Origin of the sequence: Agromyces sp. Soil535 (assembly GCF_001428255.1) — a bacterium.
Lineage (GTDB): Bacteria > Actinomycetota > Actinomycetes > Actinomycetales > Microbacteriaceae > Agromyces.
Genome location: NZ_LMRW01000001.1, coordinates 227,039 through 281,671, shown reverse-complemented (window position 1 = coordinate 281,671; position 54,633 = coordinate 227,039). Strand labels below are relative to the sequence as shown.

General features: G+C 69.9%; 57 protein-coding genes, 3 tRNA genes and 1 pseudogene (1 of these 61 running past the window's edge). 29 read left to right on the top strand and 32 right to left on the bottom strand.

Annotation, left to right across the window (positions count from 1 at the left end; translation table 11 throughout):
• The first annotated feature begins 46 nt into the window (after nt 1-46).
• Nucleotides 47-907 carry a carbohydrate kinase family protein gene (locus ASG80_RS22695; protein WP_082589633.1) on the top strand — a complete coding sequence of 287 codons (861 nt, stop codon included), beginning with the start codon at nt 47-49 and terminating at the stop codon, nt 905-907.
• Between the two features lie 140 nt (nt 908-1,047).
• Here ASG80_RS22695 and ASG80_RS01330 read toward each other — a convergent pair.
• Nucleotides 1,048-3,306 (bottom strand): annotated as a pseudogene (locus ASG80_RS01330) (LLM class flavin-dependent oxidoreductase); the annotation flags it as partial.
• Between the two features lie 109 nt (nt 3,307-3,415).
• On the opposite strand from ASG80_RS01330, the gene ASG80_RS01325 reads away from it, so the two are divergent.
• Nucleotides 3,416-3,802 carry a helix-turn-helix domain-containing protein gene (locus ASG80_RS01325; protein WP_056727688.1) on the top strand — a complete coding sequence of 129 codons (387 nt, stop codon included), beginning with the start codon at nt 3,416-3,418 and terminating at the stop codon, nt 3,800-3,802.
• Between the two features lie 29 nt (nt 3,803-3,831).
• Here the strand turns inward: ASG80_RS01325 and ASG80_RS01320 are convergent, their stop codons facing one another.
• Together ASG80_RS01320 and ASG80_RS01315 are read right to left on the bottom strand one after the other, a co-directional pair.
• Nucleotides 3,832-4,749, bottom strand: a complete 918-nt coding sequence (locus tag ASG80_RS01320) for a DNA-3-methyladenine glycosylase (RefSeq protein WP_200952460.1) — start codon at nt 4,747-4,749, stop codon at nt 3,832-3,834.
• A gap of 72 nt (nt 4,750-4,821) precedes the next feature.
• A complete protein-coding gene (locus ASG80_RS01315) occupies nt 4,822-5,295 on the bottom strand; it encodes a hypothetical protein (protein WP_056727686.1) in 474 nt (157 codons plus the stop codon).
• An 82-nt stretch (nt 5,296-5,377) separates the two neighbouring features.
• Here ASG80_RS01315 and ASG80_RS01310 point away from each other — a divergent pair, with 82 nt between their 5' ends.
• Entirely contained in the window at nt 5,378-6,052 is a 675-nt protein-coding gene (locus ASG80_RS01310) for a hypothetical protein (RefSeq protein WP_056727684.1), read from the top strand.
• 17 nt (nt 6,053-6,069) lie between these two features.
• Here the strand turns inward: ASG80_RS01310 and ASG80_RS01305 are convergent, their stop codons facing one another.
• On the bottom strand, nt 6,070-6,600 hold the full coding sequence (locus ASG80_RS01305; protein ID WP_056727682.1) for a flavodoxin domain-containing protein: 531 nt from the start codon (nt 6,598-6,600) through the stop codon (nt 6,070-6,072).
• Nucleotides 6,601-6,612: 12 nt separating this feature from the next.
• The gene (locus ASG80_RS23300) at nt 6,613-7,470 is read right to left on the bottom strand and encodes a universal stress protein (protein WP_056727680.1); all 858 of its coding nucleotides are present in this window, start codon (nt 7,468-7,470) and stop codon (nt 6,613-6,615) included.
• Between the two features lie 180 nt (nt 7,471-7,650).
• Here ASG80_RS23300 and ASG80_RS01295 point away from each other — a divergent pair, with 180 nt between their 5' ends.
• Nucleotides 7,651-9,372: a GAF domain-containing protein gene (locus ASG80_RS01295; RefSeq protein WP_082589631.1), complete on the top strand. Its 1,722-nt coding sequence runs from the start codon at nt 7,651-7,653 to the stop codon at nt 9,370-9,372.
• A complete protein-coding gene (locus ASG80_RS01290; RefSeq protein ID WP_162256582.1) occupies nt 9,369-10,010 on the top strand; it encodes a response regulator transcription factor in 642 nt (213 codons plus the stop codon). The genes ASG80_RS01295 and ASG80_RS01290 overlap by 4 nt, the downstream gene beginning before the upstream one ends.
• A 32-nt stretch (nt 10,011-10,042) precedes the next feature.
• On the opposite strand, the gene ASG80_RS01285 is transcribed toward ASG80_RS01290, so the two are convergent.
• Together ASG80_RS01285 and ASG80_RS01280 are read right to left on the bottom strand one after the other, a co-directional pair.
• Nucleotides 10,043-10,474 (bottom strand): pyridoxamine 5'-phosphate oxidase family protein, encoded by a 432-nt coding sequence (locus ASG80_RS01285; RefSeq protein WP_056727676.1) that lies wholly within the window; start codon nt 10,472-10,474, stop codon nt 10,043-10,045.
• Between the two features lie 74 nt (nt 10,475-10,548).
• On the bottom strand, nt 10,549-10,986 hold the full coding sequence (locus ASG80_RS01280) for an Hsp20/alpha crystallin family protein (protein ID WP_056727675.1): 438 nt from the start codon (nt 10,984-10,986) through the stop codon (nt 10,549-10,551).
• A gap of 163 nt (nt 10,987-11,149) precedes the next feature.
• On the opposite strand from ASG80_RS01280, the gene ASG80_RS01275 reads away from it, so the two are divergent.
• Complete coding sequence (locus ASG80_RS01275) at nt 11,150-11,986, top strand: universal stress protein (RefSeq protein WP_162256581.1); 837 nt, start codon at nt 11,150-11,152, stop codon at nt 11,984-11,986.
• Between the two features lie 7 nt (nt 11,987-11,993).
• Here ASG80_RS01275 and ASG80_RS01270 read toward each other — a convergent pair whose 3' ends face one another.
• The 3 genes from ASG80_RS01270 to ASG80_RS01260 are packed head-to-tail and all read right to left on the bottom strand — an operon-like array spanning nt 11,994 to nt 14,697.
• Nucleotides 11,994-12,824 (bottom strand): universal stress protein, encoded by an 831-nt coding sequence (locus ASG80_RS01270; protein WP_056727671.1) that lies wholly within the window; start codon nt 12,822-12,824, stop codon nt 11,994-11,996.
• Nucleotides 12,821-14,212 carry an MBL fold metallo-hydrolase RNA specificity domain-containing protein gene (locus ASG80_RS01265; protein WP_056727669.1) on the bottom strand — a complete coding sequence of 464 codons (1,392 nt, stop codon included), beginning with the start codon at nt 14,210-14,212 and terminating at the stop codon, nt 12,821-12,823. The genes ASG80_RS01270 and ASG80_RS01265 overlap by 4 nt, the downstream gene beginning before the upstream one ends.
• Nucleotides 14,213-14,217: 5 nt before the next feature.
• On the bottom strand, nt 14,218-14,697 hold the full coding sequence (locus ASG80_RS01260; RefSeq protein WP_235507919.1) for a universal stress protein: 480 nt from the start codon (nt 14,695-14,697) through the stop codon (nt 14,218-14,220).
• Nucleotides 14,698-14,818: 121 nt separating this feature from the next.
• Between ASG80_RS01260 and ASG80_RS01255 the strand changes: the two genes are divergently transcribed.
• Nucleotides 14,819-16,018, top strand: a complete 1,200-nt coding sequence (locus tag ASG80_RS01255) for a low temperature requirement protein A (protein ID WP_162256580.1) — start codon at nt 14,819-14,821, stop codon at nt 16,016-16,018.
• Here the strand turns inward: ASG80_RS01255 and ASG80_RS01250 are convergent.
• The gene (locus ASG80_RS01250; protein WP_056727662.1) at nt 16,005-16,583 is read right to left on the bottom strand and encodes a TetR/AcrR family transcriptional regulator; all 579 of its coding nucleotides are present in this window, start codon (nt 16,581-16,583) and stop codon (nt 16,005-16,007) included. The genes ASG80_RS01255 and ASG80_RS01250 overlap by 14 nt on opposite strands.
• Before the next feature lie 48 nt (nt 16,584-16,631).
• On the opposite strand from ASG80_RS01250, the gene ASG80_RS01245 reads away from it, so the two are divergent.
• Together ASG80_RS01245 and ASG80_RS01240 are read left to right on the top strand one after the other, a co-directional pair.
• Nucleotides 16,632-18,359: an FAD-binding protein gene (locus ASG80_RS01245; protein ID WP_082589630.1), complete on the top strand. Its 1,728-nt coding sequence runs from the start codon at nt 16,632-16,634 to the stop codon at nt 18,357-18,359.
• Entirely contained in the window at nt 18,356-19,453 is a 1,098-nt protein-coding gene (locus tag ASG80_RS01240) for an SDR family NAD(P)-dependent oxidoreductase (RefSeq protein ID WP_056727660.1), read from the top strand. The genes ASG80_RS01245 and ASG80_RS01240 overlap by 4 nt, the downstream gene beginning before the upstream one ends.
• Nucleotides 19,454-19,596: 143 nt before the next feature.
• Here ASG80_RS01240 and ASG80_RS01235 read toward each other — a convergent pair whose 3' ends face one another.
• Nucleotides 19,597-20,604 carry a zinc-binding dehydrogenase gene (locus ASG80_RS01235; RefSeq protein WP_235507917.1) on the bottom strand — a complete coding sequence of 336 codons (1,008 nt, stop codon included), beginning with the start codon at nt 20,602-20,604 and terminating at the stop codon, nt 19,597-19,599.
• 166 nt (nt 20,605-20,770) lie between these two features.
• Between ASG80_RS01235 and ASG80_RS01230 the strand changes: the two genes are divergently transcribed.
• A complete protein-coding gene (locus tag ASG80_RS01230; protein ID WP_200952459.1) occupies nt 20,771-21,703 on the top strand; it encodes a LacI family DNA-binding transcriptional regulator in 933 nt (310 codons plus the stop codon).
• A gap of 52 nt (nt 21,704-21,755) precedes the next feature.
• The gene (locus ASG80_RS01225) at nt 21,756-22,298 is read left to right on the top strand and encodes a YbaK/EbsC family protein (protein WP_056727656.1); all 543 of its coding nucleotides are present in this window, start codon (nt 21,756-21,758) and stop codon (nt 22,296-22,298) included.
• 17 nt (nt 22,299-22,315) lie between these two features.
• Here ASG80_RS01225 and ASG80_RS01220 read toward each other — a convergent pair whose 3' ends face one another.
• Entirely contained in the window at nt 22,316-22,732 is a 417-nt protein-coding gene (locus ASG80_RS01220; RefSeq protein WP_056727654.1) for a nitroreductase/quinone reductase family protein, read from the bottom strand.
• A gap of 11 nt (nt 22,733-22,743) precedes the next feature.
• Nucleotides 22,744-23,184 (bottom strand): PPOX class F420-dependent oxidoreductase, encoded by a 441-nt coding sequence (locus ASG80_RS01215; protein WP_056727652.1) that lies wholly within the window; start codon nt 23,182-23,184, stop codon nt 22,744-22,746.
• Nucleotides 23,185-23,279: 95 nt separating this feature from the next.
• On the opposite strand from ASG80_RS01215, the gene ASG80_RS01210 reads away from it, so the two are divergent.
• Nucleotides 23,280-23,702 carry a MarR family winged helix-turn-helix transcriptional regulator gene (locus ASG80_RS01210; RefSeq protein WP_162256579.1) on the top strand — a complete coding sequence of 141 codons (423 nt, stop codon included), beginning with the start codon at nt 23,280-23,282 and terminating at the stop codon, nt 23,700-23,702.
• Between the two features lie 78 nt (nt 23,703-23,780).
• The gene (locus ASG80_RS01205) at nt 23,781-24,500 is read left to right on the top strand and encodes an SOS response-associated peptidase (protein WP_156401595.1); all 720 of its coding nucleotides are present in this window, start codon (nt 23,781-23,783) and stop codon (nt 24,498-24,500) included.
• A 27-nt stretch (nt 24,501-24,527) separates the two neighbouring features.
• Here the strand turns inward: ASG80_RS01205 and ASG80_RS01200 are convergent, their stop codons facing one another.
• The 3 genes from ASG80_RS01200 to ASG80_RS01190 form a co-directional block, all read right to left on the bottom strand.
• Nucleotides 24,528-25,496: an aldo/keto reductase gene (locus ASG80_RS01200; protein ID WP_056727646.1), complete on the bottom strand. Its 969-nt coding sequence runs from the start codon at nt 25,494-25,496 to the stop codon at nt 24,528-24,530.
• An 11-nt stretch (nt 25,497-25,507) separates the two neighbouring features.
• Nucleotides 25,508-25,909, bottom strand: coding sequence for a cupin domain-containing protein (locus ASG80_RS01195; RefSeq protein ID WP_056727643.1), 402 nt, complete (start codon nt 25,907-25,909; stop codon nt 25,508-25,510).
• A gap of 71 nt (nt 25,910-25,980) precedes the next feature.
• Nucleotides 25,981-26,862, bottom strand: a complete 882-nt coding sequence (locus tag ASG80_RS01190; protein ID WP_056727641.1) for a helix-turn-helix transcriptional regulator — start codon at nt 26,860-26,862, stop codon at nt 25,981-25,983.
• Nucleotides 26,863-27,003: 141 nt separating this feature from the next.
• Between ASG80_RS01190 and ASG80_RS01185 the strand changes: the two genes are divergently transcribed.
• The 3 genes from ASG80_RS01185 to ASG80_RS01175 are packed head-to-tail and all read left to right on the top strand — an operon-like array spanning nt 27,004 to nt 29,231.
• A complete protein-coding gene (locus ASG80_RS01185) occupies nt 27,004-28,041 on the top strand; it encodes an alcohol dehydrogenase catalytic domain-containing protein (protein ID WP_056727639.1) in 1,038 nt (345 codons plus the stop codon).
• Between the two features lie 31 nt (nt 28,042-28,072).
• Nucleotides 28,073-28,447, top strand: coding sequence for a DUF2255 family protein (locus tag ASG80_RS01180; RefSeq protein ID WP_056727638.1), 375 nt, complete (start codon nt 28,073-28,075; stop codon nt 28,445-28,447).
• Nucleotides 28,448-28,490: 43 nt separating this feature from the next.
• Entirely contained in the window at nt 28,491-29,231 is a 741-nt protein-coding gene (locus ASG80_RS01175; RefSeq protein ID WP_056727636.1) for an ABC transporter permease, read from the top strand.
• Nucleotides 29,232-29,286: 55 nt separating this feature from the next.
• Here ASG80_RS01175 and ASG80_RS01170 read toward each other — a convergent pair whose 3' ends face one another.
• The 3 genes from ASG80_RS01170 to ASG80_RS01160 all read right to left on the bottom strand — a co-directional run bounded on the left by ASG80_RS01170 (nt 29,287) and on the right by ASG80_RS01160 (nt 31,421).
• A complete protein-coding gene (locus ASG80_RS01170; protein WP_056727635.1) occupies nt 29,287-30,540 on the bottom strand; it encodes an FAD-binding protein in 1,254 nt (417 codons plus the stop codon).
• Nucleotides 30,541-30,619: 79 nt separating this feature from the next.
• Nucleotides 30,620-31,306, bottom strand: coding sequence for a trans-aconitate 2-methyltransferase (locus ASG80_RS01165; RefSeq protein ID WP_056727633.1), 687 nt, complete (start codon nt 31,304-31,306; stop codon nt 30,620-30,622).
• A gap of 28 nt (nt 31,307-31,334) precedes the next feature.
• Nucleotides 31,335-31,421, bottom strand: a tRNA-Leu gene (locus tag ASG80_RS01160).
• A 196-nt stretch (nt 31,422-31,617) separates the two neighbouring features.
• Between ASG80_RS01160 and ASG80_RS01155 the strand changes: the two genes are divergently transcribed.
• The 9 genes from ASG80_RS01155 to pknB all read left to right on the top strand — a co-directional run bounded on the left by ASG80_RS01155 (nt 31,618) and on the right by pknB (nt 43,858).
• Complete coding sequence (locus ASG80_RS01155) at nt 31,618-32,466, top strand: HAD family hydrolase (protein WP_369816194.1); 849 nt, start codon at nt 31,618-31,620, stop codon at nt 32,464-32,466.
• Nucleotides 32,463-34,973, top strand: coding sequence for a glycoside hydrolase family 65 protein (locus ASG80_RS01150; RefSeq protein WP_056727631.1), 2,511 nt, complete (start codon nt 32,463-32,465; stop codon nt 34,971-34,973). Before ASG80_RS01155 ends, ASG80_RS01150 begins: the two co-directional genes overlap by 4 nt.
• A 65-nt stretch (nt 34,974-35,038) precedes the next feature.
• Nucleotides 35,039-35,779 (top strand): DUF3662 and FHA domain-containing protein, encoded by a 741-nt coding sequence (locus tag ASG80_RS01145; protein WP_056727629.1) that lies wholly within the window; start codon nt 35,039-35,041, stop codon nt 35,777-35,779.
• A complete protein-coding gene (locus tag ASG80_RS01140; protein WP_056727628.1) occupies nt 35,776-36,324 on the top strand; it encodes an FHA domain-containing protein in 549 nt (182 codons plus the stop codon). The genes ASG80_RS01145 and ASG80_RS01140 overlap by 4 nt, the downstream gene beginning before the upstream one ends.
• A gap of 3 nt (nt 36,325-36,327) precedes the next feature.
• Nucleotides 36,328-37,560: a PP2C family serine/threonine-protein phosphatase gene (locus tag ASG80_RS01135; RefSeq protein WP_056727627.1), complete on the top strand. Its 1,233-nt coding sequence runs from the start codon at nt 36,328-36,330 to the stop codon at nt 37,558-37,560.
• Nucleotides 37,553-38,965: an FtsW/RodA/SpoVE family cell cycle protein gene (locus ASG80_RS01130; protein ID WP_056727624.1), complete on the top strand. Its 1,413-nt coding sequence runs from the start codon at nt 37,553-37,555 to the stop codon at nt 38,963-38,965. The genes ASG80_RS01135 and ASG80_RS01130 overlap by 8 nt, the downstream gene beginning before the upstream one ends.
• Nucleotides 38,962-40,416, top strand: coding sequence for a penicillin-binding protein 2 (locus ASG80_RS01125; protein ID WP_056727620.1), 1,455 nt, complete (start codon nt 38,962-38,964; stop codon nt 40,414-40,416). The genes ASG80_RS01130 and ASG80_RS01125 overlap by 4 nt, the downstream gene beginning before the upstream one ends.
• A complete protein-coding gene (locus ASG80_RS01120; protein WP_056727618.1) occupies nt 40,413-42,113 on the top strand; it encodes a protein kinase in 1,701 nt (566 codons plus the stop codon). Before ASG80_RS01125 ends, ASG80_RS01120 begins: the two co-directional genes overlap by 4 nt.
• Before the next feature lie 50 nt (nt 42,114-42,163).
• Entirely contained in the window at nt 42,164-43,858 is a 1,695-nt protein-coding gene (pknB, locus tag ASG80_RS01115) for a Stk1 family PASTA domain-containing Ser/Thr kinase (protein ID WP_156401594.1), read from the top strand.
• Nucleotides 43,859-43,895: 37 nt separating this feature from the next.
• Here the strand turns inward: pknB and ASG80_RS01110 are convergent, their stop codons facing one another.
• From ASG80_RS01110 to ASG80_RS01105, 3 genes are read right to left on the bottom strand one after another with little or no spacing between them, the layout of a single operon-like run.
• Nucleotides 43,896-44,534: an aminodeoxychorismate/anthranilate synthase component II gene (locus ASG80_RS01110; protein WP_056727617.1), complete on the bottom strand. Its 639-nt coding sequence runs from the start codon at nt 44,532-44,534 to the stop codon at nt 43,896-43,898.
• Complete coding sequence (locus ASG80_RS23980) at nt 44,531-44,689, bottom strand: hypothetical protein (RefSeq protein ID WP_164470553.1); 159 nt, start codon at nt 44,687-44,689, stop codon at nt 44,531-44,533. Before ASG80_RS23980 ends, ASG80_RS01110 begins: the two co-directional genes overlap by 4 nt.
• Before the next feature lies 1 nt (nt 44,690).
• Nucleotides 44,691-45,503 (bottom strand): class E sortase, encoded by an 813-nt coding sequence (locus ASG80_RS01105; protein WP_056727614.1) that lies wholly within the window; start codon nt 45,501-45,503, stop codon nt 44,691-44,693.
• A gap of 71 nt (nt 45,504-45,574) precedes the next feature.
• On the opposite strand from ASG80_RS01105, the gene ASG80_RS01100 reads away from it, so the two are divergent.
• Nucleotides 45,575-45,814 carry a cell division protein CrgA gene (locus ASG80_RS01100; protein WP_056727613.1) on the top strand — a complete coding sequence of 80 codons (240 nt, stop codon included), beginning with the start codon at nt 45,575-45,577 and terminating at the stop codon, nt 45,812-45,814.
• A gap of 155 nt (nt 45,815-45,969) precedes the next feature.
• Here the strand turns inward: ASG80_RS01100 and ASG80_RS01095 are convergent, their stop codons facing one another.
• Together ASG80_RS01095 and ASG80_RS01090 are read right to left on the bottom strand one after the other, a co-directional pair.
• Entirely contained in the window at nt 45,970-46,827 is an 858-nt protein-coding gene (locus tag ASG80_RS01095) for a rhomboid family intramembrane serine protease (protein WP_056727611.1), read from the bottom strand.
• 7 nt (nt 46,828-46,834) lie between these two features.
• On the bottom strand, nt 46,835-47,374 hold the full coding sequence (locus tag ASG80_RS01090) for a peptidylprolyl isomerase (RefSeq protein WP_056727609.1): 540 nt from the start codon (nt 47,372-47,374) through the stop codon (nt 46,835-46,837).
• Between the two features lie 120 nt (nt 47,375-47,494).
• Between ASG80_RS01090 and ASG80_RS01085 the strand changes: the two genes are divergently transcribed.
• Nucleotides 47,495-48,016, top strand: a complete 522-nt coding sequence (locus ASG80_RS01085) for a hypothetical protein (protein WP_056728434.1) — start codon at nt 47,495-47,497, stop codon at nt 48,014-48,016.
• Between the two features lie 613 nt (nt 48,017-48,629).
• The gene (locus ASG80_RS01080) at nt 48,630-48,878 is read left to right on the top strand and encodes a hypothetical protein (RefSeq protein WP_056727607.1); all 249 of its coding nucleotides are present in this window, start codon (nt 48,630-48,632) and stop codon (nt 48,876-48,878) included.
• A gap of 172 nt (nt 48,879-49,050) precedes the next feature.
• Here ASG80_RS01080 and ASG80_RS01075 read toward each other — a convergent pair whose 3' ends face one another.
• Complete coding sequence (locus ASG80_RS01075) at nt 49,051-49,497, bottom strand: NUDIX hydrolase (protein WP_056728431.1); 447 nt, start codon at nt 49,495-49,497, stop codon at nt 49,051-49,053.
• A 135-nt stretch (nt 49,498-49,632) separates the two neighbouring features.
• Between ASG80_RS01075 and ASG80_RS01070 the strand changes: the two genes are divergently transcribed.
• Entirely contained in the window at nt 49,633-49,962 is a 330-nt protein-coding gene (locus ASG80_RS01070) for a hypothetical protein (protein WP_056727606.1), read from the top strand.
• A 183-nt stretch (nt 49,963-50,145) separates the two neighbouring features.
• Here the strand turns inward: ASG80_RS01070 and ASG80_RS23295 are convergent, their stop codons facing one another.
• The 6 genes from ASG80_RS23295 to gyrB form a co-directional block, all read right to left on the bottom strand.
• Nucleotides 50,146-50,346 (bottom strand): ABC transporter permease, encoded by a 201-nt coding sequence (locus ASG80_RS23295; RefSeq protein ID WP_156401593.1) that lies wholly within the window; start codon nt 50,344-50,346, stop codon nt 50,146-50,148.
• A 337-nt stretch (nt 50,347-50,683) separates the two neighbouring features.
• Nucleotides 50,684-50,756 (bottom strand) — tRNA-Ala (locus tag ASG80_RS01060).
• Nucleotides 50,757-50,801: 45 nt separating this feature from the next.
• Nucleotides 50,802-50,875, bottom strand: a tRNA-Ile gene (locus tag ASG80_RS01055).
• A gap of 64 nt (nt 50,876-50,939) precedes the next feature.
• The gene (locus ASG80_RS01050; RefSeq protein WP_056727601.1) at nt 50,940-51,344 is read right to left on the bottom strand and encodes a DUF3566 domain-containing protein; all 405 of its coding nucleotides are present in this window, start codon (nt 51,342-51,344) and stop codon (nt 50,940-50,942) included.
• A 6-nt stretch (nt 51,345-51,350) separates the two neighbouring features.
• A complete protein-coding gene (gene gyrA / locus ASG80_RS01045) occupies nt 51,351-53,885 on the bottom strand; it encodes a DNA gyrase subunit A (protein WP_369816204.1) in 2,535 nt (844 codons plus the stop codon).
• 82 nt (nt 53,886-53,967) lie between these two features.
• Nucleotides 53,968-54,633 carry the 3' portion of a DNA topoisomerase (ATP-hydrolyzing) subunit B gene (gene gyrB, locus ASG80_RS01040; protein ID WP_056727600.1) on the bottom strand. The gene runs 1,347 nt beyond the window's last position, so only the last 666 of its 2,013 coding nucleotides appear in the window; the start codon falls outside the window, past its right edge; it ends in the stop codon at nt 53,968-53,970.

The window sequence follows — 54,633 nt, the reverse complement described above, 5'->3', positions numbered from 1 at the left end:
GCATGATGGCTGGGGGTTGACGCCCGCGACCCGCCAGAATGAACGGATGACCGATCACGTCTTCATCGCCGGGCCCGCGTCGTGGAACCGCATCGTCGAGCTCGACCGCCTGCCGGAGCCCGTGCCGCACATGCAGTTCGCCCTCGGCGACTGGGAGACGGTCGGCGGCACCTCGGCGGGCAAGGCGCTCGGCCTCGCGGGCCTCGGCCGCCCCGTAACCCTGCACGCGCTCCTCGGCGGCGACGTCGAGGGTGAGCGCGTGCGGCGCGTCCTCGGCGAGGCGGGCGTCGACCTGCTCGCGGGCGAAGGCGGCACCACCGAACGCCACCTCAACCTCATGACGCGCGACGGCGAGCGCATCTCGCTCTACCTCGCGACGCCACAGGACCTCGACGGCGGGCCGGCTCCCGACGCGGTCGCGGCGATGTCGGATGCCGCGGCGATCGTGCTCGACCTCGCCCCGCTCTCGCTCGAGCTCATCGACGCGGCGCGCGCCGCAGGCCGCCCGATCTGGACCGACATCCACGACTACGACGGCGAGGCCGGGTTCCACCGCCCGTTCATCGAGGTCGCCGACGTGATCTTCATGAACGCCGACCGCATCGGCGACGACCCGCTGCCGTTCATGGAGCGCCGCATCGCGGGCGGGGCGTCGCTCGTGGTGTGCACGCTCGGGGCCGAGGGCGCGATCGCCGTCGACGAGCGGATGACCCGCCACGAGGTGGCGGCGGAGCCGGTCGAGGTGCTCGACACCAACGGTGCGGGCGACGCGTTCATGGCCGGCGTGCTCGACGCGACGCTCGCGGGGTCGCCGCTGCCAGATGCGCTACGCGCCGGGGCGCGGCACGCGGCATCCGTGCTCGTGACGAGGCACCTCCACCCGCGCCTGGACGCGTTGCTCGGCTGAGTGGGCTGCGCCGAAGGGAGTTCCTCGCCCCTGCGTAGGCGGCACTTCGGCACTTCGGCACCGTGATCGCGCATGACGACCATACGTCGGCGGGCAGCTGTGAACGGCCGCCGCGCCTCGGACGCGGGCCGCACGTTCGCGTTGTCCCGGAACACGTTGTCGGGATCGACCTGCGCCTTGATCGCGCGAAGCCGCGCGAGCGTCGCGGGCGGGAACGCTGCCTCCACCTGCTCGTCGCCCTGCTCGCTGTCGAAGCTCAGGTAGGCGCCGTCGAGGTGCGGCACGATGAGCTCCCGCCACCTCTCGGTCGTGTGCTGCCGGCTCGAGCCGAAGGCAACCACGGAGAACTCCGCCGAGCGGTGCGCGAACGCCGTGGCATCCGCCGGCACGTCGTGCACCGCGCCGCCGACGGCGCGCAGCTGGAAGAAGTACGTCGCCCCGCTCTCGAGGAACCGCGCCGCGTCGCGCGCGAACTCCGGCGTGATGCGGCCGACGAGGCCGGACCGCGCTGTCGGCTCGCCTTCCGCAGCGTGGGCTGCGTCGCCGGAGTTCGAGATGACCGCCCGGTAGCTCGTGATGCGGACGTCCTGCGCCACGAGCGGCGCCGCCTCGGCGAGCGGCTGCAGCCGGGCGAGCACCGTCTCGGGGTCGTCGGAGTCGACCACCGCCATGACCTGCGCCACCGGCGGCCGGCCCGCCCGCGCGCCGCCCATGATCAGGAAGCTCGTGAGGTCGCGCGGCGCGTCGACCACCCAGTCGCCCCACGCCTGCAGGAAGCCGGCGGCGGCGCTCGCATCGAACGCGAGCTGGGCGAACCCGATGTCGCCCACGTCGTCGACCTCGAACTCGAACGCGGTGACGATGCCGACGTTCGCGCCCGCCCCGCGAACGGCCCAGAAGAGCTCCGGATGCCGCGTGGCATCCGCTCGCACGATGCTCCCGTCGGCGAGCACCACCTCGACGGCCCGCACGTGGTCGATCGTGAGCCCGTGCTCCCGCACCAGCCATCCGATGCCGCCGGCCGTGGCGAGCCCGCCGACGCCGACGCCGCCGTAGTCGCCCGAGCTGAGCGCCCAGCCGTGCGGCGAGAGGAACGCGGCGACGTCCTTCCAGCGCGCGCCGGCGCCGATGCGCACGAGCCGCGCCGACTCGTCGAGCACTTCCATGCCGTCGAGGCGCGAGAGGTCGATCACGATGCCGCCGTCGTTCGTCGAGCGACCGCTGATGCCGTGGCCACCGCTGCGCACCCCGAGCGGCACGTCGGGGTTGGCGCGGGCGAACGCGATCGCGTCCGCGACCTCCTGCGGGTCTCCCGGCCGCAGCAGGAGCCCGGGAGCGCCACCCCGCATGTAGGTCGACTTCACCCGGGCATAGCCCGCGTCGCCGGGCTCGACCGCGTGGGCGGCGAGCGACGGCGGCAGTGCGTCGTAGTCGATGCCGTCGCGGCGCTTCGCGCGCACCGCGGTGCTGCGACCGACCCAGGTGGGCGCGGCGACGGTCGCGGCATCCGTGCGGCGCACCTCGCGCGCGACCGCCTCGCGCAACGCGGGGGCGACCTCCTCGGCGAAGTGCTGCGTGGTGCCGGGGTCGTCGCTCGAGAGGATGAACGTGCCGACGCCGTCGTCGACGACGTAGGGCAGCAGCTGCTCCACCCACTGCGCGGCCGGGCCGTCGAGGAACCCGCCGCCTGCCGCCGAGAACCGCCCGCCGATGTTCACGATGCGCCGGATCTCGCGTGGATCGCGTCCGGCGGCGCGTGCGGCCTCGTCGATCGTCGCGTTCGACTCAGCGAACTGGCCTGGCTTCATGTGGCCGAGGGTGGGCAGCCAGCCATCGCCCTTGCGACCGGTGAGCCGCAGCATCCGCGGCTTGTACGCCCCGATCCAGATCGGGATGTTGTGCGCCGGCGCCGGGCCGCGCTTCGCGCCGCTGACCCGGTAGTACTGCCCGTCGACCTCCAACCGCGCGCGCTCGCCCTGGTCCCAGACGCCCCGGATGACGTCGATCGCCTCCGACAGCGCGTCGACGGCCTGGCCGGGCGTGAGGCGGCGGCCGCCCATGGCCTCGATCGCGTCCCAGAAGCCGCCGGCGCCGAGGCCGAGCTCGAAGCGGCCGCCCGAGAGCAGGTCGAGGCTGGCGGTCGCCCGAGCGAGCACGGCGGGCGGGCGCAACGGGAGGTTCGTGACGTTCGCGGCGAGGTGGACGCGCTCGGTGCGCGCCGCGACCCACGTGAGCAGGGTCGACGTGTCGTGGAATCGCGGCTGGTACGGGTGGTCCTGGAAGGTGACGAGGTCGTAGCCGGATGCCTCGGCGAGCTCGGCCAACCGCACGGCCGCCTGCGGGGGGTCGTTGGTCGGGGTGATGAAGGTGCCGAACCGCAACTCGTGGCCGTAGTACATCGTGCTCCGATCGGTCGGGACGGGTGAGTACTGCCCATCGTGGAGTATCCGGCGACGATTCGCACCCGGGTGGTAAGCTGCTTACTTGGAGTGAGTGAGGAGGCTCGGCGTGAGCGGCAGGACCAGCGCACGGCTCGAGGAGCTCGGGCACATCGACGAGGAGGCGTGCCGTCGCTTCGCATCGACCGTCGAGTTCGCGGGCCGGAAGTGGAACGCAGCCATCCTGCTCGCCGGGATTCGCGGAGCGCGCAGGTTCTCGGAGTACCGCGCGGCCGTGACGGGCATCTCCGATCGCCTGCTCGCCACCCGCCTCCGGGAGCTCGAGGCCGAGGGGCTCATCGAGCGGCACGTGAAGCCGACGACGCCCGTCATCATCACCTACACGCCGAGCACCGCCGGCCTCCGGCTCATCGAACTGCTGCAGCCGCTCAGCGAGTGGGGACTCGCACACGACTCGGCGGCTGGGCGTGGGGGCGGGGCGGCATCCGTGGCCTGAGCGCCCGTCACGGCGCGGCCGCCCGCAGCTCAGAACGCTCGGTGGTCGACGAACGGCATGCGCGGTCCACGCCGCGGTCGACCGCGGACGCCGGCCGCGCCGAGCAGGCGCACCACCCGGTAGCGATGCCCGGCCCACGGCGTCATCGCCGCCACCATCTCGTCGTCGGTCATGTCGCGGCCCCAGAGCGCGTGGCCCAGGTAGTTCGAAAGGTGGTAGTCGCCCACTGAGAGCGCGTCGGCGTCGCCGAGGGCACGCTGGGCCACCTCGGCGGCGGTCCACGCGCCGACGCCGGGCATGAGGGTGAGGCGCGCCGCGGCATCCGCCGTGCTCATGCCGACGGCCTCCTCGAGGCGCGACGCATAACGCGCGGCGTTCACGATCGTGCGCGCGCGCCGCGGGTCGACGCCGGCCTTGTGCCACTCCCACGTGGGGATCGACGCCCAGCCCTCAGGAGCGGGTGTGACCCGCATCCTCCGCGGAGTCGGCCCAGGCGCCGCATCGCCGGACCGCCAGACCAGCCGGCGCCACGAGTCGTGCGCCTGCAGGGTGATGACCTTCTGCTCGAGGATCGCAGGCACGAGCGCCTCGAACACGCGGCCGGTGCGCGGGATGCGCAGGCCCGGGTTGCGCCGGTGGGCATCGTCGAGCAGGCGGATGCCGGGATCGAAGCCCGCGGGATCGTCGCGGTCGCCGAGCAGTTCGGGCGCCGAGGCCACCGCCGTGCGAGCGCCCGGCCCCCAGCCCTCGCAGCGCAGCTCGTCGGGAGCGGGCTGCGAGTAGCGCAGGGTCGCGACGCCCTCGTCGGTGCGCGTGGTGCGCCACACCGCCCCGCGCTCGTCGCGGTGGTACGTCGGATCGCCGCCGCCGCGGCGAAGCGCGCCGATGGTCTGGAGCAGGTCGGTCGGATGCCGCGGGCTCCAGTTCAGCGCATGCTCGGCGATCACGGCTCCAGTGTGCACCACGCGCCTGACAGCCGCCGCGACCCGGCGACCACCACCGTGGCGGCGGCCGCGACCTCACGCGTGACGGGTCGTGCTCGCCCCGTCACGGTCGGCGGGGGCGTGGCGCCGCGACGTGCGGCGGTGATGCACATCGAGCAGCATGAGCACGAGGCCGAGTTCGACGAGCCCGATGCTGAAGTACAGCGCCTGGAGGAAGCTGAACGGGATGAACGCCATCTGCACGAAGATCCAGATGAGCGTGGCGTATCCCGCCGCCGCGGAGAGGAACAGCGCCCATGGCCGCCGGCGTTCGAGCTGCACGAACGCGAGGACGTGCACACCGCCGAGCACGACGGCAAGGGTGATCCCCGGCACGAGGTACGACGGGAACGGCCCTCCCTCGAGGTACTCGGCCGGCGGGTTCCACGCTGTCGAGAAGCCGGGATCGAGCGAGCCGATCACGAGGGCCGCTCCCCCGGCCAGCGCGGTGAGCGCGACGAAGGCCTGCACGATCAGCAGGGTGAGCCGGATGCCTCGGTGGCCGTCCATGGTCCCAGCATCGGCGCGCGCGGCCCTCGGACGCGGGCCGAAGGTCCTCCACGGTTCCACGGGCTTGGTCTAGCGTCGAGCCGTGCACCTGGCAGCGAGCGACACGAACTCGGCGGCGACAGGCGGCCGACCTCCCCGTCGGGACGCGCTCCGCTGGATCCTCGCCGTCTCGATCGGCGAGGCGACCGGGTTCGCCATCGCCGCAGGCGTGGCCATCGTCACGATCGTCGCCGGCATCGAGGATCCCGCGCGCCTCGCGCTCGTGATCGGGGCCGGGGCGCTGGAGGGGACGGCGCTGGCGATCGGCCAGTACAGGGGGATGCGGGTCAATCGGCCGGTGGCGTGGCGATGGATCACGGCCACCGCCGCGGCCGCGGCGTTCGCGTGGATACTCGGGATGCTTCCGAGCACGCTCGGCCTCGACCTCGGATCGCCGGCCATGCTGGTCGTGGTCTCGATCGGCGCCATCCTGCTGCTCGTGAGCATCCCGCTCGCGCAATGGCTCGTGCTCGCCCGCCCGCGCACGCTGCGGTGGGTCCCGGCGAATGCCGGGGCGTGGCTCGTGTCGATCCTCTGGACGTTCGCGCCGTCCCCGTTCATCGACGAGCGGAGTCCGGTCGCGCTGGTCGCCGCACTCTACGTCGCGGCGGGCGTGCTCATGGCGGTGACGTTCGCCGCACTCACGGCGCCCGTGGCACTGCGGCTGTTCTTCCCCGCGCGTCCCGGGCCGGCGGCTGGCCCCGTGCCGGGAGCCTGAACCGCCGCCGGTCCACCTCAGCGCGCAGGCTGCTGCGCGAGTGCGATCCGGCCGAGCGCACGGCCCCACTCACGGGCGCGATCGAGTTCGCCGTCCACGAGCACGTTGTCGAGGGTCACGAGGAAGCACTCGGATGGAGCGACCGGGCGTGATCCCACACGGCGCATCCGCTTCTCGATCGCGGCCGACGCGTCGCCGGCGAAGATGCGCGGGATGTCCACGCGCGTGCCGAACGCGGCCCATGCCGGCGGCGCGGTCGAGATGGAGTCGAGCCACTCGCGCACGCCCGGAGCGGCGGCATCGGGCTCCAGGGCGAGGTGCTTCTCGGAATCTCGCGCCCACTTCGCGGCATCCTCCCTCGATGCGGCACGCGGCAGCGAATGGGCATGCGTCGGGGCGCCGATCACGACCAGCTCGGCTTCGGAATCTGCGATCGCAGAGGCGAGTTCGACCCGCACCTCGGTGGTGGCCGCGAGGCCGTCTCCGATCGCCTCGGCGATGAGCCGCGTGTTCCCGAACATCGACTCGTAGAGCACGAGGGCGGTCATGGAGTCTCCCTTTCAGCGGGCGGTGGACGCGCGGATGAGCGAAGGAGGCGTCGCCGCGCGCTCCGCTCCCGACTCGAAGGGCACGACGACGACCGGCCCGCCCGCGTTCATGAGCAGGTCGTTGTTCGTGCGACCGAGCGGACGGAACCCCCGCGCGCCGGCGGCCGTCGGCCGCCCGCTCACCGTGACCACGGCGCGGCGGGACACGCCGGCGAGCGTCTCGCCGGCGGGCGCGGGAGAGCGACGCACCACGATGCCGTTGGAGAGCTCGGACGCCTCGGGGAGCTCCCACGCGAGCCGCAGCAGCACATGCTCGTCGGTCGCCGTCGGCCCCTCGGCGCGGATGAGCATCAGGCGCTCCTCGAGGCGAACGGCCTCCCGCATGGCGAAGCGCACCGGCTCGATCCATCCGGGCGCATCGCCCACGCCGACCGCGACGCCGCTCCGCCCGGCCGACGTGTCGACCGGAACGATCGCGGTCGTCACCGGGGACATGGCCGCCACCTGCAGGCCGCGCGACCCCAGCGCGTGACCGTGGAAGGTCCCGATCTTGTGCGTGCCGATGACCACCGATTCGTAGGCGGATGCCTCGCTGGCCAGCACGAGCATGGGCGCTCCGACGGCGATTCCGGCCGTGACCTCAACGGAGCCGGCGCGCTCGCGGGCGAACTCCAACTCGCGCTCGGCGATGCCCTCGGCGGAAGCGCGCAGCTCCCCGAGGTCGCGATCGCTGATCGCGCCCCACTCGTCATCGACGACCATCAGGAGCGTGACGGCGGTGCGGATGCTCCGCGCCCGCTCGAGCGCCCACGTGATCGCCGCCCGGCTCGCGATGGAACCATCGATCCCGACGAGGATACGGCTCGACATGCTCGACCACCCTCCATCAGTCGGACCCGCGAACGCCGAGTCCGGAATGCATGGTGCCAGCGTCCCTCGCCCGCGCCGCCGGTCACGGGTCCTAGGTCCCCCGGAAGGGCATCGCCTCGGTGTCGTGCGGAGGTATCGCGCTCGGTGGTAGCCTGCCGACATCCCCGGCGCGGAGGTGTCATGACGGATCATCCCCCGTTGTCCTTCCCCGACCATCCGAGGTCGGAGCTCGATCGGACGCTCCAGGAACTCGTGAAGCGTGCCGACGAGGTCATGCGCACCCAGAGCAGGCTCCGCGCCCTGCTGCGGGCCACCGAGGCGGTCGTCGAACCGATCGAACTCCCGATGGTGCTCGAGCGCATCGTCCACGCCGCGGTCGAACTCGTCGACGCCGAGTACGGGGCGCTCGGTGTCGTCGCCGAGGCTGGAGGACTCGAGGAGTTCATCCACGTGGGCATGTCACCGGAGGCGGTGGCCTCCATCGGCCACCTCCCCGAGGGGCGCGGCGTGCTCGGGGCGCTCATCGACGATCCCCGTCCGATTCGCCTGCGGCACATCAGCGACGACCCGCGTTCGGTGGGCTTCCCTCACGGGCATCCCCCGATGGACGGGTTCCTCGGCGTGCCCGTTCGCGTGCGCGACGAGGTGTTCGGCAATCTCTACCTGTCCAATCCGCAAGGTGGCGAGTTCACCGCGGAGGACGAGGAACTCGTGACGGCGCTGGCGGCCACTGCCGGCTTCGCCATCGCGAACGCGCGGCTCTTCGACGAGACGCGCATGCGTCAGTTGTGGACGGCCTCGTCGGCGCAGATCGCGTCGTCACTGCTCGACACGGCCGGTGACGCGGCACTCCCGATGCTCGCCGACGAGCTCATCGCGCGCACGGGAGCGGATCGGATCTGCATCGTGCTGCCCGGACCGGAGCCGTTCACCGTGACGGTCGCCGAAGCCCGCGGCAACGGCGCGGACGTGCTGGTGGGCGCCGTGATCCCCGCCATGCGAACGAGCGCCGGGATCGTCCTCGAGAGCGGGGAGTCGCGGTCCCGCTCCGGCGCCCGCCACGACGACCCGACGGATGCCCTCGCGATCGCGGAGGGCGATGCGGCGGGGCCGTCGATGTTCATCGCGCTGAAGAACACGGAGACGGTCTGGGGGGTGCTGGTCGCCGCCCGGTCGACCGGTCGGCCGCACTTCACGGCATCTGAAGTCGCCATCGCCGACGACCTCGCGGGTCGCGTCGGACTCGCGATCGAGCTCGCGAAGGCGCGCGAGGATCGCCAGCGGGCCCTTCTGGTGGAGGAGCGGTCGCGCATCGCACGCGACCTCCACGACCACGTCATCCAGCAGCTCTTCGGCACGGGGCTCGTGCTGCAGGCCCTGGCCGGCGAGGTCTCCGGCGGCGAGGCATCACAGCGCCTGCGGTCGGCGATCACGACGCTCGACGAGAGCATCGCCCAGATCCGCACCATCATCTTCGCGATCACGCCGCACGAGGGGGCCGAACCATCCCTCCGTCATCGCGTGCTCGACATCGCAGCCGAGTGCTCGGCGTCGCTGGCTCAGCCCGTCGCGGTGGGCTTCAGGGGCCCGCTCGACCTGCTCGTGACGGGCTCGCTCGCCGACGACGTGACCGCCGTCGTGCGTGAACTGCTCACGAACGCGGTGAAGCACGCCTCGGCCGACACCATCCGGCTGACGGTCGACGCAGGGCAGGACCTGATCCGCGTCGTCGTCGACGACGACGGCGGCGGCATCCACGGCGACGGGCGGCGAAGCGGACTGGCGAACCTGCAGGAGCGTGCCGAACAGCGCGGCGGCGGCATGCGCGTCGACTCCGCACCGGGGCGCACGTCCATCGAATGGAGCGTGCCCGCCAACGCGGACGGAGGCGAACGACCGTGACGCGGATCTTCCTCGTCGACGACCATGAGATCGTGCGCCGCGGCGTCGCCGAGCTGCTCGAACGTGAGCCCGATCTCGACGTGGTCGGAGAGGCGGACAACGTGGCCCGCGCCCTCAGTCGGATCCAGGCGACGCTGCCGGACGTCGCCATCCTGGACATGCGGCTGCCCGACGGCGACGGCATCGCCCTGTGCCGCGAGGTGCGCTCGCGGCATCCTGAGATCCGATGCCTCATCCTCACGGCCTACGACGACGACGAGGCCGCCATGTCCGCCGTGCTCGCCGGCGCGGCCGGCTACGTGCTGAAGAACATCAACGGCTCCAAGCTGGTCGACGACGTGCGCGCGGTGGCGTCGGGACGCTCGCTGCTGCACGCCGGCGTCACCCGTCGCGTCGCCGCTCAGGCCGCCAGCGACGAGCATGACGATCCGCGGTTCGGCTCACTCAACCTGCGCGAACGACAGGTGCTCGCGCTCATCGCCGAGGGCCTCACGAACCGCCAGATCGGCGAGCAGCTGCAGCTCGCCGAGAAGACCGTGAAGAACTACGTGTCCGGCCTCCTGCGCAAGCTCGGCTTCGAGCGCCGGACCCAGGCCGCCGTGTACCAGCTCGAGCACCGCCCCGAATCACGAGCGTGAACGGATGCCGCGGCGCGGCCTGGAGCTTGACGTCACTCGGGGCCGGCAGGCCGGGCGCGTTCGAATGCGCGGCCGTGCACCTCGGTGGGGGTGATGCGCACCCACCGGTCCTTCTCCTCGGGCGCCCACGGCGTGACGCCGAGATGCTCGGCCTCGGCGATCTCGCTCTGCCGATCGAACTCCTCAGCGTCGCCCTTCAGGACGACGCTGAACGCGTCGGCATCCGTGTAGCCGTCGACCTCGAAGGCGACGTGGTGCCGGATCGTCAGCTCGAGGAGCTTCGTGCCCGCCGACGTGCGGAACACGATGGTGCCCGCGTCGACCGCATGGTTCACCGGGAAGATGTCGATCTCGCCCGCCGCGGTCGCCGCGATGCGTCCGTAGGGCGCATCGGCGATGCGCTTCCAGCACTCCTCCTCCGACAACCTCCTGGTCGGAGCCCGCTCCTCGACGTCCTCATCCATGTGTCGAGTGTCGTGCGGGCGGCACGGGCCGGCCGGGTCCAAGGTCCCGCGAGGGGCACGAGTGCCCGCCTGCTTCAGCTCCCTTCGCCCGTGGTGATCTCGATCTTCCGCGGGCTCGGCACCGCCTTGTACGGCACGGTCACGCGCAGCACGCCGTTGTCGAACGATGCCTTCACCGCGTCGTCATCGGCCTGCTCGGGGAGGGCGATGCGACGGTAGTAGCTGGCGCTCGACTCCCGTACGACGTACTTCTTGTCCTTGTCCTCCTCCTCCTTCTCGTGCTTCTCGGCGCGGATGACGAGCGCGCCCGCCTCGACATCGATGTCGATGTCCGCTTCGGCGAAACCCGGAAGGTGGGCCTCGACGGTGAACTTCGAGTCGTCCTCCGTGTAGATGTCGGTGGTCGGCATCGGCCGGCGACCCAGCAGCCCGAAGAGTCCGTCGGAGAAGAGCTGCTTCTGCAGTGCGGAGAGTTCGGCGAACGGGTCGAAGCGGGCCTGTGACCCAGCCATGATCGTCTCCTTCAGTGAGTAATGCTCAGTTTTGGTGTTTCGACCGTATGCGTCGGCCGACTCCGCTTTGGGGTCGAAGGTCCTGCTCGGCGGCAGCGGTGGCCGGGGTGCCCATGTGACCTTCGACCCGATGGCGGCGGGCTCGGCCGGGGAAGCTGCCGTCATGTTCACACGCATCGTCGTCGGATGGGACGGCTCACGCGAATCGGAGGCCGCCCTCGCGTGGGCGGTCGAGCGCGGCGTGGCAACGCCCCTGAAGCTCGTGCACGCGATCGGAGGCGCGCCGACGGCAGTCGAGCATGTGCGGGCCGACGGGGAGATGTCGGCAGCACGGGTGCGGCTCATCGAGGTGGCCGATCAGCTGCGTGCCTCTCGGCCCGATCTGCACCTCACGACGTCGACGGTGCACGGCCAACCGTCGAGCGTGCTGGCCGAGGAGCTCGGCGAGGGCACGCTCGTCGTCGTCGGCGCACCGGCGACGCATCGGGGATCCCGATGGACCGTGGGATCCCGCCTGGCCGGCCGTCATGGCGGGGGAACCGTGGCGGTCATTCCGTCGACTCCGGCGACCGGCGCACGTTCCGTCGTGGTCGTCGGAGTCGACGGCTCTCCCGCCTCGATGGCGGCCGTCGAGGTCGCGGCGGAGGAGGCCGCCCGCCTCGACGAGGATCTCGAGGTCGTGCATGCCTGGACCGTGCCACCCGGCTGGGACTCGGAGTACCTCGAGTACCTGGCCGACGTCCAGCTCCTCGAGGACATGCACCGCGACCTCCTCGACGAAGCCGTGGAGTTCGCGAGGGGCCTCGACGCCCGGCCGACCGGCCGGCTCGAGCGCGGCCACGCCGGCGAGGTGCTCGGTCGCCTCGGACGGCACGCCGACCTGCTCGTCGTCGGAAGCCACGGCGCCGGCAATGTCACGCGGTTCCTGCTCGGCTCGGTGAGCCACGAACTGCTCGTGTCGCTTCCGTCGCCCGTGATGATCGTCGGTCCTGGCGACTGACTCCCCGTCAGAGATCCTCGTCGACGATCTCAGGCGACACCGCGATCGGCTCCGAGGGTTCGGGAACCACCGCGACGGGAATCGGCGAGCGCGCGAGCACGTGCTCGCTGACCGATCCGACGAGCAGGTCCTCCAGCGGGTTCCGGCCGTGCGAACCGACGACGATGAGCGAGGCATCGCGGCCCGCCTCGAGGAGGGCGGACGCGACCGGCGGCACGGCGTGCACTACCCGGACCTCCGCCTCGGGGTGACCCGCACGCAACCGTCCAGCGGCGAGTTCGACGTCCAGCGGGAGCTCGCCCTTGCGCGCACGCACGATGTTCAGCACGGATGCCGCATGCTGCGCCTCGCGGGCCGCGAAGGCGAGGGCGGCCTCCCCCGCGGCATCCGTGTCCCACCCGACCACGACGTCGCTGCCGCCTGCGGCACCGAACCCGGTCGGGACGACCACGAGCACGCTGTGCGTGCGGCCCGCGAGGCGGAGCCCGAGCGGCAGGTGGCCGACTTCGTCGACGGTGTCCACCAGGGTCATGCCGACCACGAGCACCGACGCCGATGCGGATGCCGCGATGAGCTCGCCGACCACCCGGCCGTGGCGCAGCTCGGCCCGCACCGCGGCATCCGGAAGCGCGGCTCGCAGCCGAGCGGCCACCTCGTCCAGCCGGCGCCGCCGTCGGTCGCGCTCGGCATCGGGGAAGCCTGCGGCGAGCGGGGCGTGTTCGAGCACGCTCGTCACCTCGATCTCGGCGGCGATGCGGTGCGACCGCTCGACGACCCAGCGTTCCGCGGCGAGACTCGGCGCGGCGCCGTCGACGGCGAGGACGACGTGATCGGTCATGATGGGACCTCCTGTCGATCGTGTGCCGGGAGTCGCACCCGTTCGAGGTGCTCGGGCACTCGCGCGTTCCAGTGCAGCTCCCGCTGGATCCGGGCGCGCAGGGCATCGGATGCCGCGGGTTCGCCGTGGGTCACGAAGACGACTTCGGGCTGCGTGTCGACGTCCCGCATCCAGGCCAGAAGTTCATCGGAGTCAGCATGCGCGGACATGCTGTCCATGGAGACGACCTCAGCTCGGATCGGCACGTCCTCGCCGAAGATCCGCAGCGATGCGGCTCCGCCCAGGAGCGCGGATCCACGCGTCCCGCCGGCCTGATAGCCCGTCAGCACGATCGCATTCCGACGGTCGGGTCCGTAGGCGACGAGGTGGTGGAGGATGCGCCCTCCGGTGAGCATCCCGCTCGCCGAGATGACGATCATCGGCCCGCCGCGCAGGTTCAGCAGCTTCGACTCGTCCACCGTGTGCACGCTCGTCGCGAGGTCGTACATGCGCTCGATCTCGTCGGGGTCGAGTCGGTGCTCGTCGGGGTGGCGCTCGTAGATGCCGGCGACGTCGACGGCCATGGGACTGTTCAGATAGACGGGGATGTCGGGCAGTTCCCCGCGGTCGCGCAGGCGCGAGAGGTGCAGGAGGATCGTCTCGGTGCGCCCTACGGCGAACGCCGGGATCAGCACCACGCCGTTCTGCTTGGCCACCCGGCGCACGACGTCGGCGAGCACCCCCTCGGGATCGACTCGCGAGTGGAGCCGGTCGCCGTAGGTGGACTCGGTCACGAGCACCGAGGCCGGCTCGAACGGGCGCGGTGCCCGCATGAGCGGATCCGCGCCGCGGCCCAGATCCCCCGTGAAGTGCACGACATGCCCGCCGACCGTCACCCGTACGCCCGCGGCGCCGAGGATATGGCCGGCGGGCACGAAGGTGAACTCGACCCCCTGCCCGATGTGGTGCGTCGTGTCGAAGTCGATCGGCTGGAAGCGATCAAGCGACCGCGTGGCATCGGCCGCCGTGTACAGCGGTCGCGGGTCACGGTGCTTCGACCAGTGACCGGATGCCGCGTGCCGCGCCTCCTCCTCGAGGAGGTATCCGCTGTCGGGCAGCACGACGCCGCACAACTCGGCGGTCCCCGGGGTCGAGTACGCGGGCCCGCGGAATCCGTCGCGGACGAGTGCGGGCACGTAGCCCGAGTGGTCGAGGTGCGCGTGACTCAGCACCACCGCGTCGATCGAGTCGGGGTGCACTGGGAACGGCGCGCGATTGCGCTCGCGCAGCATCTTGTAGCCCTGGAAGAGCCCGCAGTCGACGAGGACCCGCGTCGAGCCGGTGTCGATGAGGTACCGCGAGCCCGTCACGGAGTCGGCCGCGCCGAGGAATTGCAGGCTCGCGTCCATCGGACTCAACGCCCGTGCACCACGAGCACCGGGCAGTGCGCGTGCTCGGCGCACGCGGCGCTGACGGATCCGAGCAGGAGCCCGGCGAAGCCGCCGTGCCCACGACTGCCGAGCACGAGCATCTCGGCGTACGAGGACTCGTCGATGAGCACCTCGGCCGGCCGGCCGCGACGGGTGCGCGTGGCGATCCACTCGGGTGGATCGTCACCGAAGACCTCCTCAAGGGCCCGCCGGACGATGCGCTCCGCGTCGTCCTCCGGCGTCCAATCGAGTTGCGGGTAGTAGCCGCCGTAGATGAACGACGGGTAGTTCCACACCGCGAGCGCGCGCACCCTCAGGTCGAGCCTCGGCGCAAGTCCGGCCGCATACCGGAGGGCCGTGATCGACGACTCCGAGCCGTCGACGCCGACGATCATGGCGGGCGGTCCTGGCTCGGGTTCGGGGTGCCGGTCGGGCGGATACGAATCCCTCGGTGACTCGGCCATGCCCGCATCCTCCTCGCACGTCGAACACCTCCCCGGGCCGAAGGTCACACGAGGCGGGCGGGCCGCGTGGAGGCTCGCGGCCGCGGTGGCCGGCGCACGCATCCGGGAGTACTGTCTCGACGTGGACAGCGAAGCACCGGGCGGCGCGCGACCGACGCCACCGACGGCGAAGCACCAAGTCGCCACCGACCGCGACCCCTCGCGGGCGCACTGGATGGAGCTGTTCTTCGACCTCATCTTCGTGGCGCTCGTGGGGCAGCTCGCGCACGGGCTGCACGAGGATCCGGCGATCCCCGACCTGCTGCTGTTCATCGCGCTGTTCGCGTCGGTGTGGTGGTCGTGGGTGAACCTCACGTTCGCCATCAACGTGATGCCGTGGCTCACCCGGCGTCGGCTGGCGCTCGTGATGCTCGCCGCGATGTTCGCACTCGGCGCGATCGCCGTCGCGGCGCCCGAGGCGACCACGGAACGGGCGTGGCTGTTCGCCGCGGGCAACGCAGCGCTCCGGCTCGTGCTGCTCCTGCTCTGGATCTCGCAATCGTGGGGCAGCGGCACCGCGTCCCGGATCCGGGTGACGGCCTACAACGGCGCGACCGCGGCGCTCTGGTTCGCGTCGGTCTGGGTGCCCGCGCCGTGGAACTTCCTGCTGTGGGGCCTGGCGATCCTCGTCGAGGTGGTGCTCCTTGTCGCCAGCAGCCAGAGCTGGGCGAACCGGGTGCTCGCGAACCTCAACGTCGAGCACCTGTCCGAGCGGTTCGGCCTGCTCGTCGTGATCGTGCTCGGCGAGTCCGTGCTCGCGATCGTCGTCGCGCTCGACGAGGTCTGGACGACCGAGGCCGGCCTCACGGCGATCCTCGGGCTCGGCACGATCGCATTGCTCGCATGGTCGTTCTTCATGTACGGCACCGAGACCATGCGCAACGGACTCGAGGGACTCCGCGTCGCCGGTGACTTCCGGGCCATTCGCGACACCGTCGGGTTCCTGCCGTTCCTGATCGTCGTCGGGGTCACCGCGATCTCGGGCGCCCTCGGCACCGCGATCCACCACCCCGACGAACCGCTGCCGCTCGCGTCCGGCATCTCCCTGTGCGGCGGCATCGCGCTGTTCTACCTGACGAACGCGATCATCTCGGTGCGCTTCGGCCGTCCGGTCGGCGGGGTGCTGCGCTGGGCGCTCCCCGCGCTCGTACTCACCGCGCTCCTCGGCGTGGCGGCGGCGCTCCTGCCGGCCGGCGCCACGATCCTCTGCGCCGTCGCGGTGCTCGCGTTCATCGTCGGCTCGGCCGAGCTCTCGGATCGGCGGCGGCTCAGCGCGGCATGAACGCCGCGTGGAAGAGCGACCAGGCGCGGCTCGCGACGGCGCGACGGTCCGCGGCATCCGTGCGGGCGAGCACGTCGGCGAGCATGGTGACCGCGAGCAGCACGTCCTCGGTCTGGACATGGTCGCCGATGCGTCCGGCCGCGTGCTCACGGGCGAGCACGGTCTCAGCGATGCGGCCGAGCCGGGTGCTCAGGTGCTCCACGTGCTCGTCGTGCCGGTTCGACCAGATCAGGTCGATCAGCGCGGTCGAGACGAGCGCCTGCTCGATGACGGCCTCGAGCAGGTCGTCGAGCGTGGCATCCGACGGTTCGACGGATGCCTCGAGCTCGTCGATGTTCTCGTCGAACACGGCCACCGCGAGAGCGAGCCGGTCGGGGAAGTGCCGGTAGAGGCTGCCCTGCCCGACGCCCGCCCTCTTGGCCACGGCGCTGAACGGCGCCTGGAGTCCCTCCTCGGCGAACACCTCGCGCGCTGCGGCTATGAGCGCCCGCCGATTCTCGGGCCCGGCTGCGGGTCCGCGATTGGGCTTCGCGGTTCGCGAGACTCCCTTCCGACGTTCAGGCATGGGTGTTACCTTACTACCGGACAAGGATGTCCGGTAGGAGGAGGAACCATGACCAGAGAATGGGATCGCGAGGTCGACGTGCTCGTCGCGGGCACCGGCGCCGCAGGGCTGACGGCCGCGATCACCGCAGCGGATTCCGGCCTGTCGACGCTCATCGTCGAGAGCACCGACCGATGGGGCGGCACGACGATGCGCAGCGGCGGCGGGCTGTGGATGCCGAACAATCCGCTCATGCGGAAGCACGGCATCCGGGACTCGCGCGAGGAGGCGCTGACCTACCTGGAGGCGGCGATCGGTCCCGTCGACGCCGTCGGCGCGGCGAGCTCGCAGGTGCGACGGGAGGCATTCGTCGACGCCGTGCCCGCGGTGTACGGGTTGCTGGAGCGACTCGGCGTGCGCTGGACCATCGCGAAGGACTACCCCGACTACTACCCCGACCGCCCGGGCGGCAAGGTCGGCCGCGCGATCGAGGTCGTGCCGATTAACGCGCGCAGGCTCGGCGACTGGCAGCAGACGTCGCGCATCGGCGACGCCGTCCCGATCCCGATGAAGACCGACGACGTGTGGCTGCTCTCGCGCGCGTGGTCGACGCCGTCGGGGTTCATCCGTGGCGCCCGATTCGTCTTCCGGACGCTCGGCGGACTCCTCACCGGACGTAAGCTCGTGGGCATGGGCGGCGGGCTCATGCTCAGCCTCGGATTGATCGTGAAGCAGCAGGGCACCGAACTGCTGCTGAACTCCCCGGTCTCCGAGCTCGTGAAGGACGGAGACGGCCGCGTCGTCGGCGCGATCGTGTCGACACCCGATGGTGCGCTCCGCGTGCGCGCCCGCCGCGGCGTCATCCTCGGCGCGGGCGGGTTCGCCAACAACCGCGAGTGGCGTGAGCGCTACCACGGCATCCCCGGCTACAGCTCCGCGGCCGACGGCGACCTCGGCACGGCGATCGAGGCCGGCGCCGAGGCGGGCGCCGCCCTCGCCCTCATGGACGATGCCTGGTGGGGCGCCTCCGTGCCGATCCCCGGCAAACAGCCGCTGTTCGTGCTCAACGAGCGCTCCGACCCGTTCAGCCTCGTGGTCGACCAGTCGGGTGCGCGCTACCTGAACGAGTCCGAGAGCTACATCGACTTCGGGCACCACCTGCTCGAGCGCGACCGGACGACGCCGGCGAACCCGTCGTGGCTCGTCGTCGACCGGCGCCACCGGCAGCGGTACATGTTCGCGGCGATGCTCATGGGCGGCAAGGCGATGCGAGAGGCCGGCATCTCTGTGCAGGCCGACACCCTCGAGGAGCTGGCGGAGCAGATGGGCGTCGACACGTCGACGTTCCTGGAGACGATCGAGCGATTCAACGGGTTCGCCCGTCGCGGGGTCGACGAGGACTTCGGCCGGGGCCGCACCGTCTACGACAACTACTACGGCGACCCCCGCGTGAAGCCCAACCCGAACCTCGCCCCGCTCGAGAAGGGACCGTTCACCGCGGTCCGGCTCGTGCCGGGCGACCTCGGCACCAAGGGCGGCCTGCTCACCGACGATCACGCCCGAGTGCTCGACGAGTCGGGCGCCGCGATCCCCGGCCTGTACGCGGCGGGCAACACGTCCGCCGCCGTCATGGGCCGCACGTACCCCGGCCCCGGCTCCACCATCGGACCGGCCGCCGTGTTCGGCTACCTCGCCGCGACGCACGCGGCCGAGGCATCCGTCGTCGACGCTGCCCCTGCAGCGCCGCACCACAAGACAGCACCACCACAACAGAAAGTGAAGGAAGCACTCGCATGAGCACCCCCAAGACCCTCACCGGCGACGATTCGATCAAGACCTGGCTCGAGCACCCGGTCGGCGGGCCGATCATCCGCGACCTGCTCGCGCAGTCCGGCCAGGATCCCGACGTGCTGAAGCCGGTGAGCCGACTGGCGATCAAGCGCCTCGTCAAGCTCAGCAAGGGCCGATTCAGCCAGCAGATGGTCGACGACCTCGTCGCCCGCGCGGCAGCGGGCGACGTCCCTTCGGGCGCGACGGCGCCGGGTGCCGCAGGCGCAGCGGATGCCGCGAGCGCAGCGGATGCCGCAGACGCCGACGCCGACGCATCCGCCCCCGCCGTGGAGCGCCCCGAGTGGGTCGAGCGCATCGACCAGGGCCGGTTCACCGGCAAGACCGTGATCGTGACCGGCGCCGGATCGGGCATCGGCCGCGCGACCGCTTCACGTATCGCGCGCGAGGGCGGACGGGTCGTGGCCGTCGACGTGTCGCAGGAGCGCCTCGACGAGTTCGCCGGCGAGCACGCGGGCGCCGACATCGTGACCCTCGTGGCCGACATCACCGACGACGCGAAGGTCGCCGAGATCGTCGCCGCTGCGGGCGATCGCGTCGACGGCCTTGCGAACATCGCCGGGATCATGGACGACATGACCCCCATCGGCGAGCTCACCGACGCCGTGTGGAAGCGCGTGTTCTCGGTGAACGTCGACGGCACCATGAAGCTCATGCGCGCCGTCGTGCCGACGATGCTCGCGCAGGGCTACGGCTCGATCGTGAACACCGCGTCGGAGGCCGCGCTCCGCGGCTCGGCGGCCGGCGTGGCGTACACCGCCTCGAAGCACGCGGTCGTCGGCCTCACCAAGTCGACCGCCTTCATGTACGGCCCGAGCGGCCTGCGCGTGAACGCGGTGGCCCCCGGCCCGACGATCACGAACATCGAGGCCACCTTCGCGTCGCCGCTCGGCGCGCAACGCGTTCGCGAGGCGATGGCGATCCTGCCGGATGCCGCCGAGGCCGACGCGCTCGCAGCATCGATCACGTTCCTCCTCAGCGACGACGGCGTGAACGTCAACGGCGTCGTGCTCGCGTCTGACGGCGGCTGGTCGGCGACCTGATCCGGCCATCCGTCGGGAGCCTGTCGAAGAGGCGAGCGTGCGACGGGACGTTGCACCGGTCCGAGAGACTCTGGCACTGATGCTGAAATCGCATCAGTGCCAGAGTCTTCCGGGCGTGAAGGCCGTCGCCCGCAGGAGCGACGTCAGTCGAGCGTGACCATGACCTTGTCGGCGGCACCGGGCGTCGCCGCGACCTCGAGTGCGCGCAGCACGTCATCGACCGGGAAACGGTCGCTGATGATGAGCTGGTACTTCTCCCAGTTGGCGATGATGTCGTCGGTGACCTCGAAGATCTCGGTCGGGTAGCCCATGGACATGATGATCGACAGTTCGGTGGTGAGCAGCGTGCCGAAGTCGACCTCGATCGGCTTCTTGTGCACGGCCGGGATCGCGAGACGCGCGCCCTGCTTCGCAAGCGTGAAGACCGTCGTCGGCACGACCGGGGCGCCGGCGGCGTCGATGTAGACGTCGGTGGAGGGCCGCGCGCCGTGCTGCCCGACGACGGCGGGCGCTTGCCCCTGCAGTTCGATGAGGCGGGCGGCGACATCCTCCTCGGCCGAGTTGATCACGGCGTCGGCGCCCACCGCGAGGGCCTTGTCGAGACGGTTCGGCAGGATGTCGATCACCACGACGTGGTCGACGCCCTTCGCCTTGAGGCTGAGGAGGGCGCCGAGGCCGATGGGCCCTGCACCGAAGACGACCGCCTTCTCACCGGCCCTCGCGCCCGAGCGGTTCACCGCGTGGCGGGCGACGGCCATGGGCTCGTTGAGCGCCGCGACCTCGAACGGGATCTCGTCGGGGATGACGCGGAAGTGCGTGCCCGGGACCGCGTCGACCAGCACCACGTACGGCGAGAACGCGCCCTGCGCACCGCCCGAGCCGATGATGCCGTCGGAGGCGGCCATGGGGTTGATCACGACGTGGTCGCCGACCTGCACGCCCTCGACGTTCTCGCCGACCGCCGTCACCTCGCCGGCCGGCTCGTGGCCGAGCGGCGTCGCACCCTGGCGGGGCGGGATGCCCCCGTACATCGTGTACATGTGGTCGGACCCGCAGATGCCGCAGGCGCGGATCCTCACGAGCACGTCGTCGGGGCCCGCGACGGGCTCCTCGACCTCCACGATCTCGTTCGTGCCGGGTCCAGTGACCATGACCGACTTCATCGACGTCATTCCTCTCTCTCAGGGCGGGCGCCGGGCCGAGCAGTTGCGGCGGCGCTCCGTTACTAAATCGAATTAGTGACACCCTAGTCTTGGATGGTCGCGATCGTTTGGGCCGGCGACGGCCTCACAGCCGATCGGGAGGAAAGGAGCATCCGTGCCCGATTCCCGCGTCACCATGAAGGACGTCGCGCGCGCGAGCGGCGTCTCCCCCGCCACCGTGAGCTTCGTGCTGAACGACTCACCGAGCCAGACGATCCCGGCGGCGACCCGCGAGCGCGTGCACCGCGTCGCCGCGGAGCTCGGCTACGTGCCGCACGGAGTCGCCCGTGCGCTCCGCGAGGGTGCGTCGCGCATCGTCGTGCTCAACGTGGCCCGCCTCCCGCACGGCGGCGCAAGCCTCGCGGGCTTCGTCGACGCGCTCGACGACGAGCTCGGACGATTCGGGCACGCGCTGCTCGTGCGTTACCGCGATCGGCCCGACGACACCGACCGATTGATCGCGGCGATCTCACCGCGTGCGGTGCTGGACCTCGATCGGCTCTACTTCGAGGCCGACCCCGAGATCGCCGACGGCGGCTGGATCGACGGCCTGGCCGCGCACACGTCCGTGCAGATCCGGTACCTCGCCGAGCAGGGGCACGTCGAACTCGCCATGGCCCTGCGTGACGACCCCGGCATCGAGCGGCTCGCGGCCCTCCGACGCGACTACGCCGGACGGATCCTCGCCGACCTCGGGCTCCCCGAGCTGCGTACCCTCTCCGTCGGATGGTCCGTCGAAGACGACCGTCGGGCGGTCGCGTCGTTCCTCGAGCGGCATCCGTCGGTCACGGCGATCGCAGGACTCGACGACGATGCCGCGCTGCGGGTGCTCGCCGCCCTGCGCGACCTGGGCGTCCCCGTGCCCGACCAGGTGGCGGTCATCGGCTTCGACGACAGCCCGCTCGGGGAGCTGTTCAGCCCCGCCCTGACGACCGTCCACATCGACGGCGCCGAGTTCGGACGCCGGGCCGCGCGCACCCTCCTCGACGAGCCGCCGGGCTCCGAGGCGCCGGGTCCTGCGACCGTCATCCGCCGCGCGTCGGCGTGAGCGCGGCGAGCGCGCTCGTGACGGCCGAGGCTTCCGTCATACGCTGGCGACCATGCGCTTCGGAACTCTCGACTTCACGCCCGCCCTCGACTCCCCTGCGTTGCTCGCGGCACCCGCAGTCGCTGCCATCGAACGAGCGGATGCCGCGGATGCCGCCGACGTGCTCGTGTCGGCCATCGACCCAGGCCTCGCCGACACGGCCGCCTTCTGCGAGCACTACGAGATCTCGATGGCCGACGGCGCGAACTGCGTGATCCTGCAGGCGCGCCGCGGCGAGCGCACCTGGTACGCCGCGTGCCTCGTGCGCGGGTCCGACCGCCTCGACGTGAACGGCGCCGTGCGCCGCCACCTCGGCGCCCGCAAGCTCTCGTTCGCGTCGATGGACGACGCCGTCGCCCTGACCGGCATGGAGTACGGCGGCATCACCCCGGTCGGGCTGCCCGACGACTGGCCGATCCTCGTCGAGGAATCGGTCGCCGGCCACGAGCGACTCATCGTGGGCAGCGGCATCCGTGGATCGAAGCTCCTCGTGACCGGGGCGTTCCTCGCAGGGCTGCCGAACGCGGAGGTGCTGCCGATCGCGCTGGCGGGCTGAGCGCGCACACCGATCTATTAGCGTCGGCGCAGTTCCACCACTGGAATCACTCGGGAGGTACGTTGCTCGTACTGCCTGAATCCCGGGCTGGCCGCGGTGAATCGCGTCCAGGCGGCGTCGCGCTCCCTGCCGACGAGTACCCGCGCATGCACCTCGACGACGCCGTCATCGGGGGTCTCGATCGAGACGTCGGGGTTGGCGCGCAGGTTGTGGTACCAGGCCGGGTGCTCCGGTGCGCCGGCCTTCGACGCGGCGATGAACCAGGTGTCGTCGTCCACGCTGATGCTCATGACCGGCGTCACGCGTTCGATACCGCTCTTCGCCCCCACATGGTGCACCAGGACGAGGCTCCGTCCGAAGCGGTTGACGGTGCCGCCGGTCGTACGGAACTCGTCGATGATCTGGTCGTTGAAATGCCCGTACCGATCTGACATCTGCCGGCCTCTCAGATTCTTTCCGCGCCGTGCCGGGGCTGGTGGACGTCGCGTGCGTTGATGGTGAGGCTGTGGGCGTCGGTGTCGGGTTCGTCGAGGCCGAAGCTGATGATGCGTTCGGGGTGGATCCGGATGATCGGTCCGAGTCGTGGATCGACGACCGCTTCTGCGCGGCCGCGAATCTCGACGCATCGAGGACGCCATGGCCGCACCGACGCGAGGTCGTCGACCACGAACGCCACTCGGCCGTTGTCCGCGACGTTTCGGTACTTCCTGCTCTGCGCCATCCGGTATCCGGTGATGTCGATGGTGCCGGTGGCGGTGTTGTGCCGGAATCCGACCGGGCTGACCTGGAGGGTGCCGTTCGGTTGTGCAGTGGCGATGCGGCCGAGTGGCTGCCCGGCGAGGTAGGCCAACTCCTCCTGAGTGAACGACGTGTCGCGCTCCACCATGTGTCTTCTCTCCTCGATGCCTGGGCTGATCGGGCACCACCGTACCAGAATACTTTACAAACTCAACTGTTGACCAGATGGGGTATTCTGTGGGGATGTCAGATCGCGAGGCCGAACTCGAGCAATCCCGCCGTCTGTCCCGGATGCTCATCCTCGTGGCCGAGCGTGCCAAGATGACGTTCGCTGAGAGCGTGAGCCCATTCGGGCTTCCGGTCCCTCTCGCTCGTGCACTGTTGGTGCTCGCGACGCCGACGCCGATGCGCGAGCTCGCCGACCATCTGGCCTGCGATCCTTCGTACATCACGGGTCTCGCCGACCAGCTCGAGGAACGCGGTCTGGCTCGGCGCTGCCCGGGCACTGACCGTCGTGTGAAGCTCCTCGAGGCGACCCAGGAGGGCTTCGCGCTGCGCGACCGGATCAGCCTCGCGGTGACCGAACGCGCGTTCATCACGCAGAGGCTCGACCCCCCTGAACGCGAGACACTGGCCCGGCTCCTCGAGCAGATCCTGGACGAATAGGGGCGCCCGCGCAGCGGCGTGTCGAGCTGTGACCACAGGAGGGTGCTGCACGTCGGCGGGCGGGTGCAGACTGGGAGCATGTGCGGACGCTTCGCCAACGATGCCAAGGTCGACGAGTTGATCCAGGAGTTCGTCGCGCAGGGCGGCGACTACCGCGACTGGAAGCCGCAGTACTCGATCGCGCCCACCGAGGTCGTGCCCATCGTGCGCGAGCGGCAGAACAAGGAGACAGGCGAGGTCAGCCGATCGGTCGATCCCGCCGTGTGGAACTTCCACCCGTCGTTCATGAAGGACTCGAAGCGCCCGCAGTTCAACACCCGCATCGAGACCGTCGCGACGAACGGGCTCTGGAAGGGCGCGTTCGCCTCGTCGCGATGCCTCGTGCCGATGCGCGGCTACTACGAGTGGACGGGTGAGCCGGGGCACAAGCAGGCATTCTTCCTGCACGGCGAGCGGCCGATGCTCGCGGCCGCCGGCATCTACACCGCGCGCAAGGTCGACGATGAGTGGGAGGTGTCGATGTCGATCATCACGCGCGAGGCCCGTGACGCCTCGGGTGAGATCCACGACCGCATGCCGGTGTTCCTCGACCGCGACGTCTGGGACGAGTACCTCGCCCCGGTACGGCTCGACGACGACGGCAAGCAGGAGATGGTCGCACTGCTCACGGCCGAGTCCGAGAAGGTCGCGTCGACCATCTCGAACTACGAGGTCGACCGACGGGTGAACAACTCGCGCACGGTCGACCCGTCGGATGCCTCGCTCATCGAGCCGCTCGAAGCCGGCGCCGACGCCTGAGCGGCGGCGCCCGCGTTGCGAGGTCGGTCAGAACCCCGTCGGCTCGCGCGGCGTGTACCGGTCCTCGAGCACGCGGATCTCCTCGTCGCTCAGCTCGACGTCGAGCGCCGCTGCCGCGTCGGCGAGGTGATGCGGCCTGGTCGCCCCGATGATGGGCGCCGCCACCACGGGATTCCTCAGCACCCACGCGATCGCCACCTGCGCCATCGGGATGCCGCGCGCGGCCGCCACCTGCTCGACCGCGTCGATGATCGGCCGGTCGCCATCGCCGAAGAACCGCTGCCCCACCGGGTCGTTGTCGAAGCGCCGGGTGTGCTCGCCGAACGGCCGCGCCAGCCGGCCCTTGGCGAGCGGGCTCCACGGGATGCTGCCGACGCCCTGGTCGGCGAGCAGACCGAACATCTCGCGCTCCTCCTCGCGCTGCATGAGGCTGTACTGGTCCTGCATCGAGATGAAGCGCGTCCAGCCGTGAAGGTCGGCCGTGTGCTGCATCGTGGCGAACTGCCAAGCCCACATCGAGGACGCCCCGACGTAGCGCGCCTTGCCGGCCTTGACCACGTCGTGCAGTGCCTCCATCGTCTCCTCGACGGGCGTCTCCGGATCGAAGCGGTGGATCTGGTAGAGGTCGACGTAGTCGGTGCCGAGTCGCGTGAGCGACGCGTCGACCTGCTCCATGATCGCCTTGCGGGAGAGGCCGGATCCGCCAGGCCCGTCGTGCATGCGGAAGTGCACCTTGGTCGCGAGCACGATGTCCTCGCGCCGGGTGTACCGCCGGATGGCACGACCAACGATCTCCTCGGAGCTGCCGTAGCCGTAGACGTTGGCCGTGTCCCAGAAGGTGATGCCGAGGTCGAGCGCCTGCCGGAAGATCGGCTCGGCTCCATCGTCGTCGAGCGCCCACTCGTTGAACCCGCGCGACGTGTCGCCGAAGCTCATGCACCCGAGGGCGATGCGGCTGACCTTGAGGCCCGAGTCCCCGAGTCGTGTGGTCTGCATGGTGTTCCTCCTCAGCCGCGCAGGTCGATCGGGGCGGCGCCGTACTCGTCGTCGGTCACGTGATCGCCCCACGTCGCGTCGTCGTCCTCCCACATCGCGAGGTGGCACATGAACGAGTCGGCGGATGCCCCATGCCAATGCCATTCGCCGGGCGGGGTGTAGACGGTGTCGCCCGGGCGCATGACGCGCACGTCGCCGCGGCGCGCCTGCACGAGGCCGATGCCGTCGGTCACGTGCAGCGTCTGTCCGAGCGAGTGGCGGTGCCAGGCGGTCCGGGCGCCGGGCGAGAAGCGCACGAGGTTGACGCGCAGTCGTGACGGGGCGTCGCCGCGGGCGATCACGTCGAAGTGCACGTCGCCGGTGAAGAGCTCGGCCGGTCCCTTCGCGGTGGGCTGCTTGGGTTCGAACTGCATGGGATCTCCATCTCTTCAGGCGCCGATCGACGTGGCTGCGGATGTCACACGAGGCCCGCCCGGACGCCGCGTCAGGCCCGATCGACCGCAGTTGCCGGGGTCGCGCGACGGGTCGCCGCCCAGCTCGCGAGGAGCTTGAGGGCGTCCTCCGACGCCGAGCGGGGCTCGGCGCTGTAGACGACCATCGTGAGGCCCGGGTCGGCCGGCAGGTCGAACGCCTCGAAGGCGACTTCGATGCGGCCGACCACGGGGTGGTGGAACGTCTTGACGCCGGTGCGGTGGAATCGCACGTCGTGCGACGCCCACAGGGTCCGGAACAGCTCGCTGCGGGTCGAGAGCTCGCCGATGAGATCAGTGAGTCCGCGGTCGTACGGGTTGCGGCCCGCCTCCGAACGCAGGAACGAGACCGTGTCGCGCGCCGCCCTGTCCCAGTCGTCCCAGAACCGCGGCGCCCTCGGGTCGAGGAAGATGAATCGGGCGTGGTTCACGGGGCGAGCAGGATCCTCGTACAGCTCGGAGTAGAGCGCCTCGCCGAGCGCGTTGGCGCCGAGGACGTCGAACCGGCCGTTTCGCACGAACGCGGGCACGCCCTCCATCGCATCGAGGATGCGCTGGACGGTCGGACGCACCGAGGGCTGCCCGGGTTTCCGTGCGCGCGGCCGCCGCGTGGCGTTCGCCGTGCGGGCGAGGTCGAACAGGTGGGCCCGCTCGGCCTCGTCGAGCTGCAGCGCGGTCGCGAGCGACTCGAGCACGCTCTCGGAGACCCCGCCGAGGTTGCCGCGCTCGAGGCGGGTGTAGTAGTCGACGCTCATGCCTGCGAGCATCGCGACCTCCTCGCGTCGGAGCCCGGGCACGCGGCGATTGCCGCCGTAGGCCGGCAGGCCCGCCCGTTCGGGCGTGATGCGCGCGCGGCGAGTCACGAGGAACTCGCCCACTTCGGTCTTGTGGTCCACGTCTTCGACCCTACGACCGGGGTGTTCGTCGTGGGAGGCACTGGCGGTACACGGAACACCGGTGACTCCCTCGCCGCCCCGGAATCCCGTTCCATTGATCACGACAGACACGACACATCCGCTCTGGAGGACTTCCTTTTCATGCGAGCAGCATTCATGTACGGCGCAGGCGACGTCCGGATCGAGACCGTTCCCGACCCCGTCATCGTGCAGCCGAGCGACGCGGTCGTGCGGATCGTGCGCGCCTGCATCTGCGGCAGCGACCTGCACCCGTACCACAACCTGCCGGCGACGGCCGGTGGACGGCCGATGGGCCACGAGTTCATCGGTGTCGTCGAAGAGGTCGGCTCGGAGGTCGCGACGCTCGCGCCCGGCGACTTCGTGATCGCACCCTTCGCCTGGTCGGACGGCACGTGCGACTTCTGCCGCGAGGGTCTGCAGACCTCGTGCCGGCACGGCGGCTTCTGGGGAGGCAACGGCATCGGCGGCGGCCAGGCCGAGGCGGTGCGCGTGCCCCTGGCCGACGGCACGCTCGTGAAGGTCCCCGCAGGCGTCGACGCGTCCCTGTACCCGTCACTCCTCACCCTCTCCGACGTCTACGGCACGGGGTACCACTCGGCACTCAAGGGCGGCGTGGCACCCGGTACGGAGGTCACCGTGATCGGCGACGGCGCGGTCGGCCTCCTCGCCGTGCTCTCGGCGAGCCAGCTCGGCGCAGAGCGCATCATCCTCATGGGACGACACAAGCCCCGCACCGACCTCGGCCGCGAATTCGGGGCGACCGACGTCGTCGGCGCACGCGGCGAGGAGGGCATCACGGCCGTGCGCGAACTCACCGGCGGCGACGGGACGCACGTCGTGCTCGAGGCGGTCGGCCACTTCCCCGCCTACGAGCAGGCCATCGGAGTGGTGCGGGCCGGCGGCACGATCAGCCGGGTCGGCGTGCCGCAATACGAGCAGGCGCCCGTCGGGTTCGGGACGCTGTTCGGCCCGAACATCACGCTCACCGGCGGCCCGGCGCCCGTGCGCGCCTACATCGACCGGCTCCTGCCTGCGGTGCTCGACGGCACCGTCGACCCGGGTCGGGTGTTCGATCGCACGGTCTCCCTCGACGAGGTGGCTGAGGGTTACCGTGAGATGGACGACCGCACGGCGCTCAAGGTCCTGGTGGAGCCATGATCGAGACCTGCGACCGAGAAGGAGTCGAGCGATGAGTACCTGGACCGAGGACGACCTGCGGCGCGTCGGCGGCGCCGAGGAACTGAAGGTCGCGTCGTTCCGGCGCGACGGAACGTTGCGGCCGTATACGACGATCTGGGTGGTGCGCTCCGGCGACGACATCTACGTGCGTTCCGCACACGGCCCCGACAATGGCTGGTTCCGCCGGGCGAAGGCGAGCCGACACGGGCGGATCAAGGCCGGCGGCGTCGAGCGGGACGTCGCATTCACGGATGCCGCGCCCGACGCGCGCTCCGCGATCGACGCCGCGTACCACGCGAAGTACGACCGCTATGGACCACGGATCGTGAACACGGTCTTGGGCGACCAGGTGATCGAGACGACGTTCAGGCTCGTGCCCGCGTAGGACGAGCGCTCACCCGAGTCGCATCGGGACGTAGAGTCTGCTCATGGATTGGAGCGTCACCCTGCCGACTCTGATCGGGGTGAGCGTGCTCGTCGCCATCACCGCGGTCGCGCTACGGCTGTACGGCGTGAGGCAGTGGTACGCCGGAGCGCTCGCGATCCTGCGGGCGGCGCTGCAACTCGCTGCTCTCAGCCTCGTGCTCACGATCGTCATCGAGGACCTGCTCTGGGTCTGGCTGGCGCTGGGCGTGATGCTGGTGGCGGCGATCCTCACCGCCGGCCGTCGGCTGCATGCCGACTGGCGGATGCTGCTGACGCTCACGGGCACGATGGCACTGGCCGTGGCGGTGACGCTGGCGACGATCTTCCTGTCTGGGGCACTGGAGCTGACGCCGCAGTACCTGTTGGCGATCGGTGGCATCGTCGTGGGCAATGCGATGACGATCACGACCCTGACCGGGCGACGCCACTCCTCGTCGGTGGTGGCTCATCGCGACGAGGTCGAGGGGTGGCTGGCGCTGGGGGCCACCCCTCGCCAGTCCACCATCGACATCGCACGCAATGCCGTGCGTGAGGCGCTCATCCCGACGATCGACCAGACCCGGACGACGGGTCTCGTGGTGCTGCCGGGCGCGTTCGTCGGGGCGGTCTTCGCCGGCGCGTCACCGATCGAGGCCGGACGATTCCAGCTGGTCGTGCTGGCTGGCATCCTCAGCGCCGGTGCGCTGGTGGCAGTGGGCCTGAGCGAGTCGATGAGCCGGTCGAAGACGGTGCCGACGCGGTAGCGCGTCGCCGAAGCGCCTCAGCTCACCATTTCCCCGGATGTTCCGGCAGCGCGTGTCAGTCGAGCAGGTCTGACAGGTACGGGTTGCGGAAGCGGCCGCCAGGATCGACCCGGTGGGCCACGGCCGCGAAGTCCGCGAGTCGCGGGTAGACCGCTCGCAGCCGGTCCGCGGACATCGCCGACACCTTTCCCCAGTGCGGCCGAGCGTCGAACGGCGCGAACGCGTCGTCGATCGCCGGGAGCACCGCGGCGACGCCTGCCTCGTCGCGTCGGAACGTGAAGTGGATCGCGACGGAATCGCGCCCCGAGCTCGGGGCGAGCCAGGCGGTGTCCGCCGCGACCCGCCGGATCTCCGCGATGTAGAGCACGTCGGCCAGACGTTCCGAGAGGCCTCGTACGGCGCGGATCGCGTCCACGGCATCCCCTGCTCGAAGCAGGTACTCGCACTGGATCTCCTCACCGGCGCTCGGGGTGAACTCCGAACGGAAGTGCGGGAGCCGCGCGTGCCACGGGCCGGGCTGGTCGAGCTGCGGCGTGACGGCCGCGACGTCGCCGCCGGGCACCGGATGCAGCGTCGCGGTCGCGCCTGTGGCTCCGAAGCCCTCGAGGTCCACGACCGTCGTCTCCGCGTCGGTGCGGCGCTTCACCCACACCTGCCGTACTCCGTCGTCGGCGAACCCGGTGAACATGCTCACGCTGTAGGCGGCACCCATGATCTCGTCGAAGTGCTCCTCGGCCGCGTCCCACGGCAGCCCGGTGTGCACGGCCTGCGCGACGTCGAACGCCGGCTCGATGGCAAGCTCCGTGGCGGTCACGATGCCGAGCGCACCGAGGCCGACGCGGTGGGCGTCGAGCTCGGGATGGTCGCGACCGAGCGTCTCGATCTCGCCGTCGGCCCGCATGATCTCCATCCCGATCACGCTCTGGGCGAGTGAGGGGTTGCGCGCCCCCGAGCCGTGCGTTCCGGTCTGGACAGCGCCGGCGATGGAGATGTGCGGCAACGACGCGAGATTCGGCAGCGCCCATCCCGCTGAGGCGAGCATCGGCGCGACCTGGCCATAGGTGAGGCCGCCGCCCACGCGCACCACGCGACGGTCGCCGTCGATCTCGACCGTGCCGGGCATCGCGCCGAGCGACACCTGCACGCCGTCGGAGTCCGCGATGCGGTTGAACGAGTGCCGCGAGCCGAGCGGCCGAACCGCGGCGGATCGCACGACGACGGCACGCAACTCGTCGAGCGTGGTCGGCTGTGCGAGCTCTCTCGCACGATAGACGACGTTGCCGGCCCAGTTCGTCCCGGATGCCGCCACGTGCACTCCTGTCCTGCCGCTGCCGATGGAGAGGCCAGTCTGCCATGGCGACGATCGTGGTGCGTGAATGACGGACCGGCTACGCGCTGGTCGGGCGCCGCGTGGCCGAGACGTAGATGCGGCGCGTTCGGATCTCGTCGTCGTATGCGTCGCGAGTGCCGATCGCGTCGACGTGGAACGACACCGCCTCCACGCCGCTGCGGAGCTCCTCCTCGGTGAACTCCGCCCAGTAGACGCGGATGCCGCTGCCCAACGGGTCGTCGATGACGCCGTCGCTCGCCCCCTCCTTCACCGCGACGAGCAACTGGCCGCCCGGGCGGATCGCCGCCGCCCAGCCGGCGAGCGTGTCGGCCAGTCCCGCCTTGGGCTGATCGTGGAGCGAGTAGTACGAGACCAGCCCGTCGAGCGGGCCGCCGACCACGGCCGGGTCGATGGCTCGCTGGTCCATCACGTCGAAGCGGCGTCCGGGCTGCTCGGTTCGGGCCAGTTGGACGCAACGCGGTGAGAGGTCGATGCCCACGACGTCGAGGCCGCGATCGGCGAGGAGCGCGGTCACGTGCCCGCACGGCCCGCATCCGGCATCGACGACCCGGCCGCGTGGACCGACTCGCTCCGCGAACGCGGCGAGGACCTCGCGATCGAACGGCTTGCCGTCGAGTTCGCGGCGGAAGAGCTCGAGGTAGCGGTCGGCTCGGGCGTCCCACGCGCGAACGACATCCGCGGCACTGCCGGGCACGGGCGCCTGGTGAACATCCGGTCGAATCATCCGGAGACGGTATCAGGGAACCGACGAATGGTGCGCGAGGGGGGACTTGAACCCCCACACCCTTGCGAGTACTGGCACCTGAAGCCAGCGCGTCTGCCAATTCCGCCACTCGCGCACGCGTGGAGCACCGGAGTGCGTCCAACCACGAGAGACTAACATCTCACGGCCCCCAGCACCATTCGAGCCGACGACCGAATCCACCCTTCGTGATTGCTTCGAGTCCGGGTTCGACCTCGCGCTCCCCCGCCGCCCGGGAATAGCATCGATCAGCGGGTTCCGGTGCCCCCGACCGACGCGCTGAAAGGACGGCCGTGACCTCGCCTGACACCTCCCCCACTCCTCCTCCTTCGAACCGAACCCCCGTCCATCCTCTCGACGCCGATCTCAGCGGCATCCGCGGCTGGCTGTTCGACCTCGACGGGGTGCTCACGCCCACCGCCGTGGTGCACATGCACGCCTGGTCGCGCCTGTTCACGCCGTTCCTCGAGGCGCACGGCGCCAGGCCCTACACCGACGACGACTACTTCGCCTACATCGACGGCAAGCCGCGCTACGACGGGGTCCGCTCGCTGCTCGAGAGCCGCGGCATCCGGGTGCCGGAGGGCGAGGTGACGGATGCCGCGACCCTCGACACGGTGCACGGACTCGGCAACCGCAAGAACGACGCCTTCAACGCCACCTTGGCCGAGGAGGGCGTCGACGCCTACCCGGCGAGCGTCGCCTTCCTCGACGCCGTGACGCGCACTGGCGCGAAGGTCGCGGTGGTGTCGAGCTCGAAGAACGCGCCGTCGGTGCTCGAGGCTGCGGGCCTCGCCGACCGGTTCGAGGTCGTGGTCGACGGGGCCGTCGCCGCACGCGAGGGCCTGCCCGGCAAGCCCGAGCCCCACACGTTCGAACGCGCGGCCGAGCTCATCGGCCTGCCCACCGAGGCCTGCGCGGTCGTCGAGGACGCCGAGTCGGGCGTGAAGGCCGGCGCGGCCGGAGAGTTCGGTATCGTCATCGGCGTCGACCGCGGCGTCGGCCGCGAGGCCCTCGAGGAGCTCGGCGCCGACGTGATCGTCGACGAGCTCGACGAGCTGATCCCCGCCGTCGAGCGTGCAGCCGCGGCATCCGGCGCCGATTCCCCCAGCCCCAGCATCACCCGAGAGGACCCTTCATGAGGTTCGCCGACCACGACCCGCTCAACCGCAGCCGGTTCCCCATCGACGAGTGGGCGCTCGTCGAGACGGACTTCGGCCTGGCCGACATGGGGCGCACCGAGACGCTGTTCGCCGTGGGCAACGGATACCTCGGCCTCCGCGGCAACGTCGAGGAGGGCCGCGACGGCCACTACCACGGCACGTTCCTGAACGGGTTCCACGAGACGTGGCCGATCCGGCACGCCGAGGAGGCGTTCGGGTTCGCCCGTGTCGGGCAGACGATCGTGAACGCGCCCGACGCGAAGGTCATCCGCCTCTACGTCGACGACGAGCCGCTGGTGCTCACCGTGGCCGAGCTCCTCGCCTATGAGCGGCGCCTGGACTTCCGGCTCGGCGCGCTCAGCCGCTCCATCGAGTGGCGCACCCCGTCGGGCAAGCGCGTGCTCATCACGAGCCGACGCATGGTGTCGTTCACCGACCGTCACCTCGCCGTGCTCGACTACGAGGTGGAGCTGCTCGACGCGGATGCCGCGGTCACCATCTCGAGCCAGATCCTCAACCGCCAGGACGGACGCGACGAGTACCGGTCGGGTGTCACCGAGACGCCGGCCGCGTTCGACCCGCGCAAGGCCGAGCAGTTCACCGAACGGGTGATGCAGCCGCGGGTGAAGCGTGCCGAGGGCTCGCGGTACATGCTCGGCTACCAGACCACCAACTCGGGCATGACGATCGCCATCGGTGCGGAGCACTCGATCGCCACCGAGAACCAGTTCACCGAGTCGGGCTCCATCGGCGACGACCTGGCGAAGCACATCTACCGGGTGCACGCGAAGCAGGGCAAGCCGATCCGCATCACGAAGCTGATCAGTTACCACACGGCCCGCACGGTGCCGGCCCGCGAGCTCGTCGACCGCAGCGACCGCACACTCGATCGCGCGAGGGAGCTCGGCGTCGCCGAGATCTTCGACCAGCAGCGCTCGTGGCTCGACGACTTCTGGGAACGCTCCGACGTCTCGGTGGAGGGTCATCCGGCCGTGCAGCAGGCGATCCGGTGGAACCTGTTCCAGCTCGCGCAGGCCACGGCGCGCACCGACGGCGACGGGGTCGCCGCGAAGGGTGTCTCGGGCTCCGGCTACGGCGGCCACTACTTCTGGGACAGCGAGGTGTACGTCCTCCCGTTCCTCAGCTACACCGCCCCGATCGTCGCACGCAACGCGTTGCGATTCAGGCAGCGGATGCTCGACGCCGCCCGCGCGAGGGCGCTCGAGCTCAACCAGCACGGGGCCCTGTTCCCGTGGCGCACGATCAACGGACAGGAATCGTCCGCCTACTACGCGGCCGGCACCGCGCAGTACCACATCGACGCCGACATCTCCTACGCGCTCTGCCAGTACGTCGCCGCCACGGGCGACGAGGACTTCCTCGCGCGCGGCGCGATCGACGTCCTCGTCGAGACCGCCCGCATGTGGGAGGACCTGGGCTTCTGGCGCTCCAACGCGGACGACGTGTTCCACATCCACGGTGTCACCGGGCCCGACGAGTACACGACGGTCGTGAACGACAACCTGTACACGAACGTGATGGCCCGGTTCAACCTCGCGTCAGCGGCATCCGCCGTCGACAACCTGCAGGTGCACGACCCCATCGCGTACCACAAGCTCGTGGAGCGGCTCGAGGTCACGCCCGCCGAGGTGGCGAGCTGGCGGCGCGCCGCCGCGCACATGCACATCCCGTTCGACGAGCAGCTCGGCATCCATCCGCAGGACTCCGCGTTCCTGCAGAAGGAGCTGTGGGACCTCGAGAACACGCCGGAGGATCGCCGGCCGCTCCTGCTGCACTACCACCCGCTCGTGATCTACCGCTTCCAGGTCCTGAAGCAGGCCGACGTCGTGCTCGCCCTCTACCTGCAGGGAGACCGGTTCAGCACCGAGATGAAGCGGGCGAACTTCGAGTACTACGACCCGCTGACCACGGGCGACTCCACGCTCTCGGCGGTCGTGCAGTCGATCATCGCCGCCGAGGTCGGCTACCACGAGCTCGCCATGCGGTACTTCCGCTCGGCCCTGTTCGTGGACCTCGCAGACCTGCACCACAACGCGGCCGACGGGGTGCACGTCGCCTCGACCGGGGGCGTGTGGAGCGCACTCGTGGCGGGCTTCGGCGGATTCCGGGACCACAACGGCACCTTCACGTTCGACCCGCGCCTTCCCGACGAATGGCGCGAGCTCGTCTTCCGCATCACGCTGCGGGGCACGAGGCTGCGGGTGACGCTCCAGCCGGAGTCCATCTCGTTCGCGGTGGAGGCCGGCGACGAGGCGCGCGTGCGCGTGCGCGGCGCCGAGGTGGTGGTCGCCGCCGACGCGCCCGTCACGGTGCCGCTCGATGGGCAGGGCCCGCGGCTCTACGGCTCGCCCACCATGCGCGACGTCACGGGATCCCGCCGCGCCGACGGCACGCTGCTCACCGCGTCGATCCCCACCCTGTCCCTTGACGTCGACGGTGAGGAAACCGCGATTCCGGTCGACTGAACGCAAGCGTTCTCAGCCGCTCGGGCTACCATGTCACACAATCACGGAACGGGATCGGGAGACCTGTGGGCCTACTGGACAACTTCGAGAAGGGTCTCGAGCGCGCCGTCAACGGCGCCTTCGCGAAGACCTTCCGCTCGGGGCTGCAGCCCGTCGAGATCACCGCAGCGCTGAAGCGGGAGATCGACACGAAGGCGGCGGTCGTCTCACGCGACCGCGTGCTCGTGCCGAACACGTTCACGGTGCGGATGTCGCCGACCGACCACGACCGCATGGCGGGCCTCGGCCCGGCCCTCATCGACGAGCTCACCGACCTCGTGCAGAAGCACGCCGCGAGCCAGCGTTTCCAGTTCGCGGGCGGCATCTCGATCGCGCTGCAGGCCGACCCCGGCCTCTCGGAGGGCATGGTGCAGGTGGACTCGCGCAACGTCAAGGGCGAGGTCGCCTGGACGCCGGTGCTCGACGTCGCCGGCAAGCGCCACCCGATCCTCAAGGGCCGCACGGTCATCGGCCGCGGCAGCGAGGCCGATCTCACGATCGACGACTCCGGCGCGTCGCGACGTCACGCCGAGGTGCAGTGGGACGGCACGCGGGCCCGCGTGCGCGACCTGGGCTCCACGAACGGCACCCAGCTGAACGGCGCCCCCATCAGGGACGCCGTGCTCGAACCCGACTCGGTCATCACCATCGGGCGTTCCCGCATCGTCTTCCGCGTGCTGGCACAGGCCTCCGCGCCCCCCGGCCGCGGCGCCGACCCTGCCACCCAGCGCCACGACATGGGCGGGTTCTGGGGGCCCGGAGAATGAGCGAACTCACCCTCCTGGTCCTCCAGCTCGGATTCCTCCTGCTGCTCTGGGTCTTCATCTTCGCGATCGTGTACTCGCTCCGCAGCGACCTGTTCGGGCAGCGGGTGCGCAAACTGCAGCCCGACACGCCCGCGGGCGGCGTGCCCGTCGCGGCATCCCCGTTCCCGTCCTCGCCGGTGGCGTCCGCGTCGCCGACAGCCGCCCACCCGGCGGCACCCGCGTCGGGACCCGGCGGCGAGACCGCGTCGACCGAGAACGCCACGCGCCTCGTCATCACGAGCGGCCAGAAGGCGGGCGCCGAGTTCCCGCTCGGCCGCGACGAGATCACCATCGGCCGCTCGAGCGACTCGGCGATCATCATCCGCGACGACTACACCTCCACCCACCACGCCCGGCTCATGCTGTGGAACGGCCGGTGGATGATCCAGGACCTCGACTCCACGAACGGCACCTTCCTCAACGGCTCCCGAGTGACCGTGCCGACCCCCATTCCGCTCGGAGCCACCGTCAAGGTCGGAGCGACGACGTTCGAGCTGCGGCGGTAGCCCATGGCCACGGTCAAGGCGAGCGCTGCGGTCTCGCACGTCGGGCGGGTCCGCTCGAACAACCAGGACTCCGGCTACGCCGGGCGCAACCTGTTCCTCGTCGCCGACGGCATGGGCGGGCACGCCGGCGGCGACGTGGCGAGCGCCATCGCGACCCGCCGCATCGCCGACGCCGACGGCGACTACCTGTCCGCGCCGGATGCCGCGGCCGCCCTCGAGGGCGCCCTGATCGCCGCGAACCGCCAGCTCGCCGAGACCGTCGCCGAGCACTCCGAGCTCACGGGCATGGGCACCACCGTGAGCGCCCTCCTGATCGACGGCGACCGGGTCGTGATCTCGCACATCGGCGACTCGCGCATCTACCTGCTGCGGTCGGGTGAGCTCAGCCAGATCTCCACCGACCACACGTTCGTGCAACGCCTCGTCGACGCCGGGCGCATCACCGCCGAGGAGGCGATGGTGCACCCGCGGCGCTCGGTGCTCATGCGCGTGCTCGGCGACGTCGAGAGCTCCCCCGAGATCGACTCGATGGTGCTCGACACCCGCGCCGGCGATCGCTGGATGCTCTGCTCCGACGGCCTCTCCGGCGTCGTGGCGTTCGGCGAGCTGCACGATGTGCTCTCGTCCGACGCGGGTGCCAAGCAGGTGGCCGACCGGCTCGTCAAGGCGTCGCTCGACGGCGGGGCGCCCGACAACGTCACCGTCGTGATCGTCGACATCGGCGAGCCTCCGGCGCCCGCCACGCCGCCGTTGGTCGTCGGCTCGGCGGCAGCGCCGCTCGCGTTCGGCGCGGCGGCGGAGCCGGCGCGCGCCCGCGGCATCCGTCTCGCGCCGTTCCGCCCGCACCCGGTGCAGGAGACGCACTTCGAGCCCGACTCGGCCGACTACTTCGACGAGCTCATCGAGGAGGACGCGCGCCGCCGTCGCCGTCGCCGCTGGGTGTGGGGCTTCTGGATCGTGCTGCTCATCGGGGCGATCGTCGCCACCTTCGTGCTCGGCTACCAGTGGACGCAGACCCGCTACTACGTGGGCGAGTCCAACGGCCGCGTGGCGATCTTCCAGGGCATCCAGCAGGACCTCGGCCCGATCTCGCTGCACGAGCTGCACACCGAGACCGCCATCGACGTGGCCGACCTGCGCACCTACGACCAGCAGCGAGTGGAGCAGACCATCAGCGCGGGCTCGTTCTCCGAGGCGTTCCGCATCGTGCAGCGACTGGAGGACTCCGTTGACTGACCGCACCGGACGCACCTCCGAGGCGCCCCGTTCCAGCGGGCCGCCCACCGCGACGGTGCGCCGCATCCGCCTCCCGCAGAAGCTGCGCAACATGGAGCTGTGGCTCCTCATCGTGGCCTGCATCATCAACGCCGCCGCCATCCTGCTCGTGCAGCTCGGTGCGATGGGGCGCATCGACACGCAGCTCGTGCTGCTCGGCGCCGGCCTCTCGGCACTCGTGTTCGGTCTGCACATCGCCATGCGCTTCGTCGCGCGCGATGCCGACCCGTTCCTGCTGCCCATCGCGACGGTGCTCAACGGACTCGGCATCGCGATGATCTACCGCATCGACATCGCCGACGGCGAGAGCGGGTGGGAGAGCGCCTCGGTGCGGCAGATCGTGTGGAGCGCGATCGCGATCGTCGCCGCCATCGCCACGATCCTCCTGATCCGCAACCACCGCGTGCTGTTCCGCTACACCTACCTCTCGGGTCTGATCGCGATCGTCCTGCTCCTCCTGCCGCTGGTGCCCGGCATCGGTCGCGAGGTCAGCGGTGCGCGCGTGTGGATCGGGATCGGCGACATCGCCACGTTCCAGCCAGGTGAGATCGCGAAGATCGCGCTGGCGGTCTTCTTCGCCGGCTACCTCGTACGCAACCGCGACTCGCTGTCCATGGTCGGCAGGACGTTCCTCGGCATGCGGTTCCCGCGCGCCCGCGACCTCGGTCCGCTGCTCGTCGTGTGGGCGCTGTCGATGGCGGTCATCGTGTTCCAGCGCGACCTCGGCACCGCCCTGCTCTACTTCGGCCTCTTCCTCGTGATGCTCTACGTCGCCACGAGCCGGCTCTCGTGGGTGGTGCTCGGGGTCAGCCTCTTCGTCGGCGGCGCGCTCATCGCGAGCCAGACCCTCGACTACGTCGGCAACCGCTTCGCGAACTGGCTCGACCCGTTCAGCCCCGAGCGCTTCGACCAGGAGTTCGGCGGCAGCTACCAGCTCGTGCAGGGACTCTTCGGTCTGGCGAACGGCGGGCTCATCGGCACGGGCTGGGGCCAGGGCCGGCCCGACATCACGCCGGTGCCGCAGAGCGACTACATCATCGCGAGCCTCGGCGAGGAGCTCGGCCTCGCGGGCATCTTCGCGATCCTCGCCCTGTACGTGCTGTTCGTCGCCCGCGGGTTCCGCATCGGGTTCGCCGGGCAGGACGACTTCGGCAAGCTCCTCGGCGTCGGGCTCGCGTTCGTGATCGCGCTGCAGGTGTTCATCGTGGTCGGCGGCGTCACCCGGGTCATCCCGCTCACCGGCCTCACCACGCCGTTCCTCGCGGCCGGCGGCTCGTCGCTCGTGGCGAACTGGGTCATCGTCGCGTTGCTGTTGCGGCTCTCCGATACGGTGCGCAATCATCCGAGGCTGGTGATCGACGGATGAACCGTGAGCTCAAGCGCGTGACGATCGTCGCGCTTCTCATGTTCCTGGCGCTGTTCGTGTCGGCGACGGTCATCCAGTACGTGCAGGCCGACGCCCTCGCCTCCGATCCACGCAACTCGCGCACGCTCTACGAGAGCTACTCGGTCGAGCGTGGGCCGATCCTCGTCGGCGGCGACCCGATCGCGTCCTCGCAGCCGTCCGACGATGACTACAAGTTCCAGCGCGTCTATTCGAACGGGCCGCTCTACGCACCCGTCACGGGGTACATCCCGGTCAACGGCGAGGCGACCGGGCTCGAGCAGTCGGTCAACTCCTACCTCAGCGGGCAGAGCTCGAGCCAGTTCTTCGACCAGCTCAACCGACTGATCTCCGGGCAGGACCCGATGGGGGCATCCGTCGAGGTGGCCATCGACCCGGTCGCACAGCAGGCCGCCTGGGACGCCCTCGGCGACTACACCGGCGCCGTGATCGTGACGGAGCCCTCGACCGGGCGCATCCTCGCGATGGTCACGAAGCCGACGTACGACCCGAACGCGCTCGCCGTGCACAACGGCGCCGAGGTGCAGGCCACCTACGAGGGGCTGCTTGCGGACCCGAGCGACCCGCTGTTCAACCGAGCCACCGGGGGGGACATGAACCCGCCCGGTTCGACCTTCAAGCTCGTCGTCACGGCGGCCGCGCTCGAATCGGGCCAGTACACCCCCCAGTCCACCTTCCCGAACCCGGCGTCGCTCACCCTGCCCGGCACGGACGCCGTCGTGCGCAACTCCGGCGGCGGCACCTGCGGCGGCGGTGCGGAGGTCACCCTCGCCGACGCGCTGCGCCTCTCATGCAACATCCCGATGGCCGAGCTCGGCATGGAGCTCGGCGACGCCGCGATCCGCGAGCAGGCCGAGAAGTTCGGGTTCAACACCGAGTTCGAGATCCCGACCGTCACCGAGCCGAGCACCTACCCGCGCGTGCTCGACGAGGCGCAGACCGGGCTGACCGCGTTCGGCCAGGGCGACGTGCGCGCGACGCCGATGCAGATGGCCATGGTGTCGGCCGCGATCGCGAACGGCGGCATCGTCATGAACCCCAACCTCGTGGACGCGATCACCGCACCCGACTTCAGTCCGCTACAGGAGTTCGAACCGGCTGAATTCGGCCGCGCGATCAGCGAGGAGACGGCGAACACGATGGTGCAGATGATGGTGAACGGCGTCGAGAACGGTGCTGCGAGTAATGCAAGAATAGACGGCGTCAGCGTGGCCGGTAAGACAGGCACAGCAGAGAACGGCGAGGATGACCCTTACACCTTGTGGTTCACAGGTTTTGCCCCCGCCGACAACCCTCAGTATGCGATCACGGTACTCGTGGAGGATGGCGGGGGACTTGGTCAGGAGGGGTACGGCAATCTCATCGCCGCACCCATCGCAAAGCAGGTACTAGAGGCGGTGCTGAATACATGAGACCGAGCGCAGGGCTCACCTTCGGAGGGCGCTACGAACTGCAGTCCCGGATCGCGATCGGCGGGATGGGCGAGGTGTGGCAGGCCACCGACCTCGTCATCGGCCGCCAGGTCGCGATCAAGATCCTGAAGGACGAGTACCTCGGCGACCCCGGATTCCTCGAGCGCTTCCGCGCCGAGGCCCGGCACGCCGCGCTCGTGAACCACGAGGGCATCGCGAACGTCTTCGACTACGGCGAGGAGGAGGGCAGCGCCTACCTCGTCATGGAGCTGGTGCCCGGCGAGGCGCTCTCGACCATCCTCGAGCGTGAGCACGTGCTCTCCACCGACAAGGTGCTCGACATCGTCGCGCAGACCGCGGCGGCGCTCCAGGCCGCGCACGCGGCCGGGCTCGTGCACCGCGACATCAAGCCCGGCAACCTGCTCATCACGCCCGACGGGCGCGTGAAGATCACCGACTTCGGCATCGCGCGCATCGCCGACCAGGTGCCGCTCACCGCCACGGGCCAGGTCATGGGCACGGTGCAGTACCTCTCGCCCGAGCAGGCGTCGGGTCACCCCGCGTCGCCCACCACCGACATCTACTCGCTCGGCATCGTGGCCTACGAGGCGCTCGCGGGCCGCCGTCCGTTCACGGGCGAGTCGCAGGTGGCCATCGCGATGGCGCAGATCAACGAGACGCCGCCCGACCTGCCGGTCACGGTGTCCGAGCCGGTGCGCAACCTCGTGTACGCGTGCATCGCGAAGAACCCCGCCGACCGACCGCAGTCGGCGGCGCACCTCGCGCGCGCGGCCACAGCCCTCCGACGCGGAGACGTGCAGGGAGCCGCCGCTGCGGTGCCCGCCGTGCTCGGCGCCGCCGGTGCGATGGCGGCGACCATGCTCCTCTCGCAGCAGGGGGCCACGGCCGCCACGACGGTGCTGCCGTCCGCCAGTGCGGGTGGCGCCGGCCCGATCGAGGGCGAGGAGGAGGAGCCCGCCGAGAAGAAGCGCAGCCCGTGGACCTGGCCGCTCATCGTCCTCATCGCGATCCTCGCGATCGTGCTGATCGGCACCATCATCGCGCTCGCGCTGAACAACGCGGGCGGCGGTACCACGCCGACGACGACGACCAGTCGCCCGACATCCACCAGCGCACCGCCGACGACGCAGAGCGCGCCCCCCACGACTGAGGCGCCCCAAACGATCCAGGTCGACCGCGACTCGTACATCGGCATGAACGTCGATGACGCGGCGGCGGCCATCGAGGCGCTCGGCCTGCCGGTCGTGCGCGAGGCCGGGGCCGCGGCGACCGAGCCGGGCCAGGCCAACACCGTGTCCGAGGTCAACCCGAGCGGCCCCGTGCAGCCCGGCACCACGATCACGCTCACCTACCTCACCGACCCTGTCGCACCGAGCGCGCCGACCGACGCACCGACGACGGACACCAACCCCGTCCAGGCCGACGTGGGCCAGATCACCGTGAACTGGACCGCGCAGAGTTGTCCGGCCGGCCAGACGCTGAGCGGCTACGAGGTCGCCGTGACCGGCGACGCGACGGTGCCGAACAACCCCGTCTTCGGCCCTGGCACCACGAGCGCACAGATCAACGTCAACAACACCCCGAACGGCTCGTTCGACGTGACGTTCCGCTACTTCTGCGGCCAGCTCGACTCGCCGTTCTCCCCGGCATTCACGGTGGACATCGAACAGCCGTGACGCCGAGGCGAGACTGACGAGAAGACAGGACACGAGGACGGAGCTGCAGGGTGAGCGATGAAGGACGCGTGCTCGCGGGACGCTACCGCGTGGGTGCGCTCATCGGTCGCGGCGGCATGTCCGACGTGCACGTGGGATCCGACACGCGACTCGGCCGCCAGGTGGCGATCAAGCTCCTGAAGCCGCAACTCGCCACCGACCCCGCGTTCCGCATGCGCTTCCGGCAGGAGGCGCAGTCCGCCGCGCGCATGGCGCACCCCACGATCGTGCGGGTGTTCGATGCCGGCGAGGAGACGGTGATCGACTCGGCCGGCCACGAGGTGCAGCTGCCCTTCATCGTCATGGAGTACGTCGAGGGCCGGCTCCTGAAGGACATCATCCACGACGGCCCGCTCGACCCCGTCGCGGCCGTGCGCGTCATCGACGGGGTGCTCACCGCGCTCGAGTACTCGCATCGCGCCGGCGTCGTGCACCGCGACATCAAGCCGGGCAACATCATGATCACCACCACCGGCCAGGTGAAGGTGATGGACTTCGGCATCGCCCGTGCGGTCTCCGATTCGTCGACGACAGTGGCGCAGACCACGGCGATCCTCGGCACCGCCTCGTACTTCTCCCCCGAGCAGGCCAAGGGCGAGACGGTCGACGCCCGCACCGACCTGTACTCCACCGGCGTGGTGCTCTTCGAGATGCTCACGGGGCGGCCGCCGTTCCGCGGCGACACCCCCGTGGCAGTCGCGTACCAGCACGTGAGCGAGCGGCCCGTCAAGCCGAGCGTCATCAACCCGAAGGTGTCTCCTGCGCTCGACGCCGTCGTGCTGCACGCGCTCACGAAGAGCCGCGAGGAGCGCTATCAGACGGCGGCCGAGTTCCGGGCCGATGTCGACACCGCGGCATCCGGTCGCGTGCCGGTGCATCGCCAGCCCGATGAGGCGACCATGCTCTTCGGCGCGCCCACGAGCTCGCTGTCCAGCTCGGAGCTCGCCCTGCGACAGCTCGCCGAGGACGAGACGATGACGCGCACGCAGCGTCGTCCGCCGGCGATCTGGATCTGGTCGGGCATCATCGCCGTGGTGGTCATCGTGATCGCGGTCATGTACTGGGCGTTCAACCTGCAACCCACCGACGACCTGCCGTCGAACGCCAGGGAGATCCCGGCCCTCGCCGGCGTCACCTACGAGGAGGCGGTGCAGCAACTCCAGGAGCTGGGCCTGCCGGCCACGCGCATCGACGAGTCGAGCGAGACGGTGCCGGCCGGCCAGGTCATCCGCACCGATCCTCCCGCGGAGGAGATCGTCGACACCGACACGCCGATCACCGTGTACGTCTCGACCGGGCGAGAGCCCGTGACCGTGCCCGACGTGCGCAACAAGACCCTCGACCAGGCGAAGGCCGACGTCCAGGCCGCCGGCCTGACCCCCGGCACCGAGACCCGTGAGAACTCGCCGTCCGTGGCTGCGGACACGGTGCTCGGCACGACGCCCGAGGCCGGCACGTCCGCCGAGGCCGGATCGCCGGTCGACTTCCGCATCTCGAGCGGACTCGTGACGCTCACCGACCTCACAGGGCAGACGCTGTCCGCTGCGTCGTCGTACCTCTCGGCCGAGAACCTGCAGTTGACCCCGGTGCCGAAGCCCGACCCGTCATGCAAGTCGCAGCCGGGCTCGCCGGTGACCCGGCAGTCGCTTGCGCCGGGCGATGTGCCGCAGCGCTCCGAGGTCGAGCTCACCTACTGCGCGGGCTGACGCCCACGCTCGGCGCGAGCGCCTCGCGCGGCGCGCCTCAGTTCGTGCGCACCAGGGGATTCAGGTGCACGGCACGCTCGCGGGCCTCGGGCAGCCCCGCGACGGCGAGCCAGTTGCCGAGCATCCGGTAGCCGCCCTCGGTGAGCACCGATTCGGGGTGGAACTGCACGCCGTAGATCGGCGCCGACTCGTGGCGGAGGCCCATGATCACGCCGCCCTGCGTGCGGCTCGTGACGACGAGTTCGGGCGGCACCGTGCCGTCGACCACCGCGAGCGAGTGATAGCGAGTCGCCGTGAACGGCTGCGGCACCCCGTCGTAGAAGTCGCTGTCGTCGTGCGTGATGCGCGACGTCTTGCCGTGCATGAGCTCCTCGGTGTTCGTGACCGTGGCGCCGAACGCCTCTGCGATCGCCTGGTGGCCGAGGCACACGCCGAGCAGCGGCTGCCCCGCCGTGAGGGCGGCCTGGACCACGGGGATCGACACTCCGGCATCCGCGGGCTTGCCCGGTCCGGGCGAGATGAGCACGGCGTCGTACTGGGCGATGCGCGCGGGCACGTCGGCCGCCTCGATCGCGTCGTTGCGCACGACCTCGGTCTCGGCGCCGAGCTCCTGGAGGTAGCCGTTCAGCGTGTAGACGAAGCTGTCGTAGTTGTCGATGACGAGAACGCGGGTCATGTTTCCACCGTGACTTCGATCGGATTGACGATGCCGTCCACCCAGGGGAAGACCCAGGTGAAGAGAGCGAGGACGACTGCCGCGACGAGCAGCAGGAGCAGGATGATCCGCAGCCAGATCGGGCCGGGGAGCACTCGCCACAGTGCAGCGTACATGTCAGGACTCCCAGGTTGCGACGACGTCGGCGATCTCGGCAGGCGGGCCCGCAGTGCTCGGTTGCCAGGACTCGAGCACGCCGTAGGCGATGATGCGCTCGGCCGTCGAGTACAGCGGGTTGCAGCTCGTGAGCGTGATCAGACGGTCGGTCGGCGCAAGCCCGGGGTGGTGCGGCACGGGCGCGAGCACGTCGACCGCCTCCGGCGTCACGTACTCGAGGTCGCGGAAACGATAGGTGTACCAGGCGTCCTCGGTCTGGATGTAGATCGCGTCGCCGAGCTGCAGCTGGTCGATCTCGTGCATGCCGCCGCCGTATGCGCTGCGGTGCGCTGCGATCGCGAAGTTGCCCACCCCGCCCGGCATCTGGGTATCGGGGTAGTGGCCGACGCCGAGGTACGTGCTGTTCAGCACGTCGAGGCTGATGCCCTCGGCGATGCGCCGCTGCGAGTCGTCGCCGAAGCGCGGCACGTACATGACCGCAAAGGCGTCGCCGTCGGCGTGGTCCGCGGCACCGACGACCGGGTCGCCGTAGTCCTGCGGTTCGGGCGGCGCGGTGTCGCCGCGAGCGGCCCGGCCCTCTTCGAGCCACTGCGCGCTGAGGTCGGATGCCGCGCTCGACTGCTGCCCGGCCATGATGGCGTCGTTCCACCACAGCTGCCAGCCGAGGAAGAGCAGGATCAGCGCTCCGGCGGTGAGCAGGATCTCTCCGAGCACTCCGACGACGCTCACCCGCGCCCGCCGCCCGCCGTGGGCTACCGCGCCGGGTGCGCGACGGCGATCGGGCTGCTCGTCGGACGGCTGCTCGTCGGACATAGGAGCGATTCTATGCGGCCCCGACAACCCCCGGCTGGGAGTACTCATCCCACTCGGATAGAATCGCCCGCATGGCACGTACGAAATCATCGAAGCCCGCGCGCGCGGAGCAGGCGAGCGGCGAAGAGGCGCCGAACCCGGTCTGGTTCAAGCCCGTCATGTTCGGCTTCATGCTGGTCGGACTCGTCTGGATCATCGTCTTCTACGTGAGCCAGGGCCGGCTGCCCGTCCCCGACCTCGGCTCGTGGAACATCCTCATCGGCTTCGGCATCGCCTTCGTCGGCTTCCTCATGACGACACGCTGGCGCTGAGGACTCCACCTCGACGGCGGGCGGATGCTGCGGCATCCGCCCGCTTCACTTCGTTCTCCACAGGTTGTGCACAGGTCGCATACCCGCGTGTCCCCTGAAATGGCGTCAATTACAGACCTGTAACTCTCCCCAGTTGTGGACGAGTTGTGGATAACTCAGACGATGGGGAATGCGAAGTAGCGCAGGCTGAGCGCGAGCAGCACCACGGTCAGCGCGATGAGGAGCCACACCTGCAGCGCCTGCTGCGATCGTTTGCGTGTCTCGACGAAGATGAGCCCGACGAGGGCGCCCCCGATGAGGCCGCCGAGGTGCGCCTGCCATGCCACGTTGAAGCCTGGCACGAAGCCGATCACCAGGTTGATGCCGAGCAGCACGAACAGCTGCGTCGTCTGCCCGCCGAGGCGTCGCTGGATGACGAGGAACGCGCCCATGAGGCCGAAGATTGCTCCGGATGCCCCGACGACGCCCGTGCGCGGATCACCCAGCCACAGCACGCCCACCGAGCCTGCGAGGCCCGAGATCAGGTACAGGCTGAGGAACCGCCATCGACCGAGCAGCCCCTCCAGCAGCTGCCCGAAGATCCACAGCGTGTACATGTTCAGCAGCACGTGGAAGATCAGTCCGGTGGAGTGCACGAACACCGACGTGAGCATGCGCCACGGCTCGAAGTTGCCCGGAATCGAGTAGACGCCCGCGTAGAGCAGGCGGTCGGTGATCGCAAGCCCGGGGATGAGCTGGAGCACGTAGACCGCGAGAGTGATGCCGATGAGGGTATACGTCACCACCGGGGCGCCGCGGCCCGCCGCCGAACGCACGCGCGTGAGCACAGCCGGCTTGGTGCGCGGCGCCGACGCGCGCTGCTCGCGCATGCACTCGGGACAGATCACGCCGACCGGCGCCTGCGTCTGGCACTCGGGGCAGATCGTGCGCCCGCACCGCTGGCACAGGATGTAGCTCTGCCGATCAGGATGCCGGTAGCAGAAGCTCGTGCGATCGACGCCCGCGTCAGTCACCGCGGTGTCAGACCTGCTCGATGGTGATGGTCTCGATCACGACGTCCTCGAGCGGGCGGTCGCGACCATCGGTGGGGATCGAGGCGAGCTTGTCGACGACGGTCTGGCTCGCGGCATCCGTCACCTTGCCGAAGATGGTGTGCTTGCCCTGCAGCCACGTGGTGGGGCCGACGGTGATGAAGAACTGCGAGCCGTTGGTGCCGCGGCCGCCCTGGATGCCGGCGTTGGCCATGGCGAGCACGTAGGGCTCGGTGAAGTCGAGCTCGGGGTTGATCTCGTCGTCGAACTGGTAGCCGGGGCCGCCGACGCCCTGGCCGAGGGGGTCGCCGCCCTGGATCATGAATCCGGGGATGATGCGGTGGAAGACGACGCCGTCGTAGAGGGGCGCGTTGGACTTCTCGCCGGTCGCGGGGTGGGTCCACTCGATCTCGCCGGTCGCGAGGCCGACGAAGTTGTTGACGGTCTTGGGGGCGTGGTGCCCGTAGAGGTCCACCTTGATCGGGCCGTGGTTGGTGTTGAGCGTCGCGACTGCGGTGTGAATCGGCATGATCCTTATTCTGTCACGCGCGGATTCGTCAACCGGCATGAAGGATTCCGACTCCTCCCCCGCTTCCAGCCGTTTCGGTGGCAAGATGGAGGGGTTCGCTGCACAACGATGGAGGTCGAGATGAGCCTGTCACGCAAGCGCCGGAAGGAACTCAAGCGGCTGCGCAGCAGTGCGGAAGAACTCTGGGGGAATCAGCAGCAGGTGCTCGAGGAGGCGAACGCGGTGGCACGGGAGGCGAGCCGCCAGCTCGGCCACTTCACCCGTGAAGAGGTCGTTCCGCGCGTTCGCACGGGCTACCACAGCTACGTCCGCCCGAGCGTCGAGCAAGCGAAGAGCCTCGCGCGTAGTGCCGGCGACGGCGCCGAGCGCACCCTGGGCAACGCCCTCGGGTCGGTGCTCGCCATCGGCGACATCGCCAACGACGCACGTGTGCGCCGTGCCGTCGAGCGCGTCTCGCCCCGCTCCGCCGCCGTCGTGCAGGAGAAGAAGGGCGCCGGCTTCGGCACCTATCTCGCGATCGGCCTCGGCATCATCGCCGCCGCCGGCGTCGCGTACGCGGTCTGGCAGACGTTCCGCGCCGACGACGAGTTGTGGGTCGCCGACGACGAGCCCGGCCCGGGCACGACCACGCCACCTGTCTGAGTCCAGCGCTTCCACGAAGGCCCCGCCTGTCCTCGCGTTCAGGCGGGGCCTTCGTCATGCTCGTCGACGATGTCGTCCGTATGATCCGAGCCGGTTGTGTCAGTGCCTGCACTGATCTTCCGAGGAATCTGGGAAATCGCCTTGCGTTCGGCCCGAATGTCCCGCTAGTGTCGAGTCTCGGCCCTGGCAACCAGATCCGGAGAGGAGTTGATACCCATGATGAAGCACATTTTTTCTGAGCCGCACACGGGAGTCCTCCTCGCGTCCCCGGCCTGCTAACCGCCTCGACGTCGGCGCGCCACTGCGCCTGATCGTCTCAGCGCCTACTAGGGCGTAGCCCGCTCGGGCGTGACCCGGCGGCATTCGCCGCCGCATCCGTGGACCTCGATCCTGATCGGGCGCAAATCGGATGCCGCGCCGGACGCAGGCTCGCCGGCACACGATCCGGCTCCCGCTCCGTCGGCGCGCTCTTGCGCGCCTGAACGCGTACCTCGCGCGCCCTCCCGCCGATTCGTCCGAGGGCTCGCCTCCCGCACCACCACGAATCGCACTCACCCCGAGCGGCGTCCGTCGATCGGGACCACACCCCGCACCACAACCAGAAGGAATCATCGTGAATACGAGTTCTCTCACCGCCGGCTCGACCCGACAGGATCAAGCCACCGCCCTCCGTGCCCAGGCACGCCAACTGAACGAGCGGCTCGCCCGCCGCGCCGGCCTCGCGCTCCTCGCGTGGAGCCGTCGCCAGGACGAGCGGCGCACGTACGACGCGGTACGCCTGCGTCGTCAGACCGCGCAGCTCGCGACCCGCGCCTACGACGACCAGTTCCGGCTGGTCGCACTCGGCACCCCGCTGGCGTGATCGTCATGGGTACCGACATCACCGAGCCCCCGCGGCTCATCCCCGTCGACCTGGGGATCCGACCCGCGGGGGCCTCGGCTGCGCACGGCGGCGTCGAGAGCGCACCGGCCGCACCGGTCGCTGCGTTGTCGTCGCCGCCGTCGTGCGAGCCGGCCCTGCTACGGGCCGCGACTCAGGATGCCGCGGGTGGCACGCCGTCGGCCGGCATCTCCGCGTTCAGCCGCAGCGCGATGTCCAGCAGGCTCACGCGCTTCAGTCGCGGCACCTCGGCGAGCGGGAACCACCGCGCCTCGTCGCTCGAGCCGCCGACCTCGTTGCGCAACTCACCGCCGAGCACGCTGGCCCGGTAGACGACGCGCATCGCGTACAACGGCACGGTGCCCGAGTGCCGCTTCGCCGCGGGCACCACCATCGTGTCGATGCCGAGCAGTCGATCGACGGATGCGTCGTATCCGGTCTCCTCGAGGATCTCCCGCTTGACCGCGGCCACCGGATGCTCCGATCCCTCGATGCCGCCCCCTGGCAGCGTCCATCCGGATCGACCGTGCTCATTCCAGTGCGACAGGAGGATCTGCTCGTCACGGATGATCACTCCGTACGCGGCGATGCGGATGTCCATCACGTCACTGTACCCGGGCACGGGGCAGCCCATGCCGCACGCACGGGCCGCCGCGCGCATCACAGCTTCATCACGGCGATCACGGCTTCATCACGGAACGCACTGACGGGGCATCCGTCTGGTTAACATCCGTGCATGCGAGACGAGGTGAACCGATCGATCGTGCTCCAGGCCGCCGTGGCGGTCGGGGCCGGTATCGTCCTGTTCTGGCTCGCGTCGCTGCTGCCGACCATCTGCCCGGCAGTGATGGGCGGGCCGTATTGCGGCCCGGGACTGCGGCAACAGGCCGCGGCATCGAGCACGGTGCTCGTCGTCGCCGTCGGGATCGCCGCGGTCGCGACCGCCATGTCGGTAGCCCCGCACCGTCGTCGGTTCGTGTTCGGCTGGGGCGTGCTGGTGCTCGGGCTCGTGATCCTCGGAGGACTCGGCTGGATCGTCGTGTCGGCCGGATTCATCGTGAGCTGAACTGTGATCATGTCGAGACCTCCTCGCAGATGATGCCCTGCTCATCCGCCCCAAAGCACCCAGCCGCCGTGGGGCAGGATCGGGATGGCGATGACTACGAACTCCTCACCGTCGGACCCGGTCATCGCGGCACAGTGTGGGCGAGGAGCCGCCAGGCACGATAGCCGCGGCAAGAGATTGGTCCTAGTGTCGGGTGCGTCGGCGGAACAGCAGCGCGGTGGCAGTGAAGGCGACGACGATGATGCCGATGAGCTCGATGAGGGTGAGCCAGAGGTGGTCGCCGAGCGGGGTTCCTGCGAGGAGTGCTCGGATGCAGTCGGTGGCTTGGCACGCGGGGTCCCGACCCGCTGCCGCCGCACGCCCCTCGCTCTCTTCCGTCTCCATCACACCCTCTCTCATCACGAATGCACGGATGCTACCGAGGTAGGCGGTCTCCAGTTCCGATTCGCAGGAGCGCTTGCCCGAGCGCACCGCTGAGGAACCGTTCATGACCACAACGAGGGATCGCGCAAGCAGCTCAGCATCGCCCTGAGCCTCCTAGTCGACTGCGCAACCCTCTACGCCCGCACGAACGAGCAGGGCAAGCGCCTCGCCAACCAAGCACTCACCAACGGCATCGAGATCAGCGAAGACGAGACAGCAACCATCCGACTCGCTGAGCCATTCGCCGCACTCGTACCTTCATCGACCGATGTCAGATGTTCTAGCACGTCTCAAACGGTGGAGCCTAGGAGATTCGAACTCCTGACATCCTGCTTGCAAAGCAGGCGCTCTACCAACTGAGCTAAGGCCCCCGGGCGGATGCCGCGGCATCCGTTTGTCTTTGGAGTTGTTCGGAGTGGGGATACGAGGACTTGAACCTCGGACCTCTTCGTTATCAGCGAAGCGCTCTAACCGCCTGAGCTATATCCCCGAATTCGGCCGAAGGAAAGACTACCCGACGGTGCGGGAATCTCCGAATCGAGCCGAGGCGCGAGTCAGTTGTTGGTGAAGCCGACGAGCAGGCCGCCCGTGATCTTGACGCTGAGGTTGTAGAGCACGGCGATGATCGCGCCGAGCGCGGTGGTCACGACGAGGTTCAGCAGGGCCGCGACGACCGCGAAGCCCATGACGTTGCCGAGCGAGAGCACCGACGTCAGGTCGCCGCTCGACCCGGCGACGTCCTGCACGAGCGAGTTGACCTGCTCGAAGATGCCGGTGGAGCTCAGCACGGTGTGCACGAGGAACGTCACCACGATGCTGATGACCGCGAAGCATACGGCCACGAGGAACGACAGCTTCACCGCCGACCAGAAGTCGATGTAGACGAGCCGCAGGCGCACCTGCTTCGCCGGGGGTCGGCGGTTCGACTTGCGGGCCAACTTCTCGGCGACACTACTCATTGACGCTTACTCCTCTCCCGCGGGCTCGGCCGCTTCGGACTCTGCGGCCTCCTCCACGAGATTCCGTTCGGAATTCTTCGCGATGGCGATGATCCGGTCGTCATCCGCGAACTTCGCGAACACGACGCCCATCGTGTCCCTCCCCTTGGCGGGAACCTCGGCGACGTCAGAGCGTACCACCTTGCCGCTGGCAAGAACCACAAGCACCTCGTCGCCGCTCGAGGCGATGAGCGAGCCGGCGAGGTCGCCGCGATCCTCGTTGAGCTTGGCCACCTTGATGCCGAGGCCGCCGCGCTGCTGCTTGCGGTAGTCCTCGACACGGGTGCGCTTGGCGTAGCCGCCCTCGGTGACCACGAACACGTACGTGTCGGACGGGCTGAGCTTCTGGCCGTTGCTCTCATCGGCCCCGTCGGAGGCGTCAGACGCATCCGTCTCGCCCTCGCCGCCGTTGGAGTGCGCGACGACGGATGCCTCGAGCAGGCTGTCGCCTTCGCGGAAGCTCATGCCCTTCACGCCCGACGTCGAGCGCCCCATCGGCCGCAGCGCCTCATCGGTCGCCTCGAATCGGAGCGACATGCCCTTCTTCGAGACGAGCAGGATCTCGTCGTGCTCGTCGGCGAGCATCGCCGAGACGAGCTCGTCGCCCTCGCGCAGGTTGATCGCGATGACGCCGCGCGACCGGTTGGTGTCGTAGGCCGTGAGGTCGGTCTTCTTCACGAGCCCGTCACGCGTGGCGAGCACGAGGTACTTCGCGACCTCGTAGTCGCGGATGTCGAGGATCTCGGCGATCTGCTCGTCGGGCTGCATCTCGAGGAGGTTCGCCACGTGCTGGCCCTTGGCGTCGCGTCCGCCCTCCTGGATCTCATACGCCTTCGCGCGATACACGCGACCCATGTTCGTGAAAAAGAGCAGCCAGTGGTGCGTCGTGGTGACGAAGAAGTGCTCCACCACGTCGTCGGCGCGGAGCTGGGCGCCCCTGACGCCCTTGCCGCCACGGTGCTGCGAGCGGTAGTTGTCGCTGCGGGTGCGCTTGACGTAGCCGCCACGCGTGACGGTGACGACCATCTCCTCCTCGGGGATGAGGTCTTCCACCGACATGTCGCCGTCGAAGCCCGGGAGGATGTGCGTTCGCCGCTCGTCGCCGTACTTCGCGACGATCTCGGCGAGCTCTTCGGAGATGATCGTGCGCTGACGCTCTGGCGACGCGATGATCCCCTGGTAGTCGGCGATGAGCGCGGCGAGCTCGTCGGCCTCATCGATGATCTTCTGGCGCTCGAGCGCGGCGAGCCGCCGCAGCTGCATCTCGAGGATGGCGCGCGCCTGCAGCTCGTCGATGTCGAGCAGTTCGATGAGGCCGTCACGGGCGTCATCGACGGTGGGCGAGCGGCGGATGAGCGCGATGACCTCGTCGAGCGCGTCGAGCGCCTTCAGGTACCCGCGCAGGATGTGCATCCGCTCCTCGGCCTTGCGGAGCCGGAATTGGGTGCGACGCACGATGACGTCGATCTGGTGGTCGACCCAGTGCGCGATGAAGCCGTCGATCGAGAGCGTGCGTGGCACCCCGTCGACGATGGCGAGCATGTTCGCGCCGAAGTTCTCCTGCAGCGGCGTGTGCTTGTAGAGGTTGTTCAGTACGACCTTCGCCACCGCGTCGCGCTTCAGCACGATGACGAGGCGCTGGCCCGTGCGGCCCGAGGTCTCATCGCGGATGTCGGCGATGCCGCCGACCCTGCCGTCCTTCACGAGGTCGGCGATCTTGATCGCGAGGTTGTCGGGGTTCACCTGGTAGGGCAGCTCCGTGACGACGAGGCAGGTGCGTCCCTGGAGCTCTTCGACCGAGACGACCGCGCGCATCGTGATCGATCCGCGACCCGTGCGGTACGCGTCGTTGATGCCCTTCACGCCGAGGATCTGCGCCGCGGTCGGGAAGTCGGGGCCCTTGATGCGCTGGATGAGCGCTTCCTGCAGCTCCTCACGCGTGGCATCGGGGTGCTCGAGGTACCACTGGGCACCGGATGCCACCTCGCGGAGGTTGTGCGGCGGGATGTTCGTCGCCATACCCACGGCGATGCCGACCGAGCCGTTGACGAGGAGGTTGGGGAAGCGCGCAGTCAGGATGGACGGCTCTTGGGTACGGCCGTCGTAGTTGTCCTGGAAGTCGACGGTCTCCTCGTCGATGTCCCGCACCATCTCCATGGCGAGCGGGGCCATCTTCGTCTCGGTGTACCGGTGCGCCGCTGCGCCGTCGTTGCCGGGAGAACCGAAGTTGCCCTGGCCGAGCGCGAGCGGGTAGCGCAGGCTCCACGGTTGCACGAGACGCACGAGCGAGTCGTACACCGCACCATCGCCGTGCGGGTGGAACTGCCCCATCACGTCGCCGATGATTCGGGTGCACTTGGAGAATGCCTTGTCGGGCCGGTAGCCGCCGTCGTACATCGTGTAGATGACCCGGCGGTGCACCGGCTTGAGTCCGTCGCGCACGTCAGGCAGCGCACGTCCGATGATGACGCTCATCGCATAGTCGAGGTACGACCGCTGCATCTCGAGCTGCAGGTCGACCTGGTCGATCTTGCCGTGGATGCCGGGACCCTCGTCGAGCTCGTCGGCGCCGGGGTTCACGATGTCAGATGTCAAGGAAGCGCACGTCCTTCGCGTTCTTCTGGATGAAGTTGCGGCGGCTCTCGACGTCCTCGCCCATCAGGGTCGAGAAGATCTCGTCGGCGGCGGCCGCGTCCTCCATGGTGACTTGCAGCAGCGTGCGGGTCTCGGGATTCATCGTGGTCTCCCAGAGCTCCTGGTGGTTCATCTCACCGAGGCCCTTGTAGCGCTGGATGCCGTTGTCCTTCGGGATGCGCCAGCCCTTCGCGGTGCCGTCGGCCACCAGCAGGTCGCGCTCCTTATCGGAGTACACGAACTGATGCTCGGCGTTCGTCCACTTCAGGCGGTAGAGCGGCGGTTGCGCGAGGTACACGTAGCCGAGCTCGATGAGCGGGCGCATGTAGCGGAACAGCAGGGTGAGCAGCAGGGTCGTGATGTGCTGGCCATCGACGTCGGCGTCGGCCATGAGCACGATCTTGTGATACCTGGCCTTCTCGGTGTTGAAGTCCTCGCCGATGCCGGCGCCGAACGCCGTGATCATCGCCTGCACCTCGTTGTTCGCGAGGGCGCGGTCGAGGCGGGCCTTCTCGACATTGAGGATCTTGCCGCGCAGCGGCAGGATCGCCTGCGTCTCGGGGTTGCGACCCTGCACGGCCGAGCCACCGGCCGAGTCGCCCTCGACGATGAAGAT

Excerpts from the sequence above, each read along its gene's own strand:
- ASG80_RS22695 (WP_082589633.1), top strand. The coding sequence starts at position 47 with ATGACCGATCACGTCTTCATCGCCGGGCCCGCGTCGTGGAACCGCATC.
- ASG80_RS01315 (WP_056727686.1), bottom strand. The coding sequence starts at position 5,295 with ATGGACGGCCACCGAGGCATCCGGCTCACCCTGCTGATCGTGCAGGCC.
- ASG80_RS01305 (WP_056727682.1), bottom strand. The coding sequence starts at position 6,600 with ATGACCGCCCTCGTGCTCTACGAGTCGATGTTCGGGAACACGCGGCTC.
- ASG80_RS23300 (WP_056727680.1), bottom strand. The coding sequence starts at position 7,470 with ATGTCGAGCCGTATCCTCGTCGGGATCGATGGTTCCATCGCGAGCCGG.
- ASG80_RS01295 (WP_082589631.1), top strand. The coding sequence starts at position 7,651 with ATGACGGATCATCCCCCGTTGTCCTTCCCCGACCATCCGAGGTCGGAG.
- ASG80_RS01285 (WP_056727676.1), bottom strand. The coding sequence starts at position 10,474 with ATGGATGAGGACGTCGAGGAGCGGGCTCCGACCAGGAGGTTGTCGGAG.
- ASG80_RS01280 (WP_056727675.1), bottom strand. The coding sequence starts at position 10,986 with ATGGCTGGGTCACAGGCCCGCTTCGACCCGTTCGCCGAACTCTCCGCA.
- ASG80_RS01275 (WP_162256581.1), top strand. The coding sequence starts at position 11,150 with ATGTTCACACGCATCGTCGTCGGATGGGACGGCTCACGCGAATCGGAG.
- ASG80_RS01270 (WP_056727671.1), bottom strand. The coding sequence starts at position 12,824 with ATGACCGATCACGTCGTCCTCGCCGTCGACGGCGCCGCGCCGAGTCTC.
- ASG80_RS01265 (WP_056727669.1), bottom strand. The coding sequence starts at position 14,212 with ATGGACGCGAGCCTGCAATTCCTCGGCGCGGCCGACTCCGTGACGGGC.
- ASG80_RS01260 (WP_235507919.1), bottom strand. The coding sequence starts at position 14,697 with ATGGCCGAGTCACCGAGGGATTCGTATCCGCCCGACCGGCACCCCGAA.
- ASG80_RS01250 (WP_056727662.1), bottom strand. The coding sequence starts at position 16,583 with ATGCCTGAACGTCGGAAGGGAGTCTCGCGAACCGCGAAGCCCAATCGC.
- ASG80_RS01245 (WP_082589630.1), top strand. The coding sequence starts at position 16,632 with ATGACCAGAGAATGGGATCGCGAGGTCGACGTGCTCGTCGCGGGCACC.
- ASG80_RS01240 (WP_056727660.1), top strand. The coding sequence starts at position 18,356 with ATGAGCACCCCCAAGACCCTCACCGGCGACGATTCGATCAAGACCTGG.
- ASG80_RS01235 (WP_235507917.1), bottom strand. The coding sequence starts at position 20,604 with ATGGTCACTGGACCCGGCACGAACGAGATCGTGGAGGTCGAGGAGCCC.
- ASG80_RS01225 (WP_056727656.1), top strand. The coding sequence starts at position 21,756 with ATGCGCTTCGGAACTCTCGACTTCACGCCCGCCCTCGACTCCCCTGCG.
- ASG80_RS01220 (WP_056727654.1), bottom strand. The coding sequence starts at position 22,732 with ATGTCAGATCGGTACGGGCATTTCAACGACCAGATCATCGACGAGTTC.
- ASG80_RS01215 (WP_056727652.1), bottom strand. The coding sequence starts at position 23,184 with ATGGTGGAGCGCGACACGTCGTTCACTCAGGAGGAGTTGGCCTACCTC.
- ASG80_RS01210 (WP_162256579.1), top strand. The coding sequence starts at position 23,280 with ATGTCAGATCGCGAGGCCGAACTCGAGCAATCCCGCCGTCTGTCCCGG.
- ASG80_RS01205 (WP_156401595.1), top strand. The coding sequence starts at position 23,781 with ATGTGCGGACGCTTCGCCAACGATGCCAAGGTCGACGAGTTGATCCAG.
- ASG80_RS01200 (WP_056727646.1), bottom strand. The coding sequence starts at position 25,496 with ATGCAGACCACACGACTCGGGGACTCGGGCCTCAAGGTCAGCCGCATC.
- ASG80_RS01195 (WP_056727643.1), bottom strand. The coding sequence starts at position 25,909 with ATGCAGTTCGAACCCAAGCAGCCCACCGCGAAGGGACCGGCCGAGCTC.
- ASG80_RS01185 (WP_056727639.1), top strand. The coding sequence starts at position 27,004 with ATGCGAGCAGCATTCATGTACGGCGCAGGCGACGTCCGGATCGAGACC.
- ASG80_RS01180 (WP_056727638.1), top strand. The coding sequence starts at position 28,073 with ATGAGTACCTGGACCGAGGACGACCTGCGGCGCGTCGGCGGCGCCGAG.
- ASG80_RS01175 (WP_056727636.1), top strand. The coding sequence starts at position 28,491 with ATGGATTGGAGCGTCACCCTGCCGACTCTGATCGGGGTGAGCGTGCTC.
- ASG80_RS01165 (WP_056727633.1), bottom strand. The coding sequence starts at position 31,306 with ATGATTCGACCGGATGTTCACCAGGCGCCCGTGCCCGGCAGTGCCGCG.
- ASG80_RS01150 (WP_056727631.1), top strand. The coding sequence starts at position 32,463 with ATGAGGTTCGCCGACCACGACCCGCTCAACCGCAGCCGGTTCCCCATC.
- ASG80_RS01140 (WP_056727628.1), top strand. The coding sequence starts at position 35,776 with ATGAGCGAACTCACCCTCCTGGTCCTCCAGCTCGGATTCCTCCTGCTG.
- ASG80_RS01135 (WP_056727627.1), top strand. The coding sequence starts at position 36,328 with ATGGCCACGGTCAAGGCGAGCGCTGCGGTCTCGCACGTCGGGCGGGTC.
- ASG80_RS01125 (WP_056727620.1), top strand. The coding sequence starts at position 38,962 with ATGAACCGTGAGCTCAAGCGCGTGACGATCGTCGCGCTTCTCATGTTC.
- ASG80_RS01120 (WP_056727618.1), top strand. The coding sequence starts at position 40,413 with ATGAGACCGAGCGCAGGGCTCACCTTCGGAGGGCGCTACGAACTGCAG.
- ASG80_RS01110 (WP_056727617.1), bottom strand. The coding sequence starts at position 44,534 with ATGACCCGCGTTCTCGTCATCGACAACTACGACAGCTTCGTCTACACG.
- ASG80_RS23980 (WP_164470553.1), bottom strand. The coding sequence starts at position 44,689 with ATGTACGCTGCACTGTGGCGAGTGCTCCCCGGCCCGATCTGGCTGCGG.
- ASG80_RS01105 (WP_056727614.1), bottom strand. The coding sequence starts at position 45,503 with ATGTCCGACGAGCAGCCGTCCGACGAGCAGCCCGATCGCCGTCGCGCA.
- ASG80_RS01100 (WP_056727613.1), top strand. The coding sequence starts at position 45,575 with ATGGCACGTACGAAATCATCGAAGCCCGCGCGCGCGGAGCAGGCGAGC.
- ASG80_RS01090 (WP_056727609.1), bottom strand. The coding sequence starts at position 47,374 with ATGCCGATTCACACCGCAGTCGCGACGCTCAACACCAACCACGGCCCG.
- ASG80_RS01085 (WP_056728434.1), top strand. The coding sequence starts at position 47,495 with ATGAGCCTGTCACGCAAGCGCCGGAAGGAACTCAAGCGGCTGCGCAGC.
- ASG80_RS01075 (WP_056728431.1), bottom strand. The coding sequence starts at position 49,497 with ATGGACATCCGCATCGCCGCGTACGGAGTGATCATCCGTGACGAGCAG.
- ASG80_RS01070 (WP_056727606.1), top strand. The coding sequence starts at position 49,633 with ATGCGAGACGAGGTGAACCGATCGATCGTGCTCCAGGCCGCCGTGGCG.
- ASG80_RS23295 (WP_156401593.1), bottom strand. The coding sequence starts at position 50,346 with ATGGAGACGGAAGAGAGCGAGGGGCGTGCGGCGGCAGCGGGTCGGGAC.
- ASG80_RS01050 (WP_056727601.1), bottom strand. The coding sequence starts at position 51,344 with ATGAGTAGTGTCGCCGAGAAGTTGGCCCGCAAGTCGAACCGCCGACCC.
- gyrA (WP_369816204.1), bottom strand. The coding sequence starts at position 53,885 with ATGCAGCGGTCGTACCTCGACTATGCGATGAGCGTCATCATCGGACGT.